The organism is Microcoleus sp. B7-D4 (assembly GCF_036705125.1).
Taxonomy (GTDB): Bacteria; Cyanobacteriota; Cyanobacteriia; order Cyanobacteriales; family Microcoleaceae; genus Microcoleus.
This window is the reverse complement of record NZ_JAUBTT010000020.1, coordinates 1-53,993: the sequence shown is the minus strand read 5'-3', so window position 1 is coordinate 53,993 and position 53,993 is coordinate 1. Positions and strand designations below refer to the sequence as shown.

Annotated in this window: 39 protein-coding genes; 14 read left to right on the top strand and 25 right to left on the bottom strand. The window is 46.7% G+C overall.

Annotated features, from left to right (window positions below):
- Positions 1-91: 91 nt before the first annotated feature.
- Positions 92-1,384: an endonuclease/exonuclease/phosphatase family protein gene (locus QUB12_RS10680; RefSeq protein ID WP_333306683.1), complete on the bottom strand. Its 1,293-nt coding sequence runs from the start codon at positions 1,382-1,384 to the stop codon at positions 92-94.
- 117 nt (positions 1,385-1,501) lie between these two features.
- Entirely contained in the window at positions 1,502-1,888 is a 387-nt protein-coding gene (gene gloA2, locus QUB12_RS10675) for an SMU1112c/YaeR family gloxylase I-like metalloprotein (RefSeq protein WP_333306681.1), read from the bottom strand.
- A gap of 311 nt (positions 1,889-2,199) precedes the next feature.
- Between gloA2 and ilvC the strand changes: the two genes are divergently transcribed.
- Complete coding sequence (gene ilvC, locus QUB12_RS10670; protein WP_333103730.1) at positions 2,200-3,249, top strand: ketol-acid reductoisomerase; 1,050 nt, start codon at positions 2,200-2,202, stop codon at positions 3,247-3,249.
- A 936-nt stretch (positions 3,250-4,185) separates the two neighbouring features.
- Here the strand turns inward: ilvC and QUB12_RS10665 are convergent.
- The gene (locus tag QUB12_RS10665) at positions 4,186-5,844 is read right to left on the bottom strand and encodes an alpha/beta hydrolase (RefSeq protein ID WP_333140467.1); all 1,659 of its coding nucleotides are present in this window, start codon (positions 5,842-5,844) and stop codon (positions 4,186-4,188) included.
- Positions 5,845-6,246: 402 nt separating this feature from the next.
- Between QUB12_RS10665 and QUB12_RS10660 the strand changes: the two genes are divergently transcribed.
- Positions 6,247-11,805, top strand: a complete 5,559-nt coding sequence (locus tag QUB12_RS10660; RefSeq protein WP_333140469.1) for an AAA family ATPase — start codon at positions 6,247-6,249, stop codon at positions 11,803-11,805.
- A 61-nt stretch (positions 11,806-11,866) separates the two neighbouring features.
- Here the strand turns inward: QUB12_RS10660 and QUB12_RS10655 are convergent, their stop codons facing one another.
- The 3 genes from QUB12_RS10655 to QUB12_RS10645 form a co-directional block, all read right to left on the bottom strand.
- Positions 11,867-13,870: a cation:proton antiporter domain-containing protein gene (locus QUB12_RS10655; protein ID WP_333140471.1), complete on the bottom strand. Its 2,004-nt coding sequence runs from the start codon at positions 13,868-13,870 to the stop codon at positions 11,867-11,869.
- A gap of 569 nt (positions 13,871-14,439) precedes the next feature.
- Positions 14,440-17,199 (bottom strand): hypothetical protein, encoded by a 2,760-nt coding sequence (locus tag QUB12_RS10650; protein WP_333306679.1) that lies wholly within the window; start codon positions 17,197-17,199, stop codon positions 14,440-14,442.
- Positions 17,200-17,635: 436 nt separating this feature from the next.
- Positions 17,636-19,033 carry an amidase gene (locus QUB12_RS10645; RefSeq protein ID WP_333306677.1) on the bottom strand — a complete coding sequence of 466 codons (1,398 nt, stop codon included), beginning with the start codon at positions 19,031-19,033 and terminating at the stop codon, positions 17,636-17,638.
- A 306-nt stretch (positions 19,034-19,339) separates the two neighbouring features.
- Between QUB12_RS10645 and QUB12_RS10640 the strand changes: the two genes are divergently transcribed.
- Together QUB12_RS10640 and QUB12_RS10635 are read left to right on the top strand one after the other, a co-directional pair.
- Entirely contained in the window at positions 19,340-20,608 is a 1,269-nt protein-coding gene (locus QUB12_RS10640) for a type IV pilus twitching motility protein PilT (RefSeq protein ID WP_333306674.1), read from the top strand.
- Positions 20,609-20,676: 68 nt separating this feature from the next.
- Positions 20,677-21,477, top strand: a complete 801-nt coding sequence (locus QUB12_RS10635; RefSeq protein ID WP_333306672.1) for a circadian clock KaiB family protein — start codon at positions 20,677-20,679, stop codon at positions 21,475-21,477.
- Positions 21,478-22,063: 586 nt separating this feature from the next.
- Here QUB12_RS10635 and QUB12_RS10630 read toward each other — a convergent pair.
- A complete protein-coding gene (locus tag QUB12_RS10630) occupies positions 22,064-23,704 on the bottom strand; it encodes a thioredoxin-like domain-containing protein (protein WP_333140480.1) in 1,641 nt (546 codons plus the stop codon).
- 65 nt (positions 23,705-23,769) lie between these two features.
- Here QUB12_RS10630 and QUB12_RS10625 point away from each other — a divergent pair, with 65 nt between their 5' ends.
- Positions 23,770-24,168 (top strand): helix-turn-helix transcriptional regulator, encoded by a 399-nt coding sequence (locus tag QUB12_RS10625; RefSeq protein ID WP_333140482.1) that lies wholly within the window; start codon positions 23,770-23,772, stop codon positions 24,166-24,168.
- The gene (locus tag QUB12_RS10620; protein ID WP_333306670.1) at positions 24,146-24,556 is read left to right on the top strand and encodes a hypothetical protein; all 411 of its coding nucleotides are present in this window, start codon (positions 24,146-24,148) and stop codon (positions 24,554-24,556) included. Before QUB12_RS10625 ends, QUB12_RS10620 begins: the two co-directional genes overlap by 23 nt.
- A gap of 301 nt (positions 24,557-24,857) precedes the next feature.
- Here QUB12_RS10620 and QUB12_RS10615 read toward each other — a convergent pair whose 3' ends face one another.
- The 7 genes from QUB12_RS10615 to QUB12_RS10585 all read right to left on the bottom strand — a co-directional run bounded on the left by QUB12_RS10615 (position 24,858) and on the right by QUB12_RS10585 (position 35,825).
- On the bottom strand, positions 24,858-26,015 hold the full coding sequence (locus QUB12_RS10615) for a DNA cytosine methyltransferase (RefSeq protein WP_333140485.1): 1,158 nt from the start codon (positions 26,013-26,015) through the stop codon (positions 24,858-24,860).
- Between the two features lie 231 nt (positions 26,016-26,246).
- Positions 26,247-27,578 carry a two-component system sensor histidine kinase RppB gene (gene rppB, locus QUB12_RS10610; protein WP_333140489.1) on the bottom strand — a complete coding sequence of 444 codons (1,332 nt, stop codon included), beginning with the start codon at positions 27,576-27,578 and terminating at the stop codon, positions 26,247-26,249.
- Between the two features lies 1 nt (position 27,579).
- The gene (gene rppA, locus QUB12_RS10605) at positions 27,580-28,293 is read right to left on the bottom strand and encodes a two-component system response regulator RppA (protein ID WP_333140491.1); all 714 of its coding nucleotides are present in this window, start codon (positions 28,291-28,293) and stop codon (positions 27,580-27,582) included.
- A 315-nt stretch (positions 28,294-28,608) separates the two neighbouring features.
- Positions 28,609-31,746: an efflux RND transporter permease subunit gene (locus QUB12_RS10600; protein ID WP_333140493.1), complete on the bottom strand. Its 3,138-nt coding sequence runs from the start codon at positions 31,744-31,746 to the stop codon at positions 28,609-28,611.
- A 103-nt stretch (positions 31,747-31,849) separates the two neighbouring features.
- Positions 31,850-32,512 carry a hypothetical protein gene (locus QUB12_RS10595; RefSeq protein ID WP_333140495.1) on the bottom strand — a complete coding sequence of 221 codons (663 nt, stop codon included), beginning with the start codon at positions 32,510-32,512 and terminating at the stop codon, positions 31,850-31,852.
- Between the two features lie 437 nt (positions 32,513-32,949).
- On the bottom strand, positions 32,950-33,918 hold the full coding sequence (arsM, locus tag QUB12_RS10590; RefSeq protein WP_333306668.1) for an arsenosugar biosynthesis arsenite methyltransferase ArsM: 969 nt from the start codon (positions 33,916-33,918) through the stop codon (positions 32,950-32,952).
- A gap of 278 nt (positions 33,919-34,196) precedes the next feature.
- Positions 34,197-35,825 (bottom strand): hypothetical protein, encoded by a 1,629-nt coding sequence (locus QUB12_RS10585; protein WP_333306666.1) that lies wholly within the window; start codon positions 35,823-35,825, stop codon positions 34,197-34,199.
- A gap of 754 nt (positions 35,826-36,579) precedes the next feature.
- Here QUB12_RS10585 and psaA point away from each other — a divergent pair.
- The 5 genes from psaA to QUB12_RS37560 all read left to right on the top strand — a co-directional run bounded on the left by psaA (position 36,580) and on the right by QUB12_RS37560 (position 43,364).
- Entirely contained in the window at positions 36,580-38,874 is a 2,295-nt protein-coding gene (gene psaA / locus QUB12_RS10580) for a photosystem I core protein PsaA (RefSeq protein WP_333140502.1), read from the top strand.
- Between the two features lie 110 nt (positions 38,875-38,984).
- Complete coding sequence (gene psaB, locus QUB12_RS10575; RefSeq protein WP_333140504.1) at positions 38,985-41,213, top strand: photosystem I core protein PsaB; 2,229 nt, start codon at positions 38,985-38,987, stop codon at positions 41,211-41,213.
- A 145-nt stretch (positions 41,214-41,358) separates the two neighbouring features.
- The gene (locus QUB12_RS10570) at positions 41,359-42,390 is read left to right on the top strand and encodes a DMT family transporter (RefSeq protein WP_333140506.1); all 1,032 of its coding nucleotides are present in this window, start codon (positions 41,359-41,361) and stop codon (positions 42,388-42,390) included.
- Positions 42,391-42,581: 191 nt separating this feature from the next.
- Positions 42,582-43,121 (top strand): cold shock domain-containing protein, encoded by a 540-nt coding sequence (locus QUB12_RS10565; RefSeq protein WP_333140508.1) that lies wholly within the window; start codon positions 42,582-42,584, stop codon positions 43,119-43,121.
- 111 nt (positions 43,122-43,232) lie between these two features.
- Positions 43,233-43,364 (top strand): DUF6939 family protein, encoded by a 132-nt coding sequence (locus QUB12_RS37560; protein WP_445252016.1) that lies wholly within the window; start codon positions 43,233-43,235, stop codon positions 43,362-43,364.
- A 32-nt stretch (positions 43,365-43,396) separates the two neighbouring features.
- On the opposite strand, the gene QUB12_RS10560 is transcribed toward QUB12_RS37560, so the two are convergent.
- The 5 genes from QUB12_RS10560 to QUB12_RS10540 form a co-directional block, all read right to left on the bottom strand.
- Complete coding sequence (locus tag QUB12_RS10560) at positions 43,397-43,591, bottom strand: hypothetical protein (protein ID WP_333140510.1); 195 nt, start codon at positions 43,589-43,591, stop codon at positions 43,397-43,399.
- Between the two features lie 158 nt (positions 43,592-43,749).
- Entirely contained in the window at positions 43,750-43,962 is a 213-nt protein-coding gene (locus QUB12_RS10555) for a helix-turn-helix domain-containing protein (RefSeq protein ID WP_242717445.1), read from the bottom strand.
- A 75-nt stretch (positions 43,963-44,037) separates the two neighbouring features.
- Positions 44,038-44,256, bottom strand: coding sequence for a helix-turn-helix domain-containing protein (locus QUB12_RS10550; protein ID WP_293135490.1), 219 nt, complete (start codon positions 44,254-44,256; stop codon positions 44,038-44,040).
- Positions 44,257-44,474: 218 nt separating this feature from the next.
- On the bottom strand, positions 44,475-44,687 hold the full coding sequence (locus QUB12_RS10545) for a helix-turn-helix domain-containing protein (protein ID WP_006631308.1): 213 nt from the start codon (positions 44,685-44,687) through the stop codon (positions 44,475-44,477).
- An 87-nt stretch (positions 44,688-44,774) separates the two neighbouring features.
- Positions 44,775-44,987: a helix-turn-helix domain-containing protein gene (locus QUB12_RS10540; RefSeq protein ID WP_006631307.1), complete on the bottom strand. Its 213-nt coding sequence runs from the start codon at positions 44,985-44,987 to the stop codon at positions 44,775-44,777.
- A 181-nt stretch (positions 44,988-45,168) separates the two neighbouring features.
- Here QUB12_RS10540 and QUB12_RS10535 point away from each other — a divergent pair, with 181 nt between their 5' ends.
- From QUB12_RS10535 to QUB12_RS10525, 3 genes are all read left to right on the top strand, one after another.
- Complete coding sequence (locus tag QUB12_RS10535) at positions 45,169-45,639, top strand: hypothetical protein (RefSeq protein ID WP_333306663.1); 471 nt, start codon at positions 45,169-45,171, stop codon at positions 45,637-45,639.
- A gap of 98 nt (positions 45,640-45,737) precedes the next feature.
- Positions 45,738-45,959 carry a type II toxin-antitoxin system HicA family toxin gene (locus QUB12_RS10530; protein WP_333140516.1) on the top strand — a complete coding sequence of 74 codons (222 nt, stop codon included), beginning with the start codon at positions 45,738-45,740 and terminating at the stop codon, positions 45,957-45,959.
- A complete protein-coding gene (locus QUB12_RS10525) occupies positions 45,956-46,174 on the top strand; it encodes a type II toxin-antitoxin system HicB family antitoxin (protein ID WP_190739155.1) in 219 nt (72 codons plus the stop codon). The genes QUB12_RS10530 and QUB12_RS10525 overlap by 4 nt, the downstream gene beginning before the upstream one ends.
- Here the strand turns inward: QUB12_RS10525 and QUB12_RS10520 are convergent.
- The 6 genes from QUB12_RS10520 to QUB12_RS10495 form a co-directional block, all read right to left on the bottom strand.
- Positions 46,171-46,377, bottom strand: a complete 207-nt coding sequence (locus tag QUB12_RS10520) for a hypothetical protein (protein ID WP_333140518.1) — start codon at positions 46,375-46,377, stop codon at positions 46,171-46,173. The genes QUB12_RS10525 and QUB12_RS10520 overlap by 4 nt on opposite strands.
- Positions 46,378-46,659: 282 nt before the next feature.
- Complete coding sequence (locus QUB12_RS10515) at positions 46,660-47,982, bottom strand: CO2 hydration protein (RefSeq protein ID WP_333140520.1); 1,323 nt, start codon at positions 47,980-47,982, stop codon at positions 46,660-46,662.
- 197 nt (positions 47,983-48,179) lie between these two features.
- Positions 48,180-49,730, bottom strand: a complete 1,551-nt coding sequence (locus tag QUB12_RS10510) for an NADH-quinone oxidoreductase subunit M (protein WP_333306660.1) — start codon at positions 49,728-49,730, stop codon at positions 48,180-48,182.
- 314 nt (positions 49,731-50,044) lie between these two features.
- Complete coding sequence (locus QUB12_RS10505; RefSeq protein WP_333140524.1) at positions 50,045-50,764, bottom strand: carbonic anhydrase; 720 nt, start codon at positions 50,762-50,764, stop codon at positions 50,045-50,047.
- A gap of 103 nt (positions 50,765-50,867) precedes the next feature.
- Positions 50,868-52,727: an NAD(P)H-quinone oxidoreductase subunit F gene (locus QUB12_RS10500; RefSeq protein ID WP_333306658.1), complete on the bottom strand. Its 1,860-nt coding sequence runs from the start codon at positions 52,725-52,727 to the stop codon at positions 50,868-50,870.
- 333 nt (positions 52,728-53,060) lie between these two features.
- A complete protein-coding gene (locus QUB12_RS10495; RefSeq protein ID WP_333306695.1) occupies positions 53,061-53,921 on the bottom strand; it encodes a glycosyltransferase in 861 nt (286 codons plus the stop codon).
- Positions 53,922-53,993 lie beyond the last annotated feature (72 nt).

Sequence of the window (53,993 nt, the reverse complement as noted above, 5' to 3'; positions counted from 1 at the left end):
AAAATTCAGTTTTATTGTGGAACGGGCATCTTGCCCGTTCCTAAAAATAATGAAAGATCCGATTTCTAATCAGTCACTGCTTTAACTTCCTTCAAATGACCAAATCTGTAATTAACGGCAAATGATCCGAACCGACATTGCGGCCAGTACGAATCTTCAAAACACCAATTTCTTTGCTGACTAGAAAGTGGTCGATCGGAATATAAGCTAGCGGCATAAAAGTCGGCCAAGTCGGTAAAATGCCAAAGCCCGATCGCGCATTTCGCAAATTTCCAGTTTTTACCATATTTTTGTAGAATGGCGACCACATTGTGGTATTTAAATCCCCAACCACAATCAGCGGATTTTTTACTTGGGCTGCATACTCGCCGATGCCTGCTAGCTGTTTATTGCGATCGATAAAACTCTCCTGTTTGACTGGCACTGTCGGATGAGCAAGAATCAGAGAAATCATTTGACCTTGAAATTTAACATCCGCAAACAAGCTCTTTCTTCGATTTGAAAAAGCTTTAACAGAGGAATTTTCTAAAGGCAGCTTGCTGTATATTGCACTGCCAAATCTCTCAGATTCTTGCTGGGTAGAAGAGTAAGGAAAAATCTCGCTTAAAACCGATAATTCTTTTGCCCAAGTTGAGTTGACTTCTACAAAAACCGCGATATCAGGTTGTTCTGCTTGAACCAGCGAGATCACCTCAGAATATCGCCGATTACTCCTTAAAACATTTGAATGCAAAATCCGCAAGTTGTGTCCGGGCGTTGCTCCTGCAAATGCTGGCGCTGGAAAATACCAAGGAACAATTTCCGCCAAATTAATGATAATGCAAAATGCGCTCACCAGCCACCATATTTTTTTTGAGCGCACGAGAGCGAAGAATATAAAAGTAGAGAAACCAACCAGCAGATATTGTAGTTTAAAATGAGAACTCAATTCAAAAAAAATGTTGAATTCTCCCAGATAACCGACTATTGACAATACGGTATTTACAGTTGCTGCGATAATAAACCATTTTAAAATTACGTACTTCAAACTAAGGTTTTTGTTGGGTATGCTGTGCATCACCGCCCATTTGAGCTTGATTTTGAGGTCGTTGGTAATCAGCAATTTATCAATTTCTGTTACCAGTTGTTCTTCCTGTCCCAACACTCGCCGCTTTTGATAAAATCTCACCAGCAAGCTATCTACCACAAAATAACTAAAATAATTTGCAACAAATCCTACAAATACCAACACACCTAAACCGATCAGCATACCAAAGGAACCGCCGACTTTAACCAAACCCGACCAAACGGCTGCGTCACCTGTTTTCCCTGTAGCTGCTATGGCTATAAATAGCATTAAAGCAGGCAATCCGATCGTGATTGTGTTTCTGATGATATAGTCCATTATACAATTTTAGATTTTAGATTTTAGATTTTAGATTGGAAATGAATGATGCAGTTTGTATAGTCAGCACTACGGACTGGTTGACTTAATAACGGCTTGACCAAATAGAGAGACTCCTTAATTTTCATATATTTCTAACGGTAAGTTGTCGGGATCTCTGAAAAATGTAAACCGTTTTTCTGTAATTTCGTCAAGGCGAATGTTTTCTACTTCTACTTGTTGGGATTTTAAGTAAGCAACTGATGCTTCTATGTCCTCTACGGCAAAAGCTAAATGTCTCAAACCGCAAGCTTCTGGATTGTTAACTCTTTCAGGAGGATGGGTAAATGAGAAAAGCTCGATGGTGTCGCCATTTCCGACTCGCAAATCTAGTTTGTAAGAATTCCTCTCGGTTCGGAAAGTTTCTTTGATAATGGAGCATCCCAATACTTCTACATAAAATTTCTTCGATACTTCGTAATCCGAACAAATAATCGCCACATGATGTATTGCTTTTATTTTCATTTTAAAAAAGTTAGTTAGTTGCGTTTTTCTGAGATGTTACACCATTCTCAATAAGCTTTTTATGAACAGGCTTTTCGGCCTGTTCCACAACAAAATTCACTCTTTGTGGAACAGGCCGAAAAGCCTGTTAAGCGAGAATGGTGCAAGATGTGAGGTTTTTCCAAAAGCACAGCACGCTATTGACAATTATATTTGACGATCGCAGACTCTGCGAGAAACCCTGCTAAATTCAGGGCGAGATCCTTTTATTTTCCCCCGCCCAAATCTTAATCTGAAAAATTTCTGCAAAAAAAGTACCCTACTTTGATAAAATGAGAGTTTTGCAGTCAATCACCCAATTTGCATCTCAGGAGACAAGCACTATGGCCCGTATGTATTACGACACCGACGCGAACCTAGACCTCTTAGCCAACAAAACTGTGGCTATCATCGGCTACGGTTCCCAAGGACACGCCCACGCCCTTAACCTCAAAGACAGTGGCATGAATGTCGTTGTCGGTTTGTATCCCGGTAGCAAATCTGCAGCCAAAGCAACCGACGCGGGTTTAACAGTTCACCCGGTAGACAAAGCAGCCGCCGCTGCTGACTTCATCATGATTTTATTGCCCGATGAAGTTCAAAAAACTATTTACAAAGAACAAATCGAACCGAACCTTTCTGAAGGAAATGTTTTAGCATTTGCTCACGGTTTTAACATTCACTTCGGCCAAGTTGTTCCCCCTGCCAATGTAGACGTAGTAATGGTTGCCCCCAAAGGCCCCGGACACTTGGTGCGACGGACTTACGAACAAGGGGAAGGTGTTCCGAGTTTGTTTGCAGTATATCAAGATGCTTCCGGTCAAGCGCGCGATCGGGCAATGGCCTATGCTAAAGGTATCGGCGGCACCAGAGCCGGCATCCTTGAAACCACTTTCCGCGAAGAAACAGAAACCGATCTTTTTGGCGAACAAGTAGTTTTGTGCGGCGGTTTGAGCGCCTTAATTAAAGCTGGATTTGAAACTTTAGTTAACGCCGGATACCAACCGGAATTAGCTTATTTTGAATGTTTGCACGAAGTTAAACTTATCGTTGACTTAGTAGTAGAAGGAGGCCTCGCCAAAATGCGCGACAGCATCTCCAATACCGCAGAATACGGCGATTTAACTCGCGGCCCCCGCATCGTCACGGATCAAACCCGCGCCGAAATGCGTAAAATTCTCAGCGAAATTCAATCCGGTCAATTTGCCCGCGAATTCGTTCTCGAAAACCAAGCCGGCAAACCGGGCTTTACCTCCATGCGCCGTCAGGAAGCAGAACATCCTATTGAAGAAGTTGGTAAAGATTTGCGAGCTATGTTTAGCTGGTTGAAAAAGCAGGCTTAATCAATTTTAGATTTTAGATTTTAGATTTTAGATGGGAGGACAAATCTAAAACAGTCCTGGACGCCTAACCTCTATCTGTAGGGTGTGCAATGCACACCTTACCGATGGGAAAATCTCAAATCTCAAGTTTAATCGATTACAGATTAGAGATGGGATAAAAAATCTAAAATCTAAAATCCAAAATCTAAAATCGTCATGTTTGGTTGTGCTTCGCTTAACCCAACCTACAAGAAAATGGCTAAGTATTGTTAGAGAAACCGGGTTTCTCGCTGGTAGATCAAAACTATCGACTCGGGCTAGGACTTTTTTGCAATTTCTCAATATCCTGTTGCCTTTTCTCGTTGAAATCTCTCGGCCTCAACCAATCTGGCCACAACCCGACGAAGAACTTTCGACTGGCCACGCTAGTATCTCTTACAGGTTTGGGGAGAAAAGTTAAAGTGTCACCGTAAAGGGTAAACAGGGCTGCCAACAGAAGCAATAGCGGGATAAGATTTTTTTTAGGCATCGCAGTTGGGGAGTAGAGTTTGTGAAAGCGCTTGGTTATATTTTGCCCCTGCACGGACAAAAAATATCAGAAACAGCTTAAGAAGAAAAATAGACCTCAGCAATCTCGGACGCGGCCGTGCCGTTTCCCTACCCCAAAATCATCAATCTTCTTCGATGAAAGATGTAACCATCGCCCGATTAATTGTAGGAAAACGGCACGGCGCGGTGTCCTGACTGTGGGTAATATCAATTCCGATGTCACCGGATTTGATATTATATCATGTCCGATCGATTGACCATAATATCCCGGCCGGGGCGGGTTTTTGAGATTGTCAATTATTGGCAGATATTGTTGGTGAACCCGCCCCTACCTAATTTCGGGTAATTGACCAGAGATCATATTAGTTAATGACTAATCACTAATCACTAATCACTAATCACTAATCACTACTTATTCCTTTGAATAAAAGTTTGCACGACTGTATTAATTTCCGGGGAAATTTCTGTTACTAGCCGCACCGGGATTGCCGATGTAGAAGCAAATTGCGCGTATTCTGGTGTTAGAAAGACGGCATATTTGTCAGCTTCGGCAGTTAGTTGAGCGGCGGTAGCCAAACTTACAGCTTTAATATAATTGCGTATGCTAACAGCTTGGTCGCCGACAAGTTCATCGCCGGTAATTTCTGTGCTGGGTCGGCGAACTTGGTTTAAAGTTGTACTCGGATCTTTGACGCTTAAGTGGGTTGCTCCTACAAAACCGACTAGCCATTTAGGAGATGGAATTTTCGGAAAGCCGGCAATTTGTTCGGCTAAGGCGGGAGTGGTTTTGTCGGCAGAAGATGCTACTATTAATGTGGGAATCTTAATTTTACTTAAGCCCGTTTCTCCAAATAATAATGATGCGATCGGATTCATGGCGATCGCCCTTTTAATCCTCCCATCCCGCAATTGATACCGTTCTTCGGGCAATCCGGCCGCGGCGCACTGAATGCCTTCGCCTAAGCTGAACCCAATCAAGTCCCCTTGACACCTTTGTTTGAGTCCGCTCAATTGCAGTTCGGCGCCGGCCACGGACAAGGCTGTAGCGCCGCCGAAGGAATAGCCAATTATTATCGATCGGTCGATCGCAATTTTCCCCTGCAAGTTATCATCAGTTTGGTTCAATTTTGTCAGTTCGTCGAGTACAAAACTGATGTCTTTGGGACGGTCTAAAAACTCTTGAGGAGCTAGCAACGGACACTTCCCCGCCATCGCAGCATTGGTGTTCGTCTCGTTGCTGCCCGGATGTTCTAAAGCTGCTACCACATAGCCGTGAGACGCCAAATGCTCGGCTAAATAGCGCAAATCCGTGCGGACGGAACCCAAGCCGTGAGAAAAGACGATCGTCGGTTTGTCGGCTGTCGCAGCTCTCGACCAATACACATCAACCGGAATAGGTCGATTGCGGGCGCTATCGTTCAAATCTAGCGCCCGTACCTGCACGACATTAGGGCCTGGCTGGGTTGGATCGAAAGGCAGCTTAAACGCGGGTTTAACCGCTGCTAACTGAGGTGCGATCGCCGCCATAAAGCGCTGAGTTTGCCAAAAACTTACGTTCATATTTCCCAAAACAGCGAAAGCTCGATCGAGATCCACCACCACCCGCGAGCTCGGATAAGATTCAATGAAACTCAATATAGATAAGCCTTCCGGTGCTTTTGCTCCCTGCACCAGAGCGGATCGCAGCGCTTCCACACCCCCACCGTCGCGCCTGGGTATGACAGTAGTCAAATCCGTCAGGATGCCAGTGCCGATGCCCGTATTTAGCAAGTTGCTCAGGCCGACTACATTTAGGGGAATTTTCGCTTGCAGCGCCCGAAAAATTTTACTCCGCTGTTCCTCAGACAGGAGATTGGCGTATGCTTGCAGTTTGGCGGGGACTTTTCCTGTTTCTGCGAGTTCGCGCAAATCCGCAACCGATATTGACGATTCTAAAATACCTTTGCGGATAACAACCGTTTCTGCCGCTTTTACAGAGGATGTCGCGTCGCTGAAAGTGCCGATCGAAATCGAACCCAAAATACTCGCCACCGAAGAAAACCATCTGAAATTTGGTCTGATGCTCATTTTTACGTTATTGAACTAGAGGGGGTATATCACCATATTCTCAAAATTCTCCCAGATACTGAGAAATTATCTCGATCGGGGTGCCAAAGGCTTTGCCTTTGGTATATTTAATTGCAGATCGATAATGCTTCTATTGCCTACTTACAGTTAAATCTAGACTTCGAGAACTTATTAGCCATAATTGTCAAGCAAAGATGGTCATTTCGCTTAAGGTACTAAGGGGAACTGCGGTTGACATAATATTTTGTGTTAACTATAATAAGCAACTAAACCCTATCCTATCGTTTCCGCCGAAATCGGAATCATAATTTTTCGAGTGCAGTGCCAGCGTCCCGCTCGCATCATATCGTTGCCGCAGGCATGAGAAAAAATATACTTACCTCAGCTATCAACATGATTTCAATGAATACCTTGACACTTCCCGACTACCAAATCAGCGCCCCTATCTCCGACGGCTTGAATACCTGCATTTACCGAGGCATTAGAGAATTAGACGAACAACCAGTCATCATCAAAATCCTCAAGGCAGAATTTCCCACCCTCGAACAAATTACCCGCTTAAAAAACGAATATAAAATTACTCAGCATTTACAGGTAGAAAGCATCGTCAAATCCTACAGTCTCGAAACATATCAAAACCGTCTCGCCCTGATTTTAGAAGACTTTGGCGGCAACTCACTCAGCAAAATAATCTCAACAAAACTCAACTTAACAGCATTTTTAAACATTGGCATTCAACTAGCATCAGCACTAAACTCGCTGCATCAAAACAGTATCATCCACAAAGACATAAAACCATCCAACATTATCATCAACCAGGAAACAGGAACTGTCAAACTTACCGACTTCAGCGTCGCTTCCCGGCTGAGCAAAGAAAACCCCCAAATTAACAGTACCAACTTAGTTGAGGGTACGATCGCCTATATGTCTCCCGAACAAACCGGGAGAATGAACCGCACCTTAGATTATCGCAGCGATTTCTATTCCCTCGGCGTCACATTTTACGAAATGCTGACAGGCAAATTGCCGTTTAACAGCAGCGATATTTTAGAACTCGTGCACTGTCACATTGCTAAACATCCCGCGCCGCCTTGTGAATGCAGAACAAATCAAGAAAATGGTGATGAAATTCCGCAAGTTGTTTCTGATATTGTGATGAAGCTTTTGGCGAAAAATGCCGAAGATAGGTATCAGACTGCCGAGGGGATAAAGGCAGATTTAGAAAAGTGTTTGAATAGTTGGCAGACAACTGGAGAAATTGTTTATTTTGTACCGGGACAGTTGGATCGATCGGGACAACTGTCAATACCTCAAAAACTCTACGGGCGAGAAGCCCAAGTCGATCACCTGCTTGCTGCTTTTGAAAGAGTAGGGACACCGCATTGCCGTCTCCTTACGGGTGACGGTGAAAATGTAGGGATACGGCACTGCCGTCTCCCTACGGATGACGGGCGAAGCGAAATAGTCCTAGTTTCCGGTTATTCGGGAATTGGCAAAACCGCTATTGTTAATGAAGTTCACAAGCCAATTGTCCGGCAGCGCGGCTATTTTATCAATGGCAAATTTGACCAATTTAAGCGCAACATTCCTTATGCAGCTTTGATTCAAGCTTTCCAGTCATTAATCGGGCAGTTGCTGACTGAAAGTAGCGAAAAATTGCAAGCTTGGCGCGAAAAATTGTCGGCTGCTTTGGGTGCAAACGGTGCAGTAATTGCTGACGTGATTCCTGACATTGAGCTAATTATTGGCAAACAGCCGGAAGTGCCGCAACTGGGGCCTGCCGAATCTCAAAATCGCTTTAATCGAGTTTTCCGAGAGTTTATCGGCGTCTTTACTCGTGCAGAACATCCGCTGGTACTCTTTTTAGACGATCTGCAGTGGGCGGATTCGGCATCGCTGAATTTAATGCAATTGTTGGTTGGCGATTCGGAAAGTCAATACTTGCTTTTGATCGGTGCTTATCGGGATAATGAAGTTAGTCCGACTCATCCGCTAATGCAGGCGATCGAGCAAATTGAAAAAACGGGCACTCCCGTTCATCATATCGTCTTGCAACCGCTGGATTTTGCGAATGTCTGCGAATTAATCGCCGATACCCTCACCGTTAACGACAAGGTGCAATTGCTGGCTGAGTTAATCTTTCACAAAACGGGCGGCAATCCTTTTTTTATCACGCAGCTTTTGCAAGCACTTTATCAAGAAAATCTGTTAAAATTTGAATTTAGCAGCGGCCATTGGCAGTGGAGTTTAGCGGAAATTCAGGCGATCGGCATTACTGATAAAAGTGTCGTGGAACTGGTAGCCAGCCGCATCGAAAAACTGCCAGAAACAACGCAGCAAATGTTAAAATTGGCGGCTTGTATTGGCGATACATTCAGCCTCGATGTCTTGTCAATTGTCAGCGAACAATCCCCGGCGCGAGCAGCTAGCGAACTCTGGGCGGCACTGCAAACTGGATTGGTTCTCCCGTTGAGCAATGCTTACAAGATTCCGCTGGTTGGAGGCTGGGGATCGGAGAATTTGCGATCGGGGCGGGCCGGGGGGCACAGCCCCTACGAGCAATCGAAGATTTCCTACAAATTCCTGCACGACAGAGTGCAGCAAGCAGCTTATTCTCTGATTCCCGACGGCGAAAAGCAAGCAACGCACTTAAAAATCGGTCAACTGCTGCTAGACAATACTCCCGCCTCCGAGATTGAAGAAAATGTTTTTGATATTGTCAACCAACTGAATGTCGGCGTTGAATTCCTCGCAGAAAAAACAGAAAAACATCAACTGGCCAAACTGAATCTGATCGCTGGGAAAAAAGCTAAAGCATCTAATGCTTACGAAGCTGCTGTCAGATATTTGAATGTCGGTTTGGGACTCATCAACCCCCTTGGCGTGGGAAGTGTAGGGGGGTCAAGTTGGGAGACTGATTATGACTTGACGCTGAACCTGCACGTAGAAGCAGCGGAAGCGGAATATCTCAATACTAACTTTGGGCGATCGCAAGAATTAGCTGATGCCGTTTTGCAACAAGCTACAAACCTGCTCGATCGAGTTAAAGTCTACGAACTGCAAATCCAGTCTTATTTGTCTCAAAACCAGATGATAGAAGCCATCGATACTGGTTTAAGAGCTTTGGGAATGTTGGGAAATTCCCTATCTGAAATCCCCCGAGAGGGTTTGGGTGGAATTAAGTTACCTCAGCTTGATGAAATCGAAAAATTTCCGGTAATGACTGATGACTATGAGTTAGCCACAATGCGGATAATCTCGGCTGTTCTTTCTCCTATTTTTATTGCAAAATTAGAACTATTGCCACAAATTATCTTCACCATGGTCAATTTTTCTATGGAACGGGGTAATTCAGCACTTGGGGCGATCGCCTATAGTTGGTACGGCTTGCTGCTGGCTGGGGTATTCGGAGAGATAGAGGCTGGATATCATTCGGGAAAGCTAGCTTTGAAGCTATTAGACCAATTCAATTCTAAACAACTTAAATGCCAGGTTTATACCACATTTAACGCTTTTATCCGGCACTGGAAAGAACATACCAGAGAGACGATTTTACCTTTAAAAGAGGCGATGCAAAGCGGCTTAGAAACAGGAGATTTAACTTATAGCATTTATGCTGGTTACAACATTTTTACAGGTGCCTTTTTGATGGGAGAACCGCTAAACACTGTCGAACAAAAACAATTGCAATGCTTGATTTTAGCACGGCAACTAAAACAAGAACATTCGATAGACTTAGTTGAAACATGGGGACAGCTTCTTTTGAACTTACAACAAAACTCCGCAAATCAATTTCATGTGGTCGATGAAAAATTTAATGAACAAGAAATGTTGCCGCGACTTAAAAAAACCCATAACAACCTGGGAATTTTTAATTTTTATCTTGGTAAAATGCTGAGTTATTACTTATTTAAACAATCCGAAAAAGCAGTTGCCAACGCATCTTTAGCTGCCGGATATGCACAAGTAGTAATTGGCTTTGCGATCGTCGTCACGCACAATTTTTACTATTCCCTGGCCCTCCTCGCTGTGTATCCAACTGCTGGCAGTGCAGCACAAGAAAAACACTTGATGCAAGTAGCAGCAAATCAGGAAGAAATGCAGAAATGGGCGCACCACGCCCCCATGAATTACCAGCACAAATACGATTTGGTAGAGGCAGAAAAAGCGCGTGTTTTCGGTAAAAATTGGGAAGCAGCAGATTATTATGACAAAGCCATTCAAGGAGCCAAAGAGCAGGGATACATCCAAGAACAAGCACTCGCCAACGAACTTGCAGCCGAGTTTTATTTGTCTTGCAACAAAGACAAAATCGCTCAAGTCTATCTCACAGAATCTTACTACGGTTACATCCGCTGGGGAGCGATCGCGAAAGTCAAAGATTTAGAAGCCAGATATCCCCAATTAGTCGCCCAAACCCTCAACCGAGAAACCAAAACCCGCGATTTAACCGTCACCGCCACCACCACAACCACCAACAGCAATTTTAGCAATGCCTTAGATATCGGCACATTCATCAAAGCATCTCAAGCTATTACCAGCGAAATTTTCCTGGATAAATTGCTCGCCCGTTTAATCAAAATTTTTTTAGAAAATGCCGCCGCTCAAAAAGCAGTGCTGATGCTCTACAAAGATGACAATCTTTTGATACAAGCAGCTTGTACGGCAGAGCAAAATCAAGCCGCCGTCTTGCAATCCCTTTTAGTTGAAATTAGTCAAGATTTGCCCGTCTCGATTGTAAACTATGTTGCGAGAACTCAAAAAGACTTGGTTTTAAACAATGCAGCCTCAGACGGCTTGTTTACCGCCGATCCGTATGTTGTCAGCCGTCAGCCCAAGTCAATTATTTGCAATCCAGTCATTTATCAGGGCCAACTCACAGGCATTCTTTACCTGGAAAACAACTTAGCAGCGGGTGCATTTTCTCCCGAAAGATTGGAAGTTTTAAAGTTGCTCACTTCTCAAGTTGCGATCGCCCTCGAAAATGCCCGACTCTACGGGAAAGAACAAGAAAAATCCCAGCAGCTAGAACAATATTTGCACAAATTGCAGCAAACCCAAGCTCAACTCGTGCACACGGAAAAAATCTCAAGTTTGGGGCAGTTGGTAGCAGGAGTTGCTCACGAAGTCAATAACCCCGTTGGCTTTATTTCCGGCAATCTCCACCACGCTAACGATTACGTACAAGACTTGATTTCCATTGTCAATCTTTACCAGCAGCACTATCCGCAGCCGGTGCCGGCAATTGCAGAAGCCGCAGAAGAAGTTGAACTCGATTATCTCATGGAAGATTTGCCTAAAATGCTGGGTTCCATGCAGCTAGGAACCGATCGCATCCGCGATATCATGCAATCATTGCGGAACTTCTCGCGCATTGACGGCACCGAGAAAAAACCCGCCGACATTCACGCAGGTATCGACAGCACGTTGATGATTTTGCAGCACCGCTTGAAAGCTAAACCCGAACGTCCAGCAATTCAAGTGATTAAAGAATACGGATCTTTGCCGGAGGTTGAGTGTTACAGCGGACAACTCAATCAGGTGTTTATGAACTTGCTCGGAAATGCGATCGATGCTTTGGATGAATCCAACGGCGAGCGCACTTACGCTGAGATTGAACGCGCTCCCAATACTATCACAATTTGCACCGAAGTCAAGGAAGGTTCGGCAACGGATTATGTAACGGATGTAACGGATGTTAGGAAGGAAGAAGTAGGAAGAGGAAGAAAAATCGAGAGTTTTGCGGTGATTCGGATTAAGGATAATGGGCCTGGGATGCCTGAATCAACGCGGTGTAAACTGTTCGATCCGTTTTTTACAACTAAACCAGAGGGTAAAGGTACTGGATTGGGATTATCGATTAGCTATCAAATTGTTGTCGAAAAACACGGCGGGGCGATCGAGTGTATTTCGGAACCGGGAAAAGGTACCCAATTTGCGATCGCAATTCCGTTGGATTAGGATTAAATCTTAACAGCAGATCAATGCAGATTCATAACGTAATCTGCGGTTCAAATATTCCTCAAGATACAGGAAAATAAACAACAAGCATCGAAATATTTTGGTGAGTCCGGGCGATCGCTTCCGGTTCTTTGAGAGTTCCTGGTTTTTCCCACAAATTCTGTTGTTGAGAAATGGTTGTTAAAATCAGCAAATCGTGTTCTAACAAATTCTGCGAAACTAGCTTGATAAAATTTCCCCGCACCCGATTTACTGGTATCTCAGAGAGAATTTCCACCTCCGCCGCACTTTGGTTGCTTTGTTCCCGTTTTGTCGCCACCAACAACACTTGCAAACTCGCCTTAAGTTCCTCGGCCAAACTCTTAGCAATACCCACGGTTTCCTGAAATCCAAACCGAGTCAACTCGCTGTCAGTTACCGCCAAAATAACTCTGGCTGTATTCTGGAGAGGATCGGGAAATCGAGCAATCAGTACGGGTACGGGCGATCGCCTTACCACATTGTCAATGATGCTGCCAAAAAAATTGTCGCGAGTCGTGGAAAATCCCTTCCAACCACAAACTATTAAACTAGCCTCGCGTTCGGTTGCACTCCGCAGAATTCCGCGATCGATCGCATCATCTATCCTCGCGATCGGTTCAACCGCACAAGCAGCCGCATGGGCCACAGTTTCCGCAGCCGTCAAAAGTTGAGTTTGCTGCATTTTATCTGCCGGTGAAATTGCTTCCCCGCGATCGGACAAAATATGCAGCGGCAGTAAAGTTCCGTGAGATGTTTTTGCTAAAATCAAAGCCAAACGCAGCAAATTATCTTCCGTATTCGGATTAGCAACAGGTACTAAAACTCGGTCTCCCCAGGAATGCTTTCCCGAAGTAGCAGCCGGCAAACTCGACCCCGGCTGCTGCATTTGTTGACCCCACCGAGCTACAATCCAAGGAGAAGCCACACAAGTTACTAAAATCATGGCAATGATGCCGTTCACCGTTACGCGATCGACCAATTTAATCTCAAAAGCAACCGTAATCGCCGCCAAAGTAGAAGCAGCTTGAGCAACAGAAAGACCGAACATTACCATAATGCTGGGAAACTCAAAACGAAATAATTTCCCCGGTAGCCAAGCTGCCAAAAACTTGCTCACCACTTCAGCTAAAATCATCACCGCAGCCACCAACAAAGACTGCGGCTGCTTTACCAAAATTAGCGGGTCAATTAACATCCCCACAGAAATCAGAAAAAACGGCACAAACAGCGTATTCCCAATAAACTCAATCCGATTCATCAGGGGACTCATTTTGGGAATAATTTGAGTAATGGCAATCCCCGATAAAAATGCACCAATAATTGCCTCAATTTCAATTAGTTCTGCTGCGTAAGAAACTAGAAATAGGGTTGCCAATACAAATATAAATTCTGCATTTTCGTCGTGTCCAAATTTCTTAAAGAACCAGCGACCGATTTTGGGAACGCCCCACAAAGTAGCAAAAGTGTAGATAGCAAGAGAGGGAATTAGAAACAGCCAAAATTCGATCGTGAGATTTCCTTTGAAAGCTTTAACAACAATTGCCAGCACCAACAGCCCCAACACATTCGTAATTAAAGTCCCGCCCAAAGTCGTAGTAATAGTCTGAGTTCGCATCAATCCCAATTTTGTGAGAATTGGCAGTGCTAAAAGGGTGTGCGTAGCAAAACAAGAAGCGACTAAAATTGCAGCCAGCCAGCTATATCCCAACAGCAACATCGCTGCTGTCCCCAATATCATCGGTAGCGAAAAAGTAGCCAGCCCAAATATGACAGCTTTGTCCGCATTGAGTTTGAGGTCGTCGAGGCTAGTTTCCAGTCCCGCTAGGAACATCAAAAACAGCAATCCTACAGTACCTAACAAAACAATAGTAGCGTCCCGTTGCAGCAAATTGAGACCGTTGGGCCCGACAATTACGCCAGCAATAATTAAACCCACTATTCCCGGTAGTCGCAAGCGCTCAAATACCAGCGGCGCGAGTAGCATGATTGCTAAAAGAACCAGGAAAACGGGAACGGGGGCGGTAATTGGCCCGGAAGTTAACATAAATTTTTTACCCTACATATTGGCAGCGAACTGCTACCAGTTTTAAAAGGAAATAATCAAAATGTCTATCAATCTAAAGAGGTATTATCAATATTTTACAGCGTAATTGGTAATAAGTAGGACTGGGCGGGAGCAACTGGGTTTATTTGTAAAATATAGGTTGGATGACTAGAAATTGGGCGAAGCACGAACTCCGAGAAAAAAAACTATATTTTTCAGTCCTGGAAGCACAAGAACCAGGTTAAGAGTCAAAATAACAGGTTGTGAGCGATCGACTTTAACGCCGAAACCTGGTTTTTTATCCTATTTGCGTCCACCACTATTTATGTATCAAATGCAGGGGGACACAGACATATATCCCAAGATGGACTTTGGTAAACTGGGTCTAATTCAGAAACCCGGTTTCTTAAAAAAACCGGGTTTTTCACCACACCACAACAGACAATTTAAATGGGTTTGTCTTGGACACGAAAAAACCTGGTTTCTACGCAACGTACTTAACCTTACCCTTACGGTAGCTAAGTATGTATTTCTTGTCAAGATTTGTCCATCTAATTTTCAATGATAGGCTAAGCGATTGACACAATACTAGCTCGCTCGTAAGGCAATCTGTTAGTCGGCAAAACATCCAGATTAATTTGCAACGAATCCAAAGCCGGATTTTCGGCTAGCAGCTTTTGCGTCAAACTCTTATTAAGAATTTCCCAGAAATCCGTTTCATTGGGATAATTAGTCAAGAAACTGTCGATGCTTTTGTAAATCGGCACAAAGTCTGGATACTCATCCTGCGTAATTCCTGGTTTGTACTGATATTTGACATCCATATTGAGGTTATTCAAACCCTGGTGATCGATCGAGTAATTAGGAATCTTGAAATCCCATGCTTCGCCTAATTTACCATCTTGAGTGCGAGTAACGGTACTGCTGCGATCGTAAGGCAATCGGTTCGTCGGTAAAACATCCAAATTAACCGTCACCGACGAAAGTGCCGGATTGTCAGCAAGCACTTTTTCGGTCAGATTTTTGTTAACAATTTCCCAAAAATCTGTTTCGTTAGGGTAGTTAACTAAAAGATTGTCAATGCTCTTGTAAATTGGCACAAAATCAGGATACTGATAATTTTGAATTCCGTCTTTGTACTGATAATTTACATCAATATTAAGGTTGTTTAACCCTTGATGATTAATTGGGTAATTTGCCAATGTAAAATTCCATTTCTGCGTCAGTTGAGCATCGGACGGAAAGAAAGCAATTCCTATTGGACGCTGTAGCTTGCTGTCGGGAGGGACAAAAATAGAACTGTTACTCGACCCTGGATTCCCCGATATGGGCAGCGGTTCGTCAGTCTTGCCATTGTACCGCAAAACAGCGCCGGCACTGTTAGCATTGGTGCGGTTGTCAAAGCCAACTGCAAACAAATTGCCGATCGGCGAAAAGGCCAAACTACCTACATAATTGCTACTGGGCGAAGTGTCAGTATAATTGGTAGATAAAACCTTGACCAATTCCCCACTTCTTAAATTGTAGCGCCTGATATCGTTAGCAAAATCGCTGACATAAAGGTCGCCGTCAGCGGGCCCGATTGCCATTCCCAAAAGACTTGCAAATCCCTGACTCCGAGGCGAAGGATCGGGCGAAGCAAAGATACTTGACTGCCGGGTTTCAGGGTTGTAACGCAGCACCTGACTGGGGAAACCGGCGCTATAATCTGCTTTACCATTGCGAGCAACACTCCCCTGCGTTGTCACATACAAATTGCCGTCAGGAGCAAACAGTAAACCGTTCGGGCCATTCAATCCTCCCCCTTGCTGATTTCCCGAAGCAAATACATCAATAAACTGTCCTGTTTTGCCGTTATATCGGAGAATTTGGTCACTCAAAAAACTGCTGACATAAAAATTACCGTCAGGGCCAAAAGCTAAACCGTAAGGGCGAAACAATCCGCCAGTTTCATCTACCGCCGTGTTCGGATTATCCCCGACAAACTTGTCAATAAATGCGCCAGTAATTCCGTCATACCGCAATACCGCAGATGCTGTCGGTTCTCCCGAATTTCCGGGCTTTTCGCCGCTAGCAACGTAAATGTCCGACTTATCATCGCCATTGCCATCTGGCCCAAAAACGATCGTATCTGGATTGGACAAACCGCCGCTTCCCGGTGGAATAAATTCGCCTAGAAAATTGCCGGTATTGCCGTCAAACCGAAGTACATTATTTCCCCTGCTATTGCCAACTAGGAAAGTTCCTTGAGGATTGCTGGGTTGAGTGCGAGTAACTTTGCTGGTGCGGTTGTAGGGCAAGGTTTGGCTTGGCAGAACGTTGAAATCTATCTTAATTGCCGCCAATTCAGGATTTTCGTTGAGGATATTTTGAGTCAAGTTTTTATTGACAACTTCCCAAAAATCAGTTTCGTTCGGATATGTGGTGAAAAAGTTATCAATGCTCTTGTATATTGGCACAAAATCGGGATATTCATTGGGAGCGATTTCCGGCTTGTACTGGTAATCTATATCGAGATTCAGCTTGTTCAATCCTTGGTGATTGATTGCGTAGTCTTTGACGGAAAAATTCCAATCTTCTGTGATTTTGCCCGATTGACTGCGGAAAACTGTACTGGCGCGATCGTAGGGCAATCTCTCTGTTGGCAAAACTTCCAGTTGAATCGTAACATCTGTCAGTACCGGATTTTCATTAAGCACCTTTTCCGTCAAATTTTTGTTAACAATTTCCCAAAAATCTGTTTCGTTCGGGTAGTTAACTAGGAAATTATCAATACTTTGGTAAATGGGAACAAAATCTGGATATTCGTTCGGGGTAATTCCCGGTTTTAACCCGTAACCAACTTTGAGGTTGAGGGTGTTTAAACCTTGGTGTTCGATGGTGTAATCTTTAAAATTGAAAGCCCAGTTTTCATCAGGAAATAGGGAAGAAGTTTGGGATAGGGAGAGTTCACCAACAGGTAAAGCCATCCCTGTCAGTTCGTCTATCTCACCTTGAGTGGAGGTAGCGGTCGGGGATTTGAGACTACTATCAAATTTAAGATTGTCGCCTCCTGACGATGGGAGCTCGAAGTCGGTTAATTGCTCAAAAAGGCCGTTAGCGAAGCCCTCGTAGAGGATCGCACTACCAGTCGCAGCCGCCGCCCAATCTAGTTTTTCAGTCAAATCGTAGCTGGTATCAACTAAAGCATTGGTATCGCCGACGGCACTTTGGCTGACCCGATTTAAGCGATCGAACTTACTGTCAAATAAGTCTAGTATTTCCGCTGAAACACCCGCAACATTTCCCGGAATCGGATTTTCTGGAAACCGTCCTGCTGTGTTAAACATAAGCTATTTTTTTAGATACACCCGCCATCGGGAATAATTTTTAAAATATCATAGCCTCTTTCCAAAAAATGTCAAGTAGCTTAAGAAGTGTTTTATATTTATTTACCCAAATTAAACTTGAAATTTGTCCCCTTTCTCAATCCTATCGTTTGCCGTTGCATCAATATTGTTCAAATGTCAAACAGATTGTTCAAATGTCAAACAGTCAATAAAAATTTATACGAAAAACCAGATTTCTAGTTCCCCGCACACAAATCCTGATTTGGCCTAAGCTGTTGTGCATTTAAATTGTATATTTAGAGTCCCGATCAAAAATCGTTAAATCCTCTCCCCCGATCCCCATCGGACCCTCTCCCTCTCTAATACCATAGGCAATCTAGATGCAACACAGCTTACCCCTAAAAAAGGGAAAAGTGATTTTATCCCTTGCTCTTTTCTATTTAAAATCTAAAACCGGGAAAGGTTTCGCCGCTTCCATCTGCGCCGCTAAAGCAATTAAAGTTGCTTCCGCCGCGGGCCGCCCGATAATTTGAATTCCCACTGGCAAACCGTTGTTATCTAAAATTGCAGGAAGTGCGATCGCAGGCAAACCGCTAGCATTAAACGGCGGACAAGGAGCAACCCAATTAATAATGCGCTGCAAAGTTTCTTCAAAACTCAAATCCGCCCACTCCCCAACCCGGATTGGCGAGTGCATATAAGTCGGCAAAACTAACACATCAAATTTTTCAAAGAATCCCACAATCCGCCGTGAAATCACCTGCATTTGATTCACCGCCCGCAAATATTCCCCAGCCGAAATAGTTCTTTCTAACAGCCAGCGATTCATCGGTTCCAAAGCAGGGCCTGGAATGCCACTTGCCGCCGCCCCCGACTGCCAAATTGCGATAAACGGTTCGATTAAACCCGTAAAATCCGGGCATCCAGGTTCGACATCGTGACCCAAATCTGTCAATAATTTTACGGTTTCGAGTACCGCTTGCTGACAGATAGGCGCAGCCTCGCCCACAGGGGAAATAGTCGTAGAAAACGCAATTCGCAGTTTGCCCTGCTGTTGACGGGAAGCCTCTAGAAAAGTCGGATTTGAATCTGGTAGCCAGTACGGATCGCCTGTTGTGTAGCCTGACATCACATCCAAAAGTGCGGCGGCGTCAGCTACAGTGCGCGCCAGTGGCCCGTTGGCCGAAATGCCACTGAGGTAATCTCCGACAGGTGCCCAGGAAACTCGCCCCCGCGACGGTTTAATGCCCACTAAACCGCAGCAGGAAGCTGGGCCTCGAATCGAACCGCCACCGTCTGAACCTTGGGCGATCGCGCATAAACCCGCTGCTACAGCCGCCGCTGAGCCTCCACTGGAACCTCCGGGTGTATAGTCTAAATTCCAGGGATTGCGGGCGGGCGGGAAACCTTCTGGTTCGGTGTAAGGCAATGAGCCAATTTGAGAGGTTGCTGTTTTCCCCAGAATGTTAAATCCTGCTGCTTTGATCCGCCATACTACTGACTCATCGTAGGCAGAGATGTTACCCAGCAAAGCCTGAGTGCCGTATGTACACGGAACGCCGGTAACTGGTGTCAAGTCTTTAATGGCGATCGGCACTCCGAAAAAAGGTGGCAATTCCTGTGGCTTGTTTAACCCAGCTAGTTTTTCGGTTTGAGATTTAGCCAGGGCGATCGCCCGCTCGGCCGTTACAGTAAAATAACTTCCCAGCTCAGGGTTTAATCGCTCAATGCGTTCCAAGTAGAGATTGACAATTTCTAAAGGCGACACTTCCAGGGTGCGGATCGACTCCGCCAACGAGAGAGCTGGAGTAAAAGCCCGATCGACAGAATTCATCCGTTTAAGTCCTTAATATTGGGCTAAAGTATCAATTTATACTGCTTACTTGCGGAAAACTCTTTTCCTTAACAAAAATTCTCCCAAAAAGTAGAAAATCCATATTTGCTCCTAGGGCCAGAGCGATCGCATCCTCCAATTGGCAGAATATTTCCTTATTAGTGCAGCATTATGACTCCTTCTTAGGATAGACTGAGAACAACAGTTAAGCTTTTGTGCAAGAGACGCACAATGGCGATCGGCATTGTCCAACTTCCACAAATCATCTGTTCGAGTCAGCCTTCTCACCAACTTAAGGTAGCGCATATGACACAACAGCATCCGCCCGCTCCTCGCCCGCCCGTACCCGGAGCCCCCCCACCGCCAGGAATGCCCCGCCCTCCAGCTCCCGGGATGCCCCCCAGAGCAGCAGGAATGCCACCAGCACCGCCGCCCGCACCCGCACCAGCAGCGCCACCCGCACCAGCGCCACAATCCTTCGCCACACCTAAAGGCCCGAGCTCTAGCAGCGGGGGAGTTCCGAGTTTGAAAGAGCTAGTAATCCGAGCCAAAGATGAAGGAGTATCCGACCTTCACCTCGGAGTAAACGAAGTTCCCCGCTTCCGCACCCGGGGCGAGATTGCCGACATCGGCTATCCACCGACCGATTTAGATACGTTTTTTGGCTGGTTGCGGGAGTGCATGAGCGATGAAGAAATTGAAATTTTCCAAAAAACCCTAGACTTTGACGGCGCTTTCGACTTCGGGTTCGTCCGCATTCGGATCAGTTGCATGGACTCCTTGGCCGGCCCGGCAATGGTGCTTCGGCTAATTCCTGCCAAAATAATGACACTGGAGGAATTGAAACTGCCGGAGGTATTTAGGAAAATATGTGGCTACCACAAAGGGCTGATTTTGGTGACAGGCCCGACAGGTTCGGGTAAGTCTACCACGTTGGCCGCGATGATCGACTACATCAATAAGAATAAAGCCTACAATATCATCACGATCGAAGACCCGGTAGAATTCGTACACGAAAGCAAAAAATCCTTGATCAAGCACCGGGAAGTCGGCAGGCACACCCTCAAGTTTATGAGCGCTCTCAAAGGCGCTCTGCGACAAGACCCGGATATGCTGCTAGTAGGAGAAATTCGGGACAGAGAGACGGTGGAAATCGCCCTCAAAGCCTCTCAAACCGGTCACTTAGTTGCAGGAACCCTGCACACGAACAGTGCGGTTAAGACCCTGAACCGGATTCTTGATATGTTCGGGGCGGAAGAACAGGATGCCATACGGGTTTCAATTTCCGAATCCCTAGTGGCGATTATTGCTCAACTGCTGTGCAAAACCACAGACGGAAAGCGGGCTGCTTTCCACGACGTTATGATCAATACCGACGTGGTTAAGGAATACATTCTGAAGGGCCAGAATGAGGAAATTAATCAAATCATGATCAAAGATACTTATGAAGGCATGACGACGATGAATAAGTCGCTCTACGGCCTTTATCAAGAAGGTCGGATTACTGAAGAACTTTGTGTAGAGAACTCGCCGTTCCCGAACGAAATGGCTCAGATGCTCCGAGGTCGAGTCTAAAGGTCGAGTGTTAACAGTTAGCAGTTAAAAGTTAACTGTTAACTGTTAACTTTTATTGGTGTACTGAATTGAAAGTCGATCGCCCTATTTTGCCAGAAATTTTCAAAGGCATTGCGCTGTTTACACCAGGGGGAGACTTAATCTATTGCATAGACCCCCACAAGCAAACTCGGTGGCATTTGCAGTTGTGCGTAGCTCTACAGGAGATCCTCGGTTTGTCGGAACCGCCACATTTTCTGATACCTTGCTACACGGCAACCGTTGACTCCTGGCTCGATCCAGGCGATCGGCAGGTGCGGGTTGCTGCCGAGGCTTACCCCCCCGTGCTCCGACATCAAACACTGCTGAACGCCATTTTTGGGACTGGCGACTTAGTGTGGCATCCCCGGAGCGAAGAAATGTGCGAACCGATGGCAATCGCTACTTATCACGAACAATTCCCCGAACTTTGGGAAAATCACGACTTAGTTGTACAGTATGCCAGCCCCGAAGCTCGATCGGACTGGAACAGTTCGATCGTAACTCCCTTGGGCTTTCCGCAATCGCAGCAGACTCGGCTTCCCAAACCAACAGCACTCACCCCACCGCCACAAACTCAAGGGTACGTTTTGCGTCTGTTTGTTTCCGGCAGCAACCCCAGCACCGAACGCACCCTCGAAACTTTACACCAGTTCTTAGAGAAATGCCTCGATCGTCCCTACACTTTAAAAGTAATTGATGTTTTGAAACATCCAGACCAAGCTGAGGCAGATCAGATTTCAGCAACTCCTACTTTGATTAAAATCTGGCCGAAACCCGTGCGACGAATTGTCGGCGAATTGAACGATAATGAAAAAATAGTGCGGCTGCTGAGCTATGCGGAATTTTAGATTGGGGCGAGGATTTTTGCGATTCTTTAATACGGGCGATCGCGCAATACAGTTCAGTTAACACTGTTAATTCCCCGGAGATCCCCCTAAATCCCCCTGATTGTTGGGGGACGCAAGAGCAACTTCTTGTCCCCCCCTTCGTAGGGGCGGTGCCAAGAGTGCCCGCCCTCTTGGCTTGGCTAGGGGGGATCAGTCTTATCTGAACCGTATTGGGCGATCGCGGGTTAACTCACCATTGAATTAACAGCATAAGACTTATGCACGATTGTTTAGAAACCGGGTTTTTTTACGAAAAGACCTGTTGTAGGCCGCAGATTCGGTGAAAAACCCGGTTTCTCCGTCGCCATGCGACTGGGGCAGTCCTGGACGCACGAGACCAAAAAAACCCGGTTTCTCTTTGTGGCGATCGAGCGTATATGACAAAATTACCTGAAGAAACCTGGTTTTTGCGTCCATGACTGTTAGGTTAACTTACTTGGCTTGAAAATTGTGGTAAGGTGCGCCGAAGAGCACCCTACTTTACCACAATATTTCTGGCAATCACGAGAATTGAGAACCGTGCCTGAAGTAAAAAAGGTCGATCGACTTAATCAGGAAGACAAACATCCGGGGCGCACAAACTGGGGAAATCCAAAGTTGTGACTTCCAGCGTATCCAACTCAACTCTTCGGATTACATGATTGTTCGTATCAGCAACAAACAAATGAGGCCCGATCGCACTCAACCCTGAAGGTTCAAAAAATCGAGCCTTGAGACCTTTAGCATCAACCAAACCTGCTGTACCATCTCCAATCATTGTTCTGCACGTACCGCCCCGGTGGTCGATCCGCTTAATTTTGTGATTGTAAGTATCAGCAACCCAGAGGTAATTTTGAGCGTATTCAACACCTAAACAGTGCTGTAACCTTACCTCCTCAGCGCGACCATCTTTATCTCCAAAACCAAACAATTCACCGCTACCGCAGACTGTACGCACCTTCGGGTCTTCATCAATACCCACAGCGCGAATCGAACTAATTTCGCTGTCAGCAACAAACAACTCCGATCGATCGGTAGACAACCCGCTGGGCTGAGAAAAAGCAGATTCTGCAAGACTTCCGTCAACACAGGATTCTCGGCCAATACCTGCATAAGTGCCGATCGTGCCCGTGTCTAACTGCATTTCCCAAATTTGGTGGGAACCCGCCATTGCAATAAAAAGTCTATTTCCAACTCTTTCTAAATCCCAAGGCGAATTCAATTGCGTTTCTAAACCCTTGCCGCTGCGGGGGGAAATTTCGTGACTTTGTTCGCCGGTACCAGCAACAGTTTCTACCCGTTGAGTCGTAAAATCAATCTTTCTGAGAGCATGATTTTCCGTATCAGCAACATATAGAATTTGACTTTCTGCATCAAAAGCCATACCTTGAGGTGCATAAAACTCAGCCTCTTCAAAGTTCCCATCAGTTAAACCCGGTTTACCGCTACCGATAACGTGCAGCACCTCACCTTCGAGGGTGCTGACAACAATCCTATTGTGGCCGGAATCGGCAATAAATAAGCAAGAACCCACTAAGTTTTGGATGACTGAATTAGCAGGCCCCGGCAATACAGTTTCATCTACAGATTCATTTTCCTGACTCATTTCGCCCAAAAGCGCGCCCTGTTGGTGAAGCTGTTTTGCCTCCGTTGCAGCGATCGCAAATGCCAGCACTTTACCGGGAAAAGCCAGCGGTGTTGATACAGGTTTGCGCTGTTTTTCTAAGGTAAAACGCAGTTGTTTAAAGTTGAGTGCATTTTTATCTTTGTATTCAGCAATTAACTTGCCAACTAACTCGTCAAGTGCTTCTCTATTGCCTTCGCCCGAAACAAAGCCAACGACATAACTTTCAGGATCGATCACCATTAAAGTCGGCCAAGCGCGAACCGCGTAGCTTTGCCAAACTTTCATGCCGCTGTCAACGATTACAGGATGTTCGATATCGTAGCGGAGGATAGCTTGGCGGATGTTTTCTACTTCTTTTTCGTTTTCAAATTTAGCCGAGTGAACGCCGATAACCGTGAGGGAATCTTTATATTTTTGTTCGAGGTATTTTAAGTCGGGCAGGACGTGCAAGCAGTTGATGCAGCAGTACGTCCAGAAGTCGAGAAGGACGACGCGCCCTTTTAAGGATTCAATGGATAAAGGTTTTTCGGTGTTTAACCAGGGGTAGTTTCCGGGGAATTCTGGTGCTCTGACGCGAGGCATGGCATCTCCTGGGTAGGATGTGAATAATTTTTTTACTTCTTTAATTTAGCGGGAAGTTTGGCAGGATGGGAAGAAAGCTTACTAAACCAGGGTTTTTGGAGACAGCCAAGATGGCTGTGCCACCAGAGGGGAGTGAGTTCAGTGTTCATATTGCCACATTGAATACTTTAGTCTGTAGAACTTTTGTATTCAAAACCTTACTATTTCTCTCTATGCAGCCTAGCAAACTAGACCAAACTTTAGGACTAGAAATACAACGTCGTCGCATAGAGAAACGTTGGTCACAAGAATATCTGGCAGAAGTCACAGGTCTGCACAGAACCTATATCAGCCAGCTTGAGCGAGGACTGAAAAGTCCATCTGTTAGAGTTCTTAGTCACATAACAAATGCTCTGGACATAACAATGGGTGAATTTTTACGAGTTGTAGAGGAACTCTTGAGTGCTGACGGAAAACGAGATTGAAAGATTGAGGCAAGCCATTATTGCTACCATTGCATCTCCAGTTATAGGCTCGATAGAGGATTATACTTGGGAAGCTATTTTTCATTATGTCAAGCATATTCCTTTATCAGATCCAGCATTAGGACGTAGCAAACTCCTCTATGATGCTGTTGACACCACGACTGCAACTGGTTGGTCACTCAAATCTCTTCAACTGAATAGTCTTACTGTTGTAAATACATTTTTGTTTGTCATTCAGAGAGCAGATGTGATCAAAAAGGCTGCCCAACTTGGTTTTCCTGGTTTGACGGAACAATCCTCACCTGCTGAACTCGGAGCAGCTATTGTTCAGCATTGGAACGAGAAAATTATATCGAGTCAAGCAGCACAGAGCATTACCAATAGCTAGGTCGGCATACTGCTGAAAACCATTAGAGGATATGAATATATTTACTGTGAATTCCCTCTTAATCCACTTGACCCAAATGCTTTTTCTTGGGCTTGGACAGTTGATAGAGTTACTGGAAGATCCGGAGTAGGCCTACAAGGCAATGTTGCAGGTAAGCTAGAGTTAGTTTGGTACAAGAATCAAAAGCAACTTTTTAGAGCTAGAACCATTCCTCCAGAAGCCGTTCACATTAGGGTTCAGCGAACTCGTATTACACTTGATCGATATGTGCAAACTGTTCTCTCAGCTTTGCAAGATCAACTCAGTACACAGTCTTTGGACAGTGAACTTGGAGAATAGATGCAGCTATTGCTTTACCTAGAAGTGGGGGTACTGATTCTCCGATTTGAGAAGCCATATCAGTGTATGTTCCCAGAAAGTTAAAGTTATCTGGGTAAGAGTGCAATCTTGCAGCTTCACGGATGGTAATTGTCCGATTTTGGGTTGGATGAAAAAACCTGCCCGATCCGGGATGGAAAACCCACCTTGTGATAGTTCTTGCTGGTTTATCCCAGTAAAGCCTTCCATATGCACCGCTATAGTGCTTTTTAGGAGCTAATTCCGGTGGCAAGTCTCTAGCATCTTGCCCTTCACTAAGAAGACGCACTCTTGACATTTGAATGGGGCTCAAAGCACGAGCAACGTGATTGAAAAGTTTCGTACTTCCATTACGTATCATTGCTTGGTACGCAGTTTGGGGTGGAAAAGGATAAACTTCAGCATTATATTCCTCTCCTGCGTTCAATGACGGCAAATCTCCAATCGCATCTTTAACTGTGACGACTGAAGAAATGTTTGATTCTAGGAGACTAAGTTGGTAACAAGATTTAGTAGATCTGTAATCGCTTCTAATGTCGCCAGCGTGTGTAGGTTCAGGGAATTGAAGTGGTTTATCTAAACTCGCCAGGAAAAAAGCCCTCGATCGGGTCTGCGGTACTCCATAATGCGCGGAGTTTAGTGAGCCATAAGTGACTTTATAACCTTGCGACTCAAGTTGCTGTGTAATTTCATTCTTAACTACACCACCATAAGCTTTCAATATTTCAGGTACGTTCTCCATAACAACGTAAAGAGGTCTAAATTCCTGTACGAATTCTAAAAATGTCCGATATAACTGATTGCGAGAGTCGCTGAGGTAGCGATAGTCAGCAGGAATATTTCTTGAAAACCCTTGGCATGGGGGGCCGCCTATCAACGCTGTTAGTTCCTCCCTCTGCAAACCCAAACATAATCGCAAATCCAAAGGATTGATCTCACGTATATCCTGATGAACAATTTTGGTGTTTGGGTAATTATGCTTATAGGTCGCTAGAGCTTTCGCATCCATCTCGATCGCACATAAAGATTCAAAACCAGCCAGGTGAAATCCTGTAGTCAAGCCACCCGCACCAGAAAATAAGTCAATAGTCTTATATGTCATAATCGAATACTATAGTATTAGGAAGCTATTGTCAACCAACTTCAGCAATTGGCGTCTCTTGCTTGTCCTAAATTTTAGGCTTGCTTTTCCCTGCAATTATTTTCCAAAATAACCAATACACCGTTAATTTTTTTGTGGTCGATCGCACTTGCGATCGAGTTAACCCACAGATTGATATTCTGCGGTTCCCCTTGCAAAGGCAATCTTGACGCGATCGCAGTAATATTGTTTTCATTTGAGTGGTAGACGGATTGTAAATGTACTGCCTTTTCCTAACTCACTCTGGACTTGAATGCTGCCTTGATGAGCCACTGCGATCGCACTTGCAATCGATAGCCCTAATCCAGCACCACCCGTGGCTCTAGAACGATCGCTCTGCACTCGGTAGAAACGATCAAAAATCCGCGTTTGCTCGGCTAGGGCAATACCAACACCTGTATCTTGAACTTGAATTATGGCTTCCTTGTCGGTGCAATCGAGGATGGCAAGGATTAGCCCTCCTGGGGGAGTGTAGTTAATCGCGTTGGTAATTAAATTCGTCACCATTCGGTAAAGTTGGGCTTCATCCCCAAGAATTACAACGGCTCGCGAAGCACGAATTTCTAACTTCAATTCCACCGAAGCCACCATTGCTAAACCTGCAAGTTCTTCTACTAAATCGCCGATCAGATAGTTGAAACAGCAATGCTGCAATTGAGTCGGAATCTGTTGTTGCTCAAGTCTACAAATAAACAATAAATCTTTCACTAACCTAGAAAGGCGGATGTTTTGTCGTTCGATAATATCGAGGTTTTGACTAACCTCCGGTAAATCTTCAGCCAGACGAGTATCCTCAACAGTAGCCTGAATGACAGCCAGAGGCGTTCGCAATTCATGAGCGGCATCGGAGGTGAATTGTTGCATCTGGAGATAGGACTGATAAATTGGTCGCATCGCTAATCCAGATAACCACCAACTAGCTCCTCCCACTAGCAGCATGACCAAGGGTAAGCCTAAAAAGAGCAACAATCGCAAAGTGCTCAGATAAGCATCCCATTCTTTGAGCGATCGCCCAATTTGCATATAACCCCAAGGCAAACCGCTGTTTGTTCTCAGTAATAGAGAAATTTGATAAAAGCGATCGCCATTAGAAAGATGCAGAATTTGCCAAAACTCTTTTGGTGCAAAGTTTTCTAATACATCCGGCTGCTCTCCAACCTTTGCTAATATTTCCCCAGATTGGTCTAAAAAGCGGAGATAATATCCCTCCTGCTGAAACACCCTAGCAGTATGTCGCGCCCCGTCATTGCCTGAAGAGTAACAGTTTTCATTCCACAGACATAAACCGGGCAAAATAGTTTTCAAGCTGGATGAAAGCTGTCCCGGTTGTTGTAATTGTGGTTCGATAGTGTCATGCAGCGTTCCGGCTAAGGACTGTAGTTTTTCCTGGAGGATGTATCGCTGCGTGTGAAACACAACCTGATAGACTGCAACACCGCATATACCTAACAACAACCCAATGACGATCGCATACCAACCCGCAAGTTGCCAGCGCGTGCGGTTAAATAGCTTGTTGGAGTGCATATTACTTGCTCAAGCGATACCCGAATCCATGAACCGTTTCAATCATCCCGTCACAGCCATAATCTGCCAGCTTGCGGCGCAACAGACGAATTCTAGCAGCAACTACATTGCTCATCGGGTCAGTATCCACATCCCACAGCCGAGTCAAAAGTCGATCGCGCGTGAGGATTTGGTTCGGGTGCTGCATGAAATATTCCAGTAACCGAAACTCATTAGCCGTCAGAGGAATCACCGTTAGCTGTCCTCCGTCATCCGTAGTGGAGATGATGGATTTAGTATAGTCAAGCCGCAATCGCCCCGCCTCAAGTTGGGCAGGATTGAAATATGGCGACTGTTCTGGCGACAAACTCCGTCCCCGTCGCTGAAGTGCTCGCAACCGAGCTAACAACTCCGCTTTCACAAACGGTTTCATCAAATAGTCATCAGCCCCAGCATCCAGCCCCGCCACCATATCCTCCGTGCGATCTTTTGCCGTCAACATCAAAACGGGTAAAGGATTATTCTGCCGGCGCAAGCGTTGGCATAGTTCGACGCCAGAGATTTCCGGCAGCAACCAGTCAAAAATGGCAACCGTGTACTCGATCCATTGGTCTTCCAGATAGTTCCAAGCAGTGGTGCCATCTTGCACCCAATCCACCAGGTACTTTTCTCGGCTCAAGGTGCGTTGCACGATCGCACCCAAATCTGGTTCGTCTTCCGCCAGCAGAATTCTCATTTTATAGCTATCTCGTCCGATACTTTTTTACTAACAAACAGATCATACTAATTCTCAAAATTTATCCAAAATTAGCTCTGGGTGCGTCGCTATCAAAGCTGCTAAATAATATCGATATAATTCATTGCATCGGAATGATTTAACCACAGAGGACACAGAGGACACAGAGAGAGAATAGCTGTAGGGTGCGTCGCTATCAAGCTCCTAAATAATATCGATAGTTTCACAGCGACGCACCGGTGCATACAGTCTTTTAGGAAAATCCTGCGAGCACCGTTGCCAATCTCTGTCCGTTTTTAACCCAGTGGTCAAGGTTTAGCCTACTTCTTTGGTTGGTGTCGGCTCAATGCCATAGTTTTTCAACTCGGTTGCTTTCATCACCCGTTTAGGCATTAGAAACTTGCCAAATCGAGCATACAATGCAGGTAGAACCAGTAGGGTGAGAGCAGTTGAGGTAAAGAGTCCGCCGAGGACGACGATCGCCAAAGGCTGCAACAATTCCTTACCAGCCCCACCGCTTAAGACCAGGGGAATCATCCCCAATGCCGAGGTGAGTGCTGTCATCAGAATCGCCAGCAACCGTTCCATCGAGCCTTCGACAATGACTTTGGGAAGCGGCATTCCTTGTGCCAGTTTGGTGTTGTAGTTGTCTACGAGCAGCAATCCATTGCGCGTCGCTACGCCAAACAGCGTCACAAAGCCTACCATTGACGGAACTGAGATAACGCCGCCCGTCAGCAGGACTGAGATAACACCGCCAACCAGGGCTAATGGTAAGTTGATCATAACCATCAGCATGGCAGGAACGGATTTCACCGTGAAGTACATCAATACGGCGATCGCTAGCACTGCTAATATTCCGAAAATTAGGAAGTTTTGAGCAGCCCGTTGTTCCGACTCATACTGTCCGCCGTACTGAATATAGTAGCCCTGGGGCAGTTGCACCGATTGCTTGACCTTGGCGCGAATGTCACCGACGACCGAAGCAACATCGCGTCCCTGTACGTTGGCTGACACTACAATTAAACGTGAGACATTTTCCCGGTTAATCGTGTTCGGACCATTGCCAAAGTCAACCTTTGCTACCTGCGAAAGCGGGATGATTTGACCTGTTGGGGTATTAACTTGGAGGTTGCGAATCGTGTTGAGATTGCGACGGGCAGATTCGTTGACCCAAACCAACACATCGACCAACTGTTGACCATCGGGCACTTGAGCAACCACGCGACCATTTAGGGCTGTTTCGGTGAAATCTGACAATTGGGCGATCGTCAATCCGTAGCGAGCGGCTGCATCTCGGTTAAATTGAATTTGTACTTGACGGATCGGTATTTGGGGCTCAAGCTGAAGGTCTACCAATCCCTTCACGTCTTTCATTGCGGCTTCGATTTGTTCTCCAATGCGGCGTAGTTCTTGCAGGTCATTGCCGAATACTTTGATCGCGATCGCACTCCTGACCCCCGACAACACTTCATCCATCCTGTGACTGATAAATCCACCGACATTGGTGGCAACTCCCGGAAACTGACCCAATGCCTCCCGCAAGGCTTCAATGGAGGCAGGACGGTTTTGCATCGCTGCTTCACTTAGTTCCACGTCTAAGTGTGCCAAGTTCACCGATGCCGCATCTGGATCACCCGGAGCACGCCCTGCCCGGAGTTGTACTGATTCAAACCGGGGGTCATCCTTAAGAGCATTTTGAATTGCTAAGCCAACGCGATTGGTTGCTTCGAGTGAGGAACCCGGATAAAGGGCGATCGCATTCATCAGCGATCGTTCCTGGAACGTTGGCAGAAAATCCCGTCCTAACGTCGGCACAATCAACATTGCCGCTACCATTGAGGCTGTGGCCAATCCTAAAATTAAGGTAGAGCGACGCATCGCCATTCGCAGCAACGGATCGTAAAGTTGTTTAGACCACCGGGCTAGGAAGGGTTCTGTCGTCTGCATCCGGCTGTGCGGTAACAGAATGGCACACAATGCAGGGGAGATTACTAGCGATTCCAGGCTGGAGATGACAACCACCACTAGGTAGGCAATGCCCATCGGGGTGAAGATCCGCCCCTCTACCCCAGAGAGTGTGAAAATCGGTGAAAAGACAATAATGCCAATTAACGTCGCCCCAATCAGCGACTCGCGCACTTCCTGAGAACCCTCAAAAATAATTTCCAGTGGTGGCTGGGGATTGGGCGAGAGGCGATTTTCCCGTAAGCGGCGGTAGGTATTTTCGCAGTAGACGATCGCATCATCCACGGCTGTTCCGATCGCCACTACCAATCCGCCGAGGGTCATGGTGTTGAGTTCCAAACCGATCCAGGAACACACCAACAGTGAAAACAGTAGCGTCAGAAAGAAATCAAACAAACAGACAGAGAGAGTGCGCCAGTTCATCAGAAAGGGAATCAGAATGGCTGCGACAATCAAACTGCCTTCGATCAAGGCCGATCGCACATTACCAACTGAGGCATCAATGTAGGCATCTTGCCGGAAAGTGACGTTTGCCTTCACATCCTTGGGTAAGCCCGGTTTAATTTCCTCCATCGCCTCGATGATGGCTTGCGTGACGGTAGGACTATCCACCAAAGGTTGCTTGTTGACCATCACGACCACAGCCCGTTTAGTATTCCAACTGGCATCGCCTCGCTGGAGTGCAGCCCCAATCTTCACCTCTGCCACATCCCGCAGTAGAATGGGTTTTCCCTCCTGCACCTTGACCACAGCTTTTTGCAAATCTGCGATCGTCTGGATTTGTCCCTCTCCCCGAATGACCAATTCGCGATCGGGGTCAATCAACAATCCACCGGCGGTTTTGGCATTTGCCTCGTTTGCCGCCTTGACGACTTCCTGTAGCGAAACCTTCAACGCTTTGAGTTTTTCAGGATTCGCAATGACCTGAAACTGCTGCACGTCTCCGCCGTAAACCAGCACTTGCGATACGCCTGGAACTGCCAACAACCGATTGTTGACTTTGCCATCCACCAAACGTCGCACTTCCATGATCGATGTAGTGTCAGACGTGAACGCATATTGAATCACCGTTCCGATGGGGGGAGCTAGGGGCGATATCTGCGGGGTACCAACCCCTTCCGGTAGTCGGTCTTGCGCGTCCTGCAATCGCTCTGCCACGAGTTGACGAGCTTGATACGGGTCAGTACCCCACTTAAACACTACCCGCAATACAGAAATTCCTACGGCTGAGGAGGTACGAACGACTTCAACTCCTGGTGTTCCGTTGACCGCACTTTCTAGCGGTAACGTCACCAACGATTCCACCGCTTCCGGGGCTAGACCGGGGGCTTCTGTCTGTACTTCTACTTGAGGGGGCGCAAAGTTGGGCAACACGTCGAGGGGCATTCGACTTACAGTATACAGGCTCCAGATGGTCAGGGCGATCGCCCCGATCACCACTAACCATCGTTGAGCAATAGACCATTTGGGGATGACGTTTAACATAAAAATGAAATTTGGATAGCATTAGGCAAGCTTTTAGGAGACGGAGTAAAGATTTTTACTCCGTCGCGATCGACTGTTACCAAAAATCTTGGTTTTTGAATGTCTACCGATCCTTGCCTTTTAACCCAAAGAGGGCGAATCCACCCACCAGTAAAACTCCTGCGCCTGCTACCCACATCAAAGGTGACGATCCTTGAGCAGGCTGCGTTTCTGCTGGCGATGTAGCGGCCGATGCTTGCGTTTCTGCTGGCGATGTAGCGGGTGATGCTTGCGTTTCTACTTGCGATGTAGCGGGTGATGGCGGGGTTTGGGCCTGCGGTTTACCTCGCAATGCCTCCGAGTACAAAAACGTTGCCCCCTGCATCACAATCTGATTTCCCGGAACTAAATTGCCTTCTTTAATTTCCACCACATCTCCAGAGTCGCTACCAATCTGAACTGAGATTGGTTTGTAGGTTGTTCCTTCCTGGATGTAGACGAGCTTTTGCCCATTGGCATCAACTAAGCTGGTGCTGGGAACTTTAACAATACCTCCATCGGTTGTAGGGGCAATTGCCTCTGTCTTAATTCCCAATGCGGTTGCTTTACTGGCATCGACCTCGATCGGCTGCATAATCTTCGCCGCATCGCCACCTGCAAACTCGTTGTCATGCCCAACGTGCGCCAGCACCGGGGCAGAAGCCGTGCACAACACTAATCCCAAAACAAAACTAGACCCGTAACGGACGATCGATAATGAACTTGAATTTAAAGATTTCGATAGCATGGAAATTTCCTCCTCACATTTAGCGAACGGGGGTGATGAAGACAGCCACTCCTCTCAAGAGCAATCTATTCCTTACTTCAGAGTTGTGAACCTTCTCCCGCTAGGATGTCAGGCGGAAATAAAAATTTGATGAAAATTTGAGGCGAAGTCTAAAATTAGAGACCTCTATACCATTGCTCAGGGAGCATCTCATATTTGTAAAAACACTTATAATGGCTCCTTCCTTCTTCCTCCTTCCTTCTTCCTCCTTCTTCTTTCCTCCTGACTCCTGACTCCTGACTCCTGGCTCCAATTTCTAGCGGAGGGCTGCATAAGTGAGATGCTCCCATTGCTCACTAACATGAGGTGCAAAGAGGGCATAGGAAGCGCCCACACCTCACTTCTTTGAGAAATGCTCTATTCCCAAAATATTACAGCCACATTATTCCGAAATAAATCTAACAGCAACCGCCGCCGTTATAATGCCAAGTCGAATCCGTAATCAACACCTTATCCGGCATTAATCCCCCCAACTTTCCAGCAGTTTTATCGCAGACAGCCGCCGGAACTCCCCGCTGCAAAACGTGACCAGAACCGTCATCAAACAGATCTTCAGACCCCGTATAAATCGCCGTTTTGCCAGTGAAAATGCAAGCTCCATCATCCGGTACATCCACTTTGAAAGACACCGAATCCAGGCTTTCTAACAGCAAATCTGCATCCAATTGATAATTGTGTTTGTCGAGCAATCGGTAAGGCCTTCTCGCTCGCACTTCGACTTGCCCAAAACCAACGTCTACAAGGTGTTGAACGTATTCTGCGTATGTCAAAGCGCCGGACAAACACAAGGCCCGCAAGCGTTGGTCTTCCTTCAAATGCTGGGGAATGGGGCGAGTTGCGATCGGATCGCTCATCAACAACCTGCCACCCGGTTTTAACACCCGATAAGTCTCTTTTAATGCTTTAGCTAAATCCGCTGGTTCAAAGATATTAAACAAGCAGTTTTGGGCGACAACATCTACAGAAGCATCCGGCACCGGCAAGGCAAAAGCATCGCCTTCACAAATTTCTACAAAACTCGGATCGAACCAATCATTTTCGTGGGCAGCAATTTGCAAGTTTCGTGCAGCCGCCTCTCGCATTGCTGGAACCGGATCGACGGCAATAACCGCTCCTTTGTGTCTAGAAAAATATGCAAATTGTAGTGCTTCTAAGCCGCCGCCGACGCCTACATAAAGCACGAAGGGATTGCCGACAAGTTCGGCGGCGTGAACGGTTGTGCCGCAGCCGTAATTCATTTCTTGCATTTGTTGGGGAATTTTTAATCCTGGCAATTGCAAGGGACTGCTTTGGACGCAGCAAAGTCCGATTTGGGGTGTTTCGGCAACATCGCTGTAGAATTTGGCGGCTGTTTCGAGGTAGGTCATTTTTTAGTGTCCTAATTTTTGATTTTTGACCGCAGATGGAGCACGGGCGAGACGCCCATGCCACTAAGCCCAGAAAGATTTTGTTAGGTGGCAAATTCGACTGGAGCACGGGCGGGACGCCCATGCCACGAAGCCCAGAAAGATTTTGTTAGGTGGCAAATTCTACTGGAGCACGGGCGGGACGCCCATGCCACGAATCCCAGGAAGATTTTGTTAGGTGGCAAATTCGACTGGAACACGGGCGAGACGCCCATGCCACGAAGCCCAGGAAGATTTTGTTACGTGGCAAATTCGACTTTTTGTTCGGATTTTGGCTGATTTTCTGGTTCGGAAACTGTTGTTTTGGGAGGGGCTAATTCGCTGGTTGGCTGGCTAGGAGTTTCAGCGGCAACTGGTGGCGTTGGCGGTACAAGATTGGGAGATTGTTCTGGTATCGCGGGAGCGACTACTTGTGGTACTGGAGCTTTTCCTGTTATTTCTGGCAGGGTTGGTGGCTGTGAAGGATTAGCAGGTTGGGGTTCTTGATGCAAGAAGTTGCGGAACCGATTGTAGTATCCTTTATATTCCTGTTTTTTTGTTTGGGGAGATGCTGTTGGGGTCGGTTCTATTATTTTAACTGGTGCAACAACTTTCGGGGTTTCTAACTGTGGAGTTGCTGTCGGTGTCGGTTCTATTACTTGAACTGGTGCAACAACTTTCGGCGCTTCGAGTTGGGGGGTTGCTGTCGGTGTCGGTTGTATTACTTGAATTGGTTCTACAATTTTCGGCGCTTCGAGTTGGGGGGTTGCTGTCGGTGTCGGTTCTATTACTTGTATGGGAGCAATTTCGGGAGCGACTGTTGGCTGTAAGCTTGGTTGGGTAACAGGGGTTTCTGGAACCGCTGGTGAGGGTTGGACAACTGGTGTTTTTTCTAATGCAGGTGTCGGTGTCGGTTCGGGGGTTGGGGTTGGTGTGGGTGCGGGGGCTTGGTAGGTGCGATCGACTATACTGCGACTTTCTGCTGCTGTTAGTTCGCCCCGCACTATTTTAGAAAGAGGATCTTGACCGAGCGGTTGGAAATTGATCAGTCTGACTGTATTATTAAAGGCGTTTTTGACGATATTTCCCCGCTCGTCAATTAATTCTAGCTGTACCCAGTTTTTCCCTGGTTTGAATCCTTTAAGATATATAGGTTGCCACTGGTCGATCGCAAAGCTTTCGCCGTTGACTGTGGCTCGAATTTTCCAATCGAGTATTTCATCTTGGGAATTTTCTTGCGCCACTTCGTGCGGGGGGGCATTTGTCAAGTAAAAGTCGAGCAGGATGGGTTCTGCCCCGTAACTGCCTTGGGGGCTGTTGTACGTTAATAGGGGCAATGTTCGATCGGGATTATTATTGTCTGTTTTGGTAAAAATGTGAAAGGTGGTTTGAGCTGCGGCACCTTCGTTTTTAAAGCTTTCTTCCCAAGGGCGGGCGGCGAACACCTGCAGGGTATGGGTTCCGGGCTCTAAGTCGGAGAGCGTTAAAGGTTGGTTGATGTCGTAAACTGCTGCATAAGGTTGGTTGTCTAATAAAACTTGCAGATGGGGGCCCAAACCCAAGTTTGCATCTTTGAAAATGGGCAAGTCCTTCACTTGGAACTGAACAGATACATTTATATCCTGAAGCACTTGGTCAGGTTTTGGATTCAAAATACTAATTTGAGGCTGGTAGATTTCTAGAGCCTGACGCAGTTGTTGAATGGCTTCTGGGGGAGAAACCTCTGAGATTCTGTTTACTGGGGCGGTAGCTGATCCGCTCTTGTTCCCTGATTTGGGCAATTCGGGATGGCCCGCGCCACAACTTGCTAAACCCAAAATTAATACTGCTACTGCGAACAATGCTACCAGCCTGCCCGCAACCGTTCTGTGCCAATTGATCCCAATCACGCAACCATACTCCTAGAAGCCTTCTCATAGGGAACTATAGCCCAAAAATGAATTTAGTATGGGGGAATTGCCGGCTTGGGAATTCCAAAGCCGCCTAGGAACCAGGATTGAGGCAGCAGCGGGCAACCCATCCTCTCCGACTCTTAATTGCCGCAGCCTTTTTGCCAAACATATAGCGGTTCTCAAGCGTGGTGAGGTATGGGGGTGAGTCCTAGGCCTATGCCCTAAGCCCTATGCCCACGGAGGCCGCCAGAGCACCTCATGTTACTGAGAAAGGCTATATATCTACAAATGAGTATTCCTAAATTACCTTATCTTTGAGTTTTGTAAAGTTAATGGCAGTACCCCTTGACTTTTTTGAGGGACTGTGGGATTTAAAGGCGTTATTACATCAAGAATTGAGCCTTTTTTAAGTATTGTTAACAAGCGATTAATACTTCTCTAGCAAGCTTATAATTCATAAAACTCCCTCAAAAGGAGCAGGCGTATCAAGTCTGAATCAAGGACGCGATCGGCGGCTCCAGATAGCGAGAAGAGTTGGCAGTACCCAGGCACATTGTTAGCGACACTGGGAAACTGGCTTCTTCACAGAAGCAAAATGCTTGGGGAGACGATGCACCTGCGTCTAGCTCTGCAAAGAGTAAAGTGCCGTGTAGTGTCGGCTTTTTCGAGAATCCCCCGCCTAATCAAGCGTGGGGAGTGTCCGGTACAGTGTTCAGTTCTCGTTCCTTGTCTTACCGAGAGGAGAGTCTTCATGACCATTAGTCCTCCAGAGCGAGAGGTAAAAGCTAGGGTAGTAGTCGATAAGAATCCGGTTCCAACTTCTTTCGAGAAGTGGTCAAAACCCGGTCATTTTGATCGCACTCTAGCTAAGGGGCCAAAAACCACCACTTGGATTTGGAACCTCCACGCTAACGCTCACGACTTTGACAGTCATACAAGTGACTTAGAAGACGTTTCGCGCAAAATCTTTAGCGCTCACTTCGGCCACTTGGCAGTAATCTTCGTATGGTTGAGCGGCGCATATTTCCACGGCGCTAAATTTTCCAATTACGAAGCTTGGCTGACAAATCCTACAGCCATCAAGCCCAGCGCTCAAGTGGTCTGGCCGATTTTTGGTCAAGAAATTTTAAATGCAGATGTAGGCGGCGGCTTTCACGGGATTCAGATCACCTCTGGTCTATTCCAACTGTGGCGCGCCAACGGCATCACTAACTCATACCAGCTATATTGCACTGCGATCGGCGCCCTGGTAATGGCAGCTTTGATGCTGTTTGCCGGTTGGTTCCACTATCACGTCCGCGCTCCGAAACTGGAATGGTTCCAGAACGTGGAATCGATGATGAACCACCACTTGGCAGTTTTGTTAGGCTGCGGGTGCTTGGGCTTCGCAGGACAACAAATTCACGTGGCTCTGCCGATCAATGCTTGCATGGACGCGATCGATGCAGGTGCACCGCTGACAGTCGGCGGTAAGCTGATCAAAACAGTTGCCGACATCCCCCTGCCGCACGAGTGGATTTTGACACCGGGCTTGATGGCTGACATCTACCCGAGTTTCGCTAAAGGTTTAACCCCCTTCTTCACCCTCAACTGGGGCGCATACACAGACTTCCTGACCTTCAAAGGCGGTCTGAACCCCACCACAGGCGGTTTGTGGCTGACTGATACAGCACACCACCACTTGGCTTTGGCAGTGCTGTTCATCGTGGCTGGTCATATGTACCGCACGAACTGGGGCATCGGCCACAGCATGAAAGAAATCCTAGAGAACCACAAAGGCCCCTTCACTGGTGAAGGTCACAAAGGTCTCTACGAAATCCTGACTACTTCTTGGCACGCGCAACTGGCGATTAACTTGGCACTGATGGGCTCTCTGAGCATCATCGTCGCCCACCACATGTACGCGATGCCTCCGTATCCGTACATCGCGACCGACTACCCGACTCAGCTATCCCTGTTCACCCACCACATGTGGATTGGCGGATTCCTGATTGTTGGAGCAGCCGCTCACGGAGCAATCTTCATGGTTCGGGATTACGATCCCGCTGGAAATGTCAACAACTTGTTGGATCGCGTGATCCGTCATAGAGATGCGATCATTTCCCACCTGAACTGGGTTTGTATATTCTTGGGCTTCCACAGCTTCGGTTTGTACGTTCACAACGACACGATGCGCGCTTTCGGTCGTCCTCAAGATTTGTTCTCGGATACCGGGATTCAGTTGCGTCCGATATTTGCCCAGTGGGTGCAAAACATCCACGCTTTGGCTCCGGGCACAACAGCGCCTAATGCTACGGAAATCGTCAGCCACGCTTTTGGCGGCGGTGCAGTAGTAGTCGCCGGCAAAGTAGCGATGATGCCGATCGAGTTGGGTACGGCGGATTTCATGATCCACCACATCCACGCTTTCACCATTCACGTTACAGTCCTGATTCTCTTGAAGGGCGTGTTGTTTGCACGCAGTTCTCGCTTGGTTCCTGACAAAGGCAACTTGGGCTTCCGGTTCCCTTGCGACGGCCCAGGCCGTGGCGGCACCTGCCAAGTTTCTGGTTGGGATCACGTGTTCCTAGGCTTGTTCTGGATGTACAACTGCATCTCGATCGTGATTTTCCACTTTAGCTGGAAAATGCAGTCGGACGTGTGGGGAACAGTATCGTCAGACGGCACAATTTCTCACATTACCGGCGGCAACTTCGCACAAAGTTCGATCACGATTAACGGCTGGCTGCGGGACTTCCTGTGGGCGCAAGCTTCTCAGGTGATTCAGTCCTACGGTTCGGCACTGTCGGCCTACGGTCTGATGTTCCTAGCTGGACACTTCGTCTTCGCCTTCAGCTTGATGTTCCTGTTCAGCGGCCGCGGCTACTGGCAAGAACTGATTGAGTCGATTGTTTGGGCTCACAACAAGCTCAAGGTAGCTCCGTCGATTCAGCCTCGCGCTCTGAGCATTATTCAGGGTCGGGCTGTGGGTGTAGCTCACTACCTCCTAGGAGGAATTGTCACTACGTGGGCATTTTTCCTAGCGCGAATCATTTCGGTAGGGTAAACTACCCCTAGGTTTTGGATTCTCGATTTGGGAGGAATCTCAAATCGAGAATCCAAACTCCGAACCGAATCCCTTCAATTTTGTTCAGGATTCAGGATTAATCAAGGCTTATGGCAACGAAATTTCCAAAATTTAGCCAAGACCTTGCCCAAGACCCGACCACACGGCGGATCTGGTACGGGATTGCCACAGCACACGACTTTGAAAGCCACGATGGCATGACCGAAGAAAATCTTTACCAAAAGATTTTTGCTTCTCACTTCGGCCACGTAGCAATCATTTTCTTGTGGACATCGGGCAGCCTGTTCCACGTAGCATGGCAAGGTAACTTTGAACAGTGGATTAAAGACCCTCTAAACGTCCGCCCGATCGCTCACGCGATTTGGGACCCGCAATTCGGCGCTCCTGCAGTAGAAGCTTTCACTCAAGGGGGCGCTTCTAACCCGGTGGATATCTCTTACTCCGGTGTCTACCATTGGTGGTTCACCCAAGGGATTCGGACAAACGCCGACCTGTATCAAGGAGCTATCTTCTTGCTACTACTGGCGGCTGTATTCCTGTTCGCAGGTTGGTTGCACCTCCAGCCCAAGTACCGCCCCAGCTTGTCTTGGTTCAAAAATGCTGAATCTCGCCTCAACCACCACTTGGCTGGTTTGTTCGGTGTCAGCTCTTTGGCTTGGACTGGTCACATGGTTCACGTTGCTATCCCCGAATCTCGCGGACAGCACGTAGGTTGGGACAACTTCCTGTCTACCCCGCCTCACCCGGCCGGTTTGGCTCCGTTCTTCAGTGGTAACTGGGGCGTATACGCCGAGAATCCAGATGCAGCGAACCATGTCTTCGGTACTTCCGAAGGCGCGGGAACCGCAATTCTGACTTTCTTGGGTGGCTTCCACCCTCAAACAGAATCCCTGTGGCTGACAGACATCGCTCACCACCACTTGGCGATCGCAGTTCTGTTTATCGTTGCCGGTCATATGTACCGGACTAACTTCGGTATCGGTCACAGCATCAAAGAGATGTTGGATTCTAAGGCTGGTTTGGTCGGCGGCAAGAGTGAAGGACAGTTCAACTTGCCTCACCAAGGCTTGTATGAAACCTACAACAACTCCCTGCACTTCCAACTGGCATTTCACCTCGCTGCTTTGGGCGTAATTACCTCCCTGGTAGCACAGCATATGTACGCGATGCCTCCCTACGCTTTCATAGGTAAGGACTTCACGACTCAGGCTGCGCTTTACACCCACCACCAGTACATTGCTGGATTCATCATGGTCGGCGCTTTCGCCCACGGAGCTATCTTCTTGGTGCGGGACTACGATCCTGAAGCAAACAAAGGCAACGTGCTCGATCGCGTGTTGCAGCACAAAGAAGCGATTATCTCTCACTTGAGCTGGGTGTCGCTGTTCTTGGGCTTCCACACTCTCGGCTTGTACGTTCACAATGACGTTGTAGTCGCTTTCGGAACTCCTGAAAAGCAAATCTTGATTGAACCAGTGTTCGCACAGTTCATCCAAGCTGCTCACGGAAAAGCTCTCTACGGCATGGACGTGCTGTTGTCTAACCCTGACAGCATTGCTTCTACCGCTTGGCCCAACTACGGCAACGTATGGCTCCCAGGCTGGTTGGACGGGATTAACAGCGGTACTAATTCTCTGTTCTTGGCGATCGGACCTGGCGATTTCTTGGTTCACCACGCGATCGCACTAGGCTTGCACACCACCACCTTGATCTTGGTCAAGGGCGCTCTGGATGCACGCGGTTCTAAGCTGATGCCGGACAAAAAAGACTTCGGTTATGCTTTCCCTTGCGACGGCCCCGGCCGTGGCGGTACTTGCGACATCTCTGCTTGGGACGCCATGTACCTGTCTGTATTCTGGATGTTGAATACCCTAGCTTGGGTAACGTTCTACTGGCACTGGAAGCACCTGGGCATCTGGCAAGGTAATGTGGCTCAGTTCAATGAGTCTTCTACCTACCTGATGGGCTGGTTCCGCGATTACCTCTGGCTGTATTCTTCTCAGTTGATCAACGGTTACAACCCGTATGGTACTAACAACTTGTCAGTCTGGGCTTGGATGTTCTTATTCGGACACCTTGTTTGGGCAACTGGTTTCATGTTCCTGATCTCTTGGAGAGGTTACTGGCAAGAGTTGATCGAGACTTTGGTTTGGGCTCACGAGCGCACTCCTTTGGCTAACTTGGTTCGCTGGAAAGACAAGCCTGTTGCTTTGTCGATCGTCCAAGGTCGTTTGGTTGGCTTAGTTCACTTTACTGTGGGCAACGTCCTCACTTACGCGGCCTTTGTAATTGCCTCGACAGCCGGGAAATTCGGGTAACTCTGAACTCTGGTTTTGTAGGTAATTAAATCAAATCCCCTGCCTTCTGGCGGGGGATTTTTTTGTATATTTCTGTAAGGAATTACCGCATAGGAAACAGTGGTATAAAGAAGAGAACGCATCATATATTCATGTTCCTATTATCGTGTCTCAATTATTCAACCGCATCCCTGGACGAACCTATTTATTACTAGCAATCCTCATTTTTGCTGCCTCTAACTCTGTCATTCGCAAACTGACCGATTTAGGAGCGCAGAACCTGATCGACGGCAGAAATTTGATTTCACTTTGTAATGTTTTATTTGTAGGGAATCTCTGCGCGTTAGCAGTTTTATTCCTGGTTTATCGCCAGCAATGTACGGTGCAAAATTTCCGCTCGATTCCCAGTAAAACATGGTGGGGGTTGATCGCAATTTCTTTGCTATCTGGGGCATTGGCTCCAGCCTTAACTTTTATGGCGTTGGATTTAACCGCTGTCAATAATGTGGTACTGATTGGACGCATCGAGCCGCCTCTGATTTTAGCGCTGTCCATTCTAATTTTGGGCGATCGCGTCAATCTTTGGGTGATTGCCGGGGCGATGGTTTCGTTTGTCGGTGTTGCACTGACTATTGTATTGCAAGCACCGACTACCGATATGATGGGCATGGGCGGATTGACGATCGGCAGAGGCGAATTGATGGCAGCATCCGGGGCGATCGCGTTAGCCATTTCGACGATTATTAGTAAAGTCACGCTCAAACAAATTCCGTTAGGATTGTTCTCTATTATCCGAACAACACTGGGAACAGTTGTTTTCTTTATTGTCGTTTTAATCTTATATACTCCCACCCACTTTATCGATGTTTTTGCGCCCTTCCTCTGGCAGTGGATGCTCGTCTATGGTGCGATTATTGTTGTTGGCGGACAACTGTGCTGGTTTACCGGACTAAAAACGACGGGCGCTGCAGATGTATCCCTCGCCAGTTCGTTTAGTCCGATCGCGGGGATTTTAACCGCCTATTTGATTTTATCGGAAACGCCCACAACAGCTCAATACATCGGCGGCAGCATCATTTTAATCGGGATCGTTCTCAATCAAATTGGTGTTTTTCGCAACCAAACCCAATCCGCGCCTCAACCTCCTGTAAGTCCGGCAAAAGAGATGGATCTGGAAGTGGGATTCAAAGGGATTTAATGCTTGATACCCAGCCTCAGTTAAAGGGCGATCGAGTCAAAACTTAAAACGGATTGGAACATACTACAGATTCTTAGTTACAATAAGTAACCCTAGAAGTTGATATTCGTAACAGTCCGATTAATGTTCATTGGCGAGAGAATGTGAAGCGGTTGGCTGAGTCTGTTAAGCACGAATAAAAGTTCAATTTTATGAAACCTGTTCTGAATAAAGGGCAACTGACAACATGGAAAAACGATCGGGGGTTTGGCTTCATTAAACCGGATGATGGCAGTAAAGAAGTTTTCTTGCATATCAGTGCGCTGAAGGAAGCAAGTCGTCGCCCAAAAGTCGGAGATACGATTTTGTACGAGCAAGTTGCTGAAACAGACGGGAAAGTACGTGCAACTAGAGCATCAATTCAAGGTGTTGCACCTCGAAATGAACCAACAAAGCAGAAACCACAGAAACGCGGTGTACTCAAAACAGTTTTTGGTATTGGGATTCTGGCTGTCATTGTGGTTCTTACAATGGAGTTTAGTCCTAGTCGTTCACCTTCTCCAATTACATCGATCGCAAAACCAGGATGTACTATCAAAGGCAACATCTCGATCGATAGAGGCAATAAGGTTTATCACCTTCCAGGCATGGAAGATTACGAATCAACAGTTATCGATCCAGCTAGCGGTGAGAGATGGTTTTGCACAGAGTCAGAGGCTAAAGCCAATGGTTGGCGTAAAGCACCGAGGTAGCCCCAGCATCCCAACAACCGCGCTGCACCGCAACGAATTGCTCAAGGAAGAAGCAAGAAGTTGATATCGCCGTTTTTGCTATGGTGGATTTACTTGAGCCCCCAATTAACGATGCAACTCTACGTCGAAAGCAAAAGAAAGAAAATTGACGTGATACGCAGCCAATATTCTCAAGCCCCGATTGTTGATATTACATCGAAAGCTGATCGACCTTGGATAAAGTTGAGTCCATTTTTGCCGTAAAGATTACACTGTTGACCTGGTTTCCCTCAGCTTCAAATCTCCCCATTCATCTGCATTTGATGCACCTTGTCCGCCAACTCTTGGCGGCTTTCCTTATCGAGTGCATCAATTGCCAGCATTCCCAAATACACTACTTCTTTCTGAGTTAGTCTGGTCGCTAGCGCTTGTTTTTGAATGACTTCCTTGATCGCGGAACTGACCGCGATCGCAGTATTAGTTTTAGCCACGAAGAATAATCAACTATTAATAACAACTTTCCTTGATGTTACCATCCTCAGTCCGATTAAGTACAATAATGTTTGACTAAGTACAGTTAATCATGCTATAGTGTAAAAAATACAAAAAAGCGATCGCCCCCGGTCTAGACAACTTAAGGGCGATCGACCTATTCCTCCAAAACCTCAACCAAATCCTCAATCATCACATCAAAAGTCCGAGCTAACTTCCGCAGCAAAGTAAAGTCAACCGTTGTCAGCCCTGGACAACGAGCATAATGCTTGACAGTGTTGTACATTACCCCAGAACGTTCTGAAACTTCCTTGAATGTCCAACCTTTCTCAGCAGCTAGTTCTCTGACTTTAATTCTTACTAAACCCATGCTTGAGAGTGGATGCAATTCTTAGGTTGGCTCACCATGATATCAGAAAATCCGTCAATATCGTGGCCGATCGACCTATTCCTCCAAAATCTCCACCAAATCCTCAATCATTACGTCAAACGTGCGAGCCAACCTGTGCAAGTAGGCAAAATTAACGGTTGTCATGCCTTGACATTGGGCGTAGTTTCTGATGGTGCTGTAACCAACGCCCGATCGATCGGAAACTTCCTTAAGTGTCCAGCCGTTCTGGGCAGCAAACTCCCGAATCCGCAACCTCACTAAGCCTTTGCTCATACTGACTTGACAAATGACAATCTGCTGTCGTTTAATATTAGATATCTTAAAAAGCGATCGCCTCTGGTCTGGACAACTAAGGGCGATCGCCTATTAAACCTAATGTGGACAGATAATCTCTGTCCTGCACATCTACAACAAAAAGATGTACACACCTACAATCAAGAGATGAGTCTATTATGATATCAGAAAATCCGGCAAAATCGCGGACGATCGACCTATTCCTCAATAATCTCCACCAAGTCCTCAATCATCACATCAAATGCCCGCGCTAACTTGTACAGGGCGGTAAAGTCAACCATTGATATTTCTGAACGACGAGCATAGCTGGTTATGGTGCTATAGATCACGCCCGATCGCTCAGCCACCTCCTTGAATGTCCAGCCCCTCTCGGCCGCTAGCTCTCGCACTTTAACTCTGACTAAACCCATGCTTGACAAATAATGCAGTTGCGTTTTAAGATAATTGCATCTAAAAAAGCGATCGCCTCTGGTCTGGACAACTAAAGGGCGATCGACCTATTCCTCCAAAACCTCAACCAAATCCTCAATCATCACATCAAAAGTCCGAGCTAACTTCCGCAGGCAAGTAAAGTCAACCATTGCCATTTCAGGACGACGAGCATAGCTTCTGACTGTGCTATAAATTACCCCGGAACGATCGGATACTTCCTTAAGCGTCCAGCCCTTCTCCGCCGCTAGTTCCCGAATTTTTAGCCTGACTAAACCCATGCTTGACAGTTGATGCAATTGCGTCGTACAATTTTATATGTAAAGAGCGATCGCCCCCCGGCCTGGAAAACTAAAGGGCGATCGTCTGTAAAACCTCATCTGGACAGATTATTTCTTTCTATCAAAAAGTGCATTTGCCATATCCAGAAGTCTACTAACCATATCCAGAGGTGTACTAGCCATGATATCAGAAACTCCGGCAAAATCGCGAACGATCGCAGAATCTAGAATAATTCATAAATCTCCTATCCTGCATCCGCTGGCGAGATTCGTTACAGAAGAAACAGTCGCACTGCTGTTCAATATCTCAGCAGACGAGATTTACCGGATCGAATGCTGTCGCTACATGGTGTACGTGCACGCCAAAGGCATCAGCCGCTTTGTCAGCTACGCCGATTTTCCCCCGATTTTAGCAGTAAAGCCGATCGCACCTCAAGATTTTGGCAGATGGTACAAACGCTGGAAAAGCAAGCAAGCACCAGCATTTTGGACTAAATTCTACACGTACAATTTCAAAAAAGCTGTTTCCGTTGACAGCTTGCTGGAGTGGGGCCAATTGGTAGCTACTGTTAAATCGGTCATTTCTGGGGCCGCGCTGCAACAGCTACGAGATGTCTATGCCCAAGAAAAAGATTTGATGGAGAAATTTTAAAGTGCGATCGCCCCGGCAACCAACTGCCAGAATGGGCCAAGGAAAAATTAAAATAAATGGCTAAGTGAGAAAATGGAGGTAGAAAATGGACAATCACCATGCCTAGAAAAATTCGCGAGTTAAAAGCTCAGATTAGCCGTGAGGGCTTTATTTATTTGCCAAAACGCGGAAAAGGCAGCCATGAGAGATGGCAGCATCCTTTGATTGGGAAGACATTAACAATTCCAGGCAAAGACGGAGATGATGTGCCACGCTATTTAGAGAAGCAGTTGGCAATATTGTTAGCCGAACTCGACGAGTTAAAGGAGGAAGATTCATGAATCGATACAGTATGATCGTCCAATGGTCTGACGAGGATCAACTTTTCCTCGTGACGATTCCAGAGTTTGCCGAGCGCGTTGTCATGCCCTGTACCCACGGCAAAACCCGCGAAGAAGCCATCCGACATGGCGAAGAAGTGCTCGAAATGTATCTAGAAGCTTGGCAGGAAGAAGGTGAACCCATCCCCGCACCTAGCATTCTTCAAATCGCCTAGAAAACCTCATCCTCGATTCCCAGCCACCATTCCCCCAGATTCATTAAATCTTTGTGAATGTCTGTAAGTTCTGTCATATACTCTTCAGCAGAAATCTCTGATCGCCTTTCTTGTAATTTTTTCAGTCGCAGTTGCACCAACAGCCAAGGTTTGGAAATCCCATCGGTTGCTTCGATATATTTTGCTAGCTCTTTGCTGTCCATAGTTATTGGTTATTTGTTATTGGTTATATCGTTTCCGGTTGTATCGGAATGATTAAACCGCAGAGAACGCAGAGAACGCAGAGAAATCAGAGGAGAAGAGAGAGATATGAATAATTACGATGCCAACTGGCTTAATATTATAGGAGTTTTGAAACGGCTTTAAAAGCTCTGATTTTTCCCAGTCGGTTTCAACCGACTTGAGCTTTGAGCCTGGGGTTTCAACCCCAGGCGGACTAACGGACTGGCGGACTTTTCAGCTAAGATGCCTCCCAAAAACATCTTTTACCTATAATCCGAAGTCTGAATACTCTTCAACTTCGCAGCATATTTCATGCCGTATTCCGGGCGACAGAAGCGATCGATCTGAGACTCAAAGAAAGCCCGATTTGCCTTCAAATGCTTTGGATTCGGATCATCTAAAGGATACAAAAGAGCAGTCCGCAAAGCTTGAATCACCGCCGAAGTTACGCAATACATCGATCGCTGAAATGTCACCCCAATTTGATTGAGGATATCATCTTCGCCGCGACAGCGCTGTTTGTAGAAATCCTTCAAATAAGGCGGCAGGAAATGCAGCATATCTTGTGCTAGCAAAGTCGGCGGAATCCCCGCCGTACCTACGGGGAATTTGTCTGCATAAAGCACTCCGTAGTGGAAGTCTTTTTGGTCGTCAGGAACTTCTCTAGCTTGAGCGTTGTAAGATTTGGTGCCTCGGAATGGCGAAGTGCGATAAAATACAGCTTCCACGTAAGGTAACGCTGCTTCGTAAAGCCAAGTGAAACCTTTAGATTTGGGGATAATTTCGTACTTCTCGCCGTCGATGTAAACGTGGTGGTAAATCGGGCGTCCGGCGATGGCAAATATGCCATTTACTAAGAAATCCATCGCCTGCGGGACTGTGGTAACTTTCCCTTCGTCGTAAAGATCCGAAACTTCAAAAAACACCGGTGCCATTACTTCCCAGAATAAACCGAGATTGCTGTAATAAGACATTTGGCGGCACTGTTCTAAAAACATTTCTGGAAATGCTTTGTGCAGTGCCAGCATGAACGGGTCTTTTTTGAAGTAAGCTTTAATTGCCCGATCGGCATTAGCCTTATATTCGTCACTGTCCAAATAAGGATCGAATTGATTGGTCGGCACGTACAAGCCCCGGTGCCACAGCATCGCCCTCATGCACTCTTCCGCAAATTCCATGTTAATGCGATCGTGCCACAAATGGTGAAACAGCCGCGGGAGTTTGCCAGTTTCTCCCTTTTCCATGAACTCCAAAAGTTCCGGGTGGGCGCTTCCAGTCCCCCGCCACACCCGCAAATCTGCACCGTCGCCCGAATAGTGATTTTGCAAGTCTAAATACTCCTGGGGCAAGAAGTATTTAAAGAAGGGAAGCGGGTGTAAAAATACCCGTTCGGCGATGTAAAGCAAATCCCGCCAGTAAAAGTCCATCGGCACCGCGTAAGCTTTCCAGATAGCGATGATTTGCATCAGATTTTCCGGCGTATCTGGAATCATCGCGCCGCCAGCTTCTAGCCTGTGAATTATTTCGGCAAATTCGTGTTTGGAAGGAGGTAGTTTAGTTGCTGGTTTATTAGGAGTTTGTACCATTGTTTCTTCCTTTGGTTGAGTGAAATTGAATATTTATCTACTTCCAGCCTCTGCCTATTGGTGAGAACTTAACGTAAAACCGATAGTCCCTAAGTCCGGCAGGGAATGAATTCCCTGCCTCACAGCTAAAGTCCTCTTAAGAGGACTAGAAAACTCATTAGTCCTCTTAAGAGGACTTTCGCTATTAGACAGGGAATTCATTCCCTGGCGGACTTCGTTTGTGTAGATGCGATTTCAATCGCTGACTTTTCCCCAGGATAGCTAATAGCAACTTGGGTATTTCTGTCAGCCGGCAGAGTGGCTACGATCGCATTTGTAGTAGATTCGCTCCACTTGAGCAGCCAAGCAGGTTGAATTCCCAACACAAAAATGATGCCCGCCAAAACCAGCGCCGGCATATTTTCAGCAAACGTAACTGGAGGGTAGTAAGCCGTGGCATTGTCCAACTTCCCAAAACAGGTGCGGTTGAGCAGAATCACAAAGTAAACTGCTGTTAAACCCGAAGCTAAAATGCAGAGTAAAGTGGGAATTGGAAAGATCGCGAAACTGCCTTGAAACACTAAAAATTCGGCAACAAAACCCACCAAGCCGGGAATTCCGGCGCTTGCCATGCCGCCCAAAACTAACAGGGAACTGGCAGTGGGTAAACCCCGCATCGGGTTCATCAAACCATTGAGCACGTCCAAATCCCGCGTGCCAACTTTGGTTTCGATGATGCCTACCAAATAAAATAGCAAAGCTAAAATTAAGCCGTGGCTTACCATTTGCCCGACTGCACCGATTAATGCCAGCTTCGTACCCGCGGCGCAGGCAACCAGGATGTAGCCCATATGCCCGATCGAACTATAGGCTACCATGCGTTTGATGTCTTTTTGGGCGATCGCGCTCAAAGCCCCGTACATCACGCTCACAGTTCCGATAATCGCTAAACCGGGAGCTATAATCGACCAAGTTTCGGGAAACATCTGCAAGCCAAACCGCACTAAACCGTAAGTTCCCAACTTCGCCAGAATCCCTCCCAGCAAAATTGCTGTTGCTGGCGAAGCTTCCACGTAAGCATCCGGTAGCCAAGTATGCAGCGGCACCAAAGGAATTTTAATTCCCAACCCAATTAGCAAAAGTGTGAGCAGGATTAACTGCAGATTTCTCGGCAATTCTTGAGTGGTAATCGCACTGTAATCGAAATTTAAAGAACCGCTCAGCCAAGCCACACCCAAAAATGCTGCTAGCACTAAAAGTCCCGAAACTGCCGTGTAGATCAAAAACTTCATGGCAGCGTATTCCCGCTGCTTTCCGCCCCAAATCGCAATCAATAGATAAAAAGGAATTAATTCTACTTCATAAAACAGTACAAACAGCAGCAAATTTTGAGACATCAAAGCTCCGGCAACACCCGCATTGATTAGCAAAATCAAAGCGTAGTAAAGCTGGGGGCGCTCCATCTTTTCGCCAGTGCCGTAAATGACTAATAGCGTCAGCAATGCACTTAAAACCAGCAGCGGCAAAGACAAGCCGTCAATGCCCAAATTGTAGCTCAAACCTAATTGCGGAATCCAAGGCAAATATTCTTGAAATTGCAGTCCCGCATGGGCGGGATCGAATTGAGTCAGCAGCCAGATATTCAACAGGAAAACAACAGCAGCAAAAGCTGAGGCAATGGAACGCAACCGCATCCCGTTGATGTTTCCGGGCAGAAACCCGACTACCGCAGCGCCCAACGCGGGCAACCAGAGCAAGGCACTAAGCATAATGTGTGAAGAGTGAAGAGTAATATCAATTCCGCTTGCACCGGAATGATTGTTGACGGTTGACGGTTGACGGTTGACAGTTAACTCGAATTTACTATTCCGATGCTAACTTATAGCCTTTCTCAGTAACATGAGGTACACGCTTGATAAGCGGCCTCCGTGGCCTCCGTGGCCTCCGTGGCCTCCGTGGGCATACCTCACTTTATTGAGAACTGCTGTATTTGATATTAACTATCAATTTGGCACGCTTTTATGGTTGATAATTTGAGAATTTAGAGCTCACTTTTTTCCCAAATTATAACTTTAAAATTGCATCAAGACTCAACCAGAATATTGACTGCACCCGTGTCTAAATCGTAATATCCACCCACAACTTTCAGTTTATTCTCCTCAATTAACTTAGAGATAACAGGAGATGCTTTCAACCTCTTAGCTTGCAGCACAACATTGGCTTTGCAGGCATTTTCTAGATGATCGCCTGCTTGGCCTTTCGAGCTTTCTACAGCCGGCTTAATGGCGTCGAGCAAACTGCCAATTTGACCCGGAACTTGAGCTCCTTTGATGGTTGCCTCTACCGCACCGCAACGTTTATGCCCGATTACCATCAGCACTTTTGCTCCCAATACCAGCGTGCCAAATTCCAGGCTGCCAATTTCTTCGGGAGTAGCAACATTTCCGGCCACGCGACACACAAATAAATCTCCCAATCCCTGATCGAAAATAATCTCCGAAGGAAAGCGGGAATCTGCACAGCCGAGAACAGCAGCAAAGGGTTTTTGAGATTTGGCAACTTCGACGAGGCGGGGTAAGTCTTGGTTGGGACTTTGGCGTTTTCTGTTAACAAAGCGCTTGTTCCCGTCCATTAACTTTTGCAGAGCTGCATCGGGAGTCGAGTCATTTTGAGCAATTGCTGGTTCGGGTGCAGCCAAATCAGCGCCTGCTCCTGCTGCAAGTATCCCTGTACCAATGGCTCCTGCGACAAATTTGAGGGAATTGCGTCGGGAAAGATTGAATTGTCTGTTGTTTGAGGTCATTTATGTGCCTTATTTGAACGAGTTGGAAATCTTTGTGCAAGACTTCATGTTTTTAAGATTTTAGATTAAAAGTGTCACCTAAAATCTTAAAATTTATATCTTTTTACCCGCCTACTATCAGCGACAGGCGAGCTAGCAGCGGCCAGCTTATCAGCAGTCCCAAAAGCGCAACTCCGAACAGAATTGTTAGGGCGTAAAACTGAGTTTGACCGTTAACGTTGTATTTGAGGCTTTGCCCGCCGAAAACCGTTGCAAAACCGATTAAATTTACGAAACCGTCAACAATATTGCGATCGATCCAAGAGATAACTTGAGCAACTAGACCGACTGCAAATATCACTGTTACTCGGTAAAGTTTGGCAGTGTAAAAGTCGTAAGCAAAAAAGTCTTGCAAAGCTTGAGAACCAATTCGCACCGGTTTTTCCCATTTTTCGTTCAGGTAAACAAATGCTCCGGCACCGATGCCTATCGCCGTTGACAAAACTAGCAGTCCACTTGCGGTATAATTCAAACTTGCCCCCGGCAATAAATGCCACGCAGCCAGCAAGTGCGGAACGTGCAAAGTAAAGCCCATTAAAACAGTCATCGGCAAGATAAAAGGCCAGTGAACTTCCGGCGAACGTTCGGTCATTTGCTTTGGTTTGCCGCCAAAAACTAAACCGAAGACGCGCATCAACCCAAAAGCAGTGACGCCGTTTACAAACAGCACTATTCCTAACAGCAAAGGATGAGTTTGCCAAAGCCCGGATGTGAAGTCTTCTAAAGCCCAGAAGCAGCCGAAGGGCGGCAGTCCCACCAATCCAGCGCTACCGACAATAAACGATATGGCCGATATCGGCCGCTTTGCCCACAAACCGCCGAGAGAGCGGACATCCTGAGTGATGCTGTTCCAAACTACCGAACCGATGCTCATCACCAGCAAACCCATTGCCAAGCTGTAGGCAAATATTAATGTCAGGGCTGTCTGGGCTTGTCCGGTGCCGACGGCGATAAATACTAAGCCCATGTAAGAGCTGACTATATAGGAAAGCGTGCGCTTGATGTCAATTTGGGCGATCGCAATTAATGAAGCACCAACCGCCGTCGCAGCGCCTACAATAATAGTTGTCTTCAGTCCGCTCGGCGACAAAGCAATCACCGGCTGCAACTTAATCAATATCCAAGCACCAGTTTCGACAACTACGGTGTTCCGCAAAATCGTCGCCGGCAGCGGGCCTTCCATCGCCTCATCCAGCCACAGGTGCAAGGGAAACTGAGCGCACTTACCCATCGGCCCGGCAATCAAAGCCAAGCTCAACAGCGTCGCTACAGTAGGGTCAAGCTTTGCAGTCTGAGCCCAAACAGCCAACTCGTCAAAATTCCAAGTTCCAGCCAGTGGCAGAATTGCGACTACTCCCATCAGCAGGAATAAATCTCCCACCCGCTTTGTTAAGAAAGCGTCGCGGGCTCCTGTCACCACCAAAGACTGATTGAACCACAGCCCGACTAGCAGGTAAGTACCCAAAGTCAGAACTTCCAAAATCATGTAGCTGAAGAACAGGGAATTGCACAGTACCAAGCCGCACATCCCTGCTTCAAACAGCCCCATCAGGGAAAACAATCTCGCCCAGCCCCAGTCCATTTCCATGTAACCGAAAGCATAAATCTGCGCCAGCAAGTTCAGTCCGGTAATCAAAACTGTCGCGCCGACGGTGACAGTAGAGATTTCTACGGGAATGGTTAAGTCTAAACCTGCTACATTCAGCCAGGGAATTAACTGGTGTTGTGCCGGTTGGTTCCAGATAGCTGTCAGGGCTATGACGCCGTGTAAGAAAGCGAACAAGGTTAAGATGGCGTTCACGTAACCGGATGGTCTTGGCCCCGTGCGACGGGTAATTGCCGGAAACCACAGCATCGACAGAACTCCGCCGATGAGTGGATAGCAAGGTATAAACCAAACGGTCTGGAGTAAGATTTGAGCCATTGGCATTACTTGTAAAGGTTACAAAAATTTAAAATTATGAGAATAATTCCCAACGCGCTGACGACAGCAGTGAAAAGCCCGAAGGCAGAAGTAAAGAAAATTTTGGGGTTTGCCTCTGAGTTTCTTCTCCTCGTCAAACCGAGCGCTTCAGAATAGACTTATTAATTTTATATTAAGTATTGCGTTAAATTTTCATATTTCGGATTCAGCTTATTTATCTGTACTGATAAACTATACTTATATGTATATAAGGGCGGATTGTGTACAAACGAATATTTGTCGATCGCAAGTGCGATCGCACAATAATTTATTGCTCTAAAATATTAAAACCGATTAAAACCGCTCAATCTGCCAAGCTGATTCTGGAAGTTTGGCTTGGCGCTGTCCCATCGACCTTGCCCTAACATTCACTAGACCGATCGGCGTATTAAACAAATCTACCATATCGGCTTGGGCCATCGCACTTTTGGCCGCTGCCACCGGAAATTCCTTTAACAGCCACCTAGCCAGCCGGTAAAAATATTCCCCTGTGGTGAATTCTCGCATCAAATCGACACCGTAGAGTTCGTGCAAATATTTATTAGATTCGCCGTACCGATACCATTGACTTTGCAACTGTTTTATTGTAGAACGGTGGCGGTGTCGGACGATCGCATTTTCGGCAAAATACATTTTATAGGATGTTTCCCGCAAAATCCGCCAGCATAAGTCCGCATCGCCGCCACTGCTGAGGTAAGGGCGAAATAATCCTATTTGTTGTAAAACTAGCCTCCGTACAGCTAAGTTGGCTGTTTGGCCGTAAGCACAAAAAGGGTGAGCGAGTGTATGTTTTTGAGATAAAGTATTTTGGCGATCGGCGTGTTGTTCTAAAATAGTTTTACCGGGCAATGCGAGTATTTCCCCAGCGCTAATTCCTACTTCTAAGTCAACAAATGGCTTAACTAAATTTTCCAGCCAGTCAGATTCCGGGCGACAGTCTGCATCGGTAAATGCAATGATTTCGCCTGTGGATGCGCGAATTCCTTTATTGCGGGCGGCGTAGGAACTTTGAATCTGATTTTCGGTGAGGTGGCGAATGGTTATGTGATTGAAATTGCTTCCTCCCGTTACCAAGGGGGGGAGTGAGGGCAGGGCGGTTTCATTTTCTTGTAGTGGCAAACCCTCGTGAAGAGCCCCGATGCCTGAAATGCCCATGAAATCATCTGTGGGTGGGGGCGGGCACGGGGGCACCGCCCCTACAAACCCTTCCGTAGGGGCGGTGCCCCC

Coding starts and splice junctions, on each gene's coding strand:
- QUB12_RS10545 (WP_006631308.1), bottom strand. CDS start 44,687: ATGGGTTTAGTCAGAGTTAAAGTGCGAGAGCTAGCGGCCGAGAGGGGC.
- QUB12_RS10505 (WP_333140524.1), bottom strand. CDS start 50,764: ATGACCTCAAACAACAGACAATTCAATCTTTCCCGACGCAATTCCCTC.
- QUB12_RS10655 (WP_333140471.1), bottom strand. CDS start 13,870: ATGTTAACTTCCGGGCCAATTACCGCCCCCGTTCCCGTTTTCCTGGTT.
- QUB12_RS10540 (WP_006631307.1), bottom strand. CDS start 44,987: ATGGGTTTAGTCAGGCTAAAAATTCGGGAACTAGCGGCGGAGAAGGGC.
- QUB12_RS10510 (WP_333306660.1), bottom strand. CDS start 49,730: ATGCTTAGTGCCTTGCTCTGGTTGCCCGCGTTGGGCGCTGCGGTAGTC.
- rppB (WP_333140489.1), bottom strand. CDS start 27,578: ATGCACTCCAACAAGCTATTTAACCGCACGCGCTGGCAACTTGCGGGT.
- QUB12_RS10525 (WP_190739155.1), top strand. CDS start 45,956: ATGAATCGATACAGTATGATCGTCCAATGGTCTGACGAGGATCAACTT.
- QUB12_RS10680 (WP_333306683.1), bottom strand. CDS start 1,384: ATGGACTATATCATCAGAAACACAATCACGATCGGATTGCCTGCTTTA.
- QUB12_RS10615 (WP_333140485.1), bottom strand. CDS start 26,015: ATGACATATAAGACTATTGACTTATTTTCTGGTGCGGGTGGCTTGACT.
- QUB12_RS10640 (WP_333306674.1), top strand. CDS start 19,340: ATGACACAACAGCATCCGCCCGCTCCTCGCCCGCCCGTACCCGGAGCC.
- arsM (WP_333306668.1), bottom strand. CDS start 33,918: ATGACCTACCTCGAAACAGCCGCCAAATTCTACAGCGATGTTGCCGAA.
- QUB12_RS10495 (WP_333306695.1), bottom strand. CDS start 53,921: ATGGGCATTTCAGGCATCGGGGCTCTTCACGAGGGTTTGCCACTACAA.
- QUB12_RS10555 (WP_242717445.1), bottom strand. CDS start 43,962: ATGGGTTTAGTAAGAATTAAAGTCAGAGAACTAGCTGCTGAGAAAGGT.
- QUB12_RS10595 (WP_333140495.1), bottom strand. CDS start 32,512: ATGCTATCGAAATCTTTAAATTCAAGTTCATTATCGATCGTCCGTTAC.
- QUB12_RS10500 (WP_333306658.1), bottom strand. CDS start 52,727: ATGGCTCAAATCTTACTCCAGACCGTTTGGTTTATACCTTGCTATCCA.
- QUB12_RS10625 (WP_333140482.1), top strand. CDS start 23,770: ATGGGAAGAAAGCTTACTAAACCAGGGTTTTTGGAGACAGCCAAGATG.
- QUB12_RS10535 (WP_333306663.1), top strand. CDS start 45,169: ATGATATCAGAAACTCCGGCAAAATCGCGAACGATCGCAGAATCTAGA.
- rppA (WP_333140491.1), bottom strand. CDS start 28,293: ATGAGAATTCTGCTGGCGGAAGACGAACCAGATTTGGGTGCGATCGTG.
- QUB12_RS10645 (WP_333306677.1), bottom strand. CDS start 19,033: ATGAATTCTGTCGATCGGGCTTTTACTCCAGCTCTCTCGTTGGCGGAG.
- ilvC (WP_333103730.1), top strand. CDS start 2,200: ATGAGAGTTTTGCAGTCAATCACCCAATTTGCATCTCAGGAGACAAGC.
- gloA2 (WP_333306681.1), bottom strand. CDS start 1,888: ATGAAAATAAAAGCAATACATCATGTGGCGATTATTTGTTCGGATTAC.
- psaB (WP_333140504.1), top strand. CDS start 38,985: ATGGCAACGAAATTTCCAAAATTTAGCCAAGACCTTGCCCAAGACCCG.
- QUB12_RS10630 (WP_333140480.1), bottom strand. CDS start 23,704: ATGCCTCGCGTCAGAGCACCAGAATTCCCCGGAAACTACCCCTGGTTA.
- QUB12_RS10520 (WP_333140518.1), bottom strand. CDS start 46,377: ATGGACAGCAAAGAGCTAGCAAAATATATCGAAGCAACCGATGGGATT.
- QUB12_RS10660 (WP_333140469.1), top strand. CDS start 6,247: ATGAATACCTTGACACTTCCCGACTACCAAATCAGCGCCCCTATCTCC.
- QUB12_RS10600 (WP_333140493.1), bottom strand. CDS start 31,746: ATGTTAAACGTCATCCCCAAATGGTCTATTGCTCAACGATGGTTAGTG.
- QUB12_RS10565 (WP_333140508.1), top strand. CDS start 42,582: ATGAAACCTGTTCTGAATAAAGGGCAACTGACAACATGGAAAAACGAT.
- QUB12_RS37560 (WP_445252016.1), top strand. CDS start 43,233: ATGCAACTCTACGTCGAAAGCAAAAGAAAGAAAATTGACGTGATACGC.
- QUB12_RS10550 (WP_293135490.1), bottom strand. CDS start 44,256: ATGAGCAAAGGCTTAGTGAGGTTGCGGATTCGGGAGTTTGCTGCCCAG.
- QUB12_RS10515 (WP_333140520.1), bottom strand. CDS start 47,982: ATGGTACAAACTCCTAATAAACCAGCAACTAAACTACCTCCTTCCAAA.
- QUB12_RS10650 (WP_333306679.1), bottom strand. CDS start 17,199: ATGTTTAACACAGCAGGACGGTTTCCAGAAAATCCGATTCCGGGAAAT.
- psaA (WP_333140502.1), top strand. CDS start 36,580: ATGACCATTAGTCCTCCAGAGCGAGAGGTAAAAGCTAGGGTAGTAGTC.
- QUB12_RS10665 (WP_333140467.1), bottom strand. CDS start 5,844: ATGAGCATCAGACCAAATTTCAGATGGTTTTCTTCGGTGGCGAGTATT.
- QUB12_RS10530 (WP_333140516.1), top strand. CDS start 45,738: ATGCCTAGAAAAATTCGCGAGTTAAAAGCTCAGATTAGCCGTGAGGGC.